Raw genomic sequence first — 57,671 nt, 5'->3', positions numbered from 1 at the left:
TTTGTGCTCCAGAGTGGTTTTTATCGCTAATGGAGAGAAAATGTATGATGGAAGTATTGATAGGTTTTCAAGTGTCTTAGGGCGTGACAAGTTTGTCACTTTGCACTTTAGTGAAGCTGTGGATATGCAGGATGGATGTTGGGAGCGCCTCAATCCAAAATGGTCGACGCGACAGTATAAAGTGGAGCTTCGAATACCAGAGGAAAAGTTAAAGGAAGTAACCTATGAACTGTTGAGTAAGTTTCCGGTGGTGGACTTTCAAACAAAAAATTTGCCCATTGAAGAAGTTATGAACACGGTGTTGTCCAAGCCGGAGCTGCTGAAAGCGGATGAGCTCCAATGAGTAAGTGGCTTCAGACAATACGGATCTCTATTTCCAAGCAATTGGCTTATAAAAGCAATCTATTGCTAGCGGTAATAGGCCCCAGCTTAACCTTCTATTTTATCCAGATTAATTTATGGGGCGCGATCTTTGCGTCCAAGGGCGGGCAGGGCATTGCGGGTTACAGCTTGTCGAGCATGCTGGACTATCAGTTTTGGGTTCTGATCATCTCAATTTTCGCCCAATCTCATAACAGTATGTCTGTCGCAGAAGAAATTCGCCATGGAAGAATCAGCGCGCACTTAATTTATCCTTTTGATTTCTGGAAGTATCATATTGCGACTTTTCTTGGTCAGATCTATATCCATTTCTTTATCGCCGCATTTTCTGTAGTGGCGGTATATGCGCTTGGTTTTCTGGATACGATGGATGCAGTTTATGTCATACAGGGAGTTGTCATACTTCTATTGGTTACATTTTTATGGTTTAGCATCAGCTTCACTATCGGTCTGATTGCGTTCTGGCTTGACGAAACCTGGGCGCTGAGAGTTATGTTTTTGACCATAAGTCGCTTTCTTTCAGGGGCGATACTGCCTCTGGAAGTTTTTCCCGTCTGGATGGCGAATGCTTTAATGTACACGCCTTTCCCTTACATGACTTGGCTTCCTGCGAAAGCATTTATGGGAGACCTGCCGCTTCCTTTTGTTACCTGTGTTCTGATACTGCTTCTTTGGCTTCTCGCCAGCTTTGCTCTGGCCAGTTATACATGGGTAAAAGGCATTCGTTTGTACTCCGCTTCCGGGGGCTAAGGAGAGTATGAAGTATTTAAGAATTTATAAGCACTTTATATCTTGTGCTATTTCCGAAGCTACGTCGCATCGGGCTCACTTTGTTATCGTCTTTTTTATTGACCTGCTTTTTTATGCGTCAACGTTTCTAACGATCGAAATTATCTATCAAAACGTCAATTCGGTTGGACCGTGGACAAAGAATCAATTTCTATTTTTTATATCTTTCATGCTCGTTGTAGAGCATTTGTATATGACTCTCGCCAGTAAGAATTTTTGGCGATTCTCTAGACTTGTCAAGACTGGCAAGCTGGACTTGGAGTTATTGCACCCAGTTAACTCGGTTTTCACCATTTTCTTGCGACGAATCAGGGCGGAAAGCCTGCTGGTGACCCCTATTCCTTGGATTGCGCTTTATTATTTTGGCATTCAATTGGAATTGAGTGCGCTAGCGCTTCTTTTAGCGCCTGTACTGGCTCTGTTGGCGTTTACTTTACTGGTTAGTATTGAAGTGCTTATTTCAATGATAATGTTTTACACCATAGAGTTCTCAGGAGTTAATTTCTTCAGGATGCAGCTCCATCACTTTTCAAGATGGCCGGAGTTTATATATGGCGCTCACATTAGAGTCGTATTTATGTTCTTAGTTCCAATACTGAGTGTTGGAAGCGCACCTGTTTATTTTTTACTGGAGAACAGCGATTGGCATTATGTGGTCTTTATGGTTTTTGCTATTGCCGCATTATGGTGTCTGATTAGTCTGGTTTGGCGTTTGTCGTTAAAGTCTTACAATTCAGCATCCAGTTGAATGAAAGAGAAGACAAAATTTTAGCTATATAGGTTTGTGTAGAGTTTAGGAGATAACAGTATGTCTGAGGGGGCGTTAGAACGAGTCAAGCTGGTTGCAGAGCAGCTTTTCCAAGTGAAAATTAGTGATGAAGACGCTGACTCGCCTGTCAGGGAGCTGGGAGTTGACTCAATGAGTTTAATCGACCTCATATTGGAACTGGAGTCAGTATTCGGTTGCAGTCTTGATGCTTCGCAAGTTGACCCCAGAAGCTTTGAAACAATTCGCTCCATTAGTGAGCTTTTTGATGAGTTAAGTAACCCGGCGACTGTCTGAAGTGGTGGGAAGGAAGTAGTGGGAAGAAAGTAGTAGGAAGTATACATCCGCATTGGCTTTCTAGTACTGCATCAGCGCCAGTTCATGAAGAGACGCTGCATAGACTGGCGTGTGAGGTTGGGAAATTTTTATAAGTAATCCAAGAAAATCCTGCATAGGCACGAATCCTATGTCGACATACAGACATAGAAGAGAGGATCGCAATAGTGAATTCAGAGATAGAAAGCATGGGATTACAAGAAGAGCTGGACATTGAAAAGGAACATGATTCAGCAAGCCGTCTCTCAATGAGATTAAATTTTAAAACCGAAGCGGGCTTTACGCCTGATCTGAGGTATTACGCTCGATGCATGGGACAACTTATTAAAATCGGACCTGGGAATAGAGGCAAGCTTAGGCTGGTTGGAGCTACCTCTGAGTTTTCCTTCAAAGGAAAGTTCGTATGTAGAGGCGCTTATACCAAAGATGTTTGGGTGGGGCTCACATCATACTTAAGTAAAACCCCGGAGTTTGGCAATGAACTGGTGGCGCGTACGCCTCTTATAGATTCCGGTAAACCTGCGTCGGGCGTGTGCGCGACGTTATGGTCTGCGACAATAGATGTCCCGGAAGGCTCCTTCGATCTGCAATTGCCATATAATGAATACTTGATGATCTTTGGGGTGAGCTATGCATAAAGAAGTCGAATATGTATATCGCTACAGCCCTGATATTCATAACTGTAAATCACAAACGTTTCATTACTTTATTAGAACCTTAGGAAATGATCCGGAAAAGTATCTTGCTCGAGATGTGGGCCTGTACCTGTTTAAAAGCACTGACGGGGACCACTTTTCTCCCTCATTAAGAAGTTGTGAAGATATTTTAGAGTCAAATGGACTGAGTTTTACAAGGATAAGCGTGGGCTCTGTCGATGAATTACAACATCTAATTAGCAGTAGTCTGCAACAACGAAAAGTGCCACTGTTGAAGTTCAACTTCAAAGTTATCGCTCGTACGCTTCCCGGTATGATTTGGAATCGGGATATCCCTCATATGACCGCTGTGCGTGAAGTGGCGCAGGGTGCGGAAGTTGACTCGCAAGAGTTATTGACCACTTGCAGGTTCAGGGAAAAGCTTGACCCGGTAAAGATCTTTGAGCGAGAAGAGGATAGGGTGGTTCCTATTGAATTCATTGACTATAGCGGTTGTTTAACCACCCCAGATCATGCGGAGCAGGTGATGGTTTCATTATCCCACGCGCATGAGATGAATAACATGGGGGTTCCTGACGCTGGCTTAACCGAACGCTTCCGGGCTGCTGGGTATACGACCCGGCCCGAGTGCGTTGGTGAAGATGTGCTGACTTATATAGCTGACGAATTCAATGCCGCTTTTGAGTCTTCGTACGATGACCTTTCGAGAGTGCTAAAAAAATGGGGACCGCGCCTGGATAGACTTGCAATCAGCCGATACTGGTTTGGCGAATATCTAAAGTGCGCAGGAATAAAGTCGAGCGCCTTGGACGCCCTGATCTCTGAGCTCTCTATCGCCAGTAGTTTGTGGAAATATGTCTATATAGTCAGCCACGATATATTAAGGTCAGACTCAGAATTGAAAAAGGATATTTTTAAGCGAAACATTCAGGACGTCTTAATTAGTGAGGCTCGCCTATTTCAGTATATTGAAAGAATAGCGCTGCATAGTGGGAATTAAACTATATATTCAGAGACGTAAGTTATATGCAAGAGGTTGTTTCTAGCATTGAGTCGATGGGGAGCCGAATACTTAAAAGCTCAATTGAAAGCGACTCAAACGGCGAATTGGTTCATGACGGAGTACTGGCGCTAAAAGAGATCAGGGCTTTTTCTTGTCTGGCGCTTGAGCGTTGTCCGGTTACAGAACTTCGGTCAGCGATTAATATTGCTGCGTCGGTAGGGCAGTATTGCCTTTCTTCTGCAATCGTGTGGAGTATGCACACTCAGCAGTTGTCCGTCATCAAGAGAATGCCGGAGTTTATTCGGGAGAAGCTGCTGGAAGATCTGCTGTTGAATGAAAGCGTCATCGCGTCAGTCACCACTGATATGACGGGCGGCGCCAGTATCTATAAATCCAGTGCGGTATGTACATCCGTCTCTCCTGAATCGGTCATGATTGATCGATTTTCGCCAATTGTCAGTTACTGCGGCCTGGCTGATCACTTCCTGATTACTCTGGGTGGATTTAGCTCTCCGTCTTCTCTTTTGCTTCTGGCCAGAAATGAATGTGATCTGGAGTTGGGTGAAATTAACAGTCAGATGGGCGTCAGGGGGCTGGGGAACCGTTCTCTGGGAATAAAGTCTGAAGTGAGTCCAGACAGGGTGATACAGGCTGATGTCGATAAATTGATTTCTGACTATATGATTCCCTTCGGTCACTTTACTCTTTCTGCATCCTGGTACGGAAACTTGAAGTGGGCGCTGTATGCGATTGTCAAGGATTTAAAAAGAAAGAAAAAACACCTTGATTCCGATACGGTCGTTAAGCAGATCGGTATAGTAAGATCCAGGCTCTACGCTATCGAATCCGTTATATGGAACACGTTTAATCTATATGGCGAATATTATAACAGTGGGTTCAAAACCAAGCCCGTAAACTATGATCTGGCTATCAATGCGTTGAAAGAAATATCTTCCAGCGAAGCAGTGAAATCGATGGAAATGCTGCTGTCTCTTCAGGGGCTGTTTGGCGGCTATATAAAAATGGATGATATAAATATAAACCAAAGATATAGGGATGTAATGTCGGGGCCGTTGATGTTTAGCAATGAGAGAATTCACAAGCTGATTGGGAAGCTGACGTTAATCAACAGGTAGCATAGTTTCAATGATGAATATTCGGTCCAGTTTTATTCGGTATCAGGATAACGAATTTATATTTTTTAATGGCGATTATATAACTTATGGTCAAGCTTACCTGTGCGCGCAACACTACAAAAGAGAAATGCTACAGGGAGACCGCATACTGATATGCGCGGAGAATAGCGCCGATGTGGTTCTGCTCATTATTGCGGCGATGTTAAGGGGGGCGGTCTTTACTTGTATTGATCCGCACGCCAGCGAACTGAATTTGCAGTTTATTGTTGATAAATTCGCGCCTACGCAAGTATTTTGCGGCCCAGATAGTCGCGACAAATTTCCCGGGCATTCGGTGAAGGTGATTTCTGAGATCTCTTGCCCCGTTATCGATGTTCAGAACAGTCTGCCGGATGACGAGGCGTATGCTTACTCGGGATCTGAGACGGCCGCAATTGTCTTCACCAGCGGCACTACAGCCCGACCTAAAGCGATTGAACTAAGCTTCGCCAATATCGCGTTCGCCTCGCAAGCCATACAGGGGGAATTGAATTACTCCGCAACAGACAGGGTGGGCGTGTTTTTGCCGCTGTCGTTTGACGTTGGTTTGTACCAGATATTTCTATGCCTGCTTTCCGGGAGTTCGTTATTCATTTCAAAGGGCGGTCAGCTCACGCCAGCGTCTTTTGTTGAGATGAAGGAGAAGCGGATAACGGTGTTGCCTTCGGTGCCGGGGCTGCTGGCGGTGATGGTGCGCTGGCTGGAAAAGAAGAGTGAATATACTCCTGGCCTGAGGAAAATCACCAGTACCGGAGAAGCGCTGCATCAGGAAAATATAGATAAGCTGGAAGCTCTGTTTCCCGGTGTGAAGATATATTCCATGTATGGGCTGACTGAATGCAAACGGGTATCTGTACTGCCTCCGGAAGAGCTCCATATCAAGCCTGGTTCTGTCGGAAAACCGCTGCCGGGCACGGAGGCGTATGTCTATGCAGACTCAGCGCTGCGTTCGGCCGGCGAGGGCGAACTGGTCGTCGCTGGGCCGCATCTGGCCAAGGGATATCTGAATGATAGCGAAGCGAGTTCAGAACGGTTCAGGTTCATCGATGGCAAGAGATATCTTTTTACAGGAGACATTTTCAGGATTGATCAAGATGGCTACCTGTATTACCAAAGTCGTTCCGACACAATTATTAAAATAAATTCTTACCGCGTTTCACTGGTGGAGATCGAAGCCGCGGCGATGTCTGTGGAAGGCGTATCAGAAGCTTGTGCTTTTAAGTGCGGTCAAAAGCTTGTACTGGTTTACTCTGGAGACAGGGACGCGCTTCAACCCAAAAGCCTTAATGGGCTGATCGAACACTATAAAATCCCCAATACAATTGTTCGTATTGATGACATGGTTAAAACCAATAATGGAAAGCTTGATCGGAAAGAAATCAAAAGAAGATATGAACAGTCGCTTGGGTGTAATTAGAGAGTTCGCTCCAGAGCTGAGTACGCCTTGTTACATATACTTTGGCCAGGAGATTGAGCGAAATATTAATGCGCTGAAATCGGCCTTGCCTTCAGCTAGTCGTATTTATTACTCGGTTAAATCCAATGCTTATCCGGATATTCTGAGTTTGGTGGACAAACACAAACTTGGCGTTGAATGCTCATCTATGGGGGAGCTAAACATTACCGGGGCGGTAGTCCCAGCCGCGCCGTTGATATACTCCGGACCGGCCAAGAGCCCGGATGAGTTGGTTCAGGCTATCAGTCGCAATGCGTTGATTTCAGTTGAGTCGATGAATGAGCTGTCCAATATTTCCCGTATAGCGGAACAGGTTCGCGCCGACCACGTGGATATATTGGTTCGAGTCAACCCGGACAAGCCGCTTAATTCTGGTTTGAGAATGACAGGCGTCGCCTCTCAGTTCGGTGTCCAGGAAAACGAGCTTAGAGAGGTATTTCAGCTGATTAACATGAATAGAAAAATCCGCTGCAGAGGCGTGCATGTTTATTATGGAACTCAAAGCAGCGACGCCAACAGGATACTGGAAGGGGTTGCGAATATCGCCAGGATAGCCCGGGCCTGTAATGAGTATTCAGTAAATCCGTTTGATTTGATTAACTTTGGGGGCGGCTTTTCTTCTCCGTACGCTAATCTGGAGACAGTTGCGGGGTTGGGCGAAGACTTCCGATCGAAGTTGGAAGCCATTCTCAAGCAAGAGGGGGTGAGCCATGTAACTCCTATATTTGAGTCGGGCAGGTTTATAACCGCCACCTCCGGTTTTTTGATGCTGAAGATCAGGGATATCAAAAGTTCTTACGGAAAGAAATATATAGTTGTGGATGGCGGCATCAATATTTTTGGTGGTACGAATGCTGGAGGAAGGTTACTCAGGGCCAGAGTGGACGCTATCAACATTGACCGGGCCGCCGCGGAGCCGAGCGATGTGGAGACAGTGCAAGTCGCAGGACCTTTATGCACGCCCATTGACGTTATGCCCGCCATTAGCCTGAACGCTGACTCCCAAATCGGCGATAGGCTGGTCATCCCTAATGTGGGAGCGTATGGACTAAACTCCGGTTTATTGACTTTTCTTCGCCACCAGGCCCCGTCCGAATACTTTTTCCATTCCGAGACAGAATACAGCAGCAGGAGAATTGAGTACGGATACCGTATTCAGGATGAGCTTTTATAGACGCTCAATGTCTACTTTCGGGAAGTGAAAACAGCGCCTGACCGATGGCGTTTTTATTTCACGATCTCAACTATCAATCATGTAATAAGGAAGTCTATGCTAAGAAGCACACGTGCCTGGAAATTACTGGCCAGCACAGCAGTTGTTACAGTTTTGGCGGCGGGCTGTCAGTCTAATCTAGAGAAAAAAAGCGCCGTCAGAGAGTCGGAAATCAAGAACGTAATCATGATGATCGGCGATGGAATGGGGCCGCAGCAAATTGGTTTGTTGCATGAATATGCGATTAATGCGCCGGACTCCATCTATCATGGTCAGCTCACAGGCATGCAGAAGTTTATGGACGCCGGCGTGCTGGGACTCTCTCGCCACACACCCGCCTATAACTTGGTTGTCGATTCCGCTTGCTCCGCCACTCAGTTGGCCACAGGCGAGCCGGCGCCGTCTGAAGTTATCGGTGTGGATAAAGTGGGGAACCCTGTTGAGACGGTGCTGGAAAAAGCCAAACGTATGGGCAAGTCCACCGGCTTGGTGTCCGATACGCGCCTGACTCACGCCACTCCGGCCTCCTTCGCCGCCCATCGTGCTCATCGCTCCATGGAAAATAAGATCGCGGAAGACATGTTAGCCAATCAAGTTGACGTCATGCTCTCTGGCGGTTTGCGCCACTGGCTACCCAATACTATCAACGACAAAGGCGACTTATTTCGGCAACTGAAAGAGAGGACGGGAGGGACTGTCTATTTGAGGTCTCGACGGATGGATGATAAGAACCTGTTGTTGGAAGCCGAGACGATGGGCTATCAGTTAGCGTTCAACCGACGCCAGTTAGATACCGCCAAAGGCGATAAATTGCTGGGACTGTTCAACTACTCCGGCATGATGAATGGCATTCGCTATACCCATAGCAAAGACGATCCTGAACGCACAGAACCTTCTCTGAAGGAAATGACCATGAAGGCTCTGGATGTATTGTCCCGTAACGAGAAAGGGTTTTTCCTGATGATCGAAGGAGGTCAGATCGATTGGGCGGGTCACGACAACGATGCGGGCTCCTTGCTGCATGAAATGCTCAAGTTCGATGAAACCATCAACTACGTCTACGAGTGGGTGAAGAACCGTCGGGACACCTTGGTTATCATCACAGCAGATCATGAAACCGGCGGATTCGGCTTCAGTTATTCTCGCGCCAACATCCCGGAAGGCGAAGCTCTGACCGGCGCAGCCTTCAAAGAAGCAGCCTATGCGCCGAACTTCAACTTTGGATCTTTCGAGACCTTAAGCAAGTTGTATCAGCAGAAAAAGAGCTTTTCGGATTTGTTCGCCGAGTTTGATCATGGCGATAAGACCCCTGAGCGACTAATGGATCTAATTAATGCCTATAATGAATTTCCAATCACTCTGGCGCAGACCAAAGCACTGCTTGAGCAGGAGCCGACGCAAGTGAAGGAGAACGGCCGAGACACAATGGTCACCAAGTTAGTTCCTAAAGTGCATGACTTTAAATCTTTCTACGCTTATGGCCGGGAAACGCGTCAGGATTTACTGGGCCGCGCCTTGTCTGAAAGCCAGAACATTGTCTGGGCGACGGGCTCCCACACCAGTACGCCGGCGCCGGTCATCGCGTTTGGGCCTGATGGCGTAACTAAGGAATTCTCAAAGTTGTTGCATCACACAGATATCGGTCAACTAGCCAAAAGCGCTATCCAGTAATTTCTGACTGTAAGTCGCGAGCTGGCGGCAGGGCGGGGGAGCTTTAGTTCCCCTTGCTTACTATTTCTTTCTCAGCACTAAAAACTGGCCCCACTCCCCCTTACCAGCCATAATTCCGCCAGTCCATGGCGCATGGGTTTTTTGCGTCCGCCCGGTTAAATTTAACAGTAAATCAACAGCTAGGGAGTCACGATGACCAGTCTAAGCAAGTTCAGTTTTATGGCGATTTTGCTTTCTCTTGGAGTATTGCAGGGTTGTTCTGAAACGGACCAACAGACGATGGAGGAGAAACCTTTGCGCCCTGTCAGAACGATGGTGGTAGGGGCTGCGGAGAATGCGAACTGGCGTGAATTTCCCGGTACGGTGGATGCGGCGCAGAAGGCGGAGCTGGGCTTTCGGGTGACAGGGAAGCTGCATAGTCTGAACGTGAATGAAGGGCAGATTGTGAAGGAAGGGGAGGTGCTGGCGAAGCTGGACGATACTGACTTTCTCATTCAGCTCAAGAGTCGTCAGGCGGATTATCAGCAGGCCCATGATGATTTTCTACGGGGAAAATCCCTGATCGGTAAAGGCGTTATTTCCCAGTCGGATTTCAGCAAACTGCAGGCGCAGGACGTTGCCGCCCAGGCGGCTCTGGAGTCCGCACAGAGAAATCTGGAGTACACCGAACTGAAGGCCCCATTTGGCGGCAGGATCGCCAAGCGTTATGTTGAAAACTATGAAGAAGTCTCCGCCATGCAGTCGATCTATGCACTGCAGGATATCTCGTCTCTGTTGGTGAAGGTGGATATTCCTGAAAGCCTGATGATTACTGCTCAGGAAGGGACAGAGCCGGAAGTACAGGCGTTGTTCTCTGGTATCCCCGGCGAGAGTTTTCCCCTGAAACTGAAAGAAGTGTCCTCCCGCGCGGATGAAGCGACGCGTTTATTCAACGTGACTTTTAGCATGCCGGCGAACCCTAAATACAACATTCTGCCGGGCATGTCCGTCACAGTCAGAGGTCGTCCGCCGCAAGCGAAAGGGCAGGACGGCGCTATTTTTGTTCCGCCTCATGTGGTGCAGGAAGACGGCGATGGACGTTATGTATGGACGGTCAGCCATGAAAATGACTCGACAGGCGTGGTCAGTCGTCGCGCGGTGACGACAGGGGCGATTCAGAATAACGGCATTCAAATTCTGTCTGGGCTGGAAGAAGGCGATGAAGTGGTGTCCGCCGGCATGAGTAAGATGCACTCTGGGTTGCAAGTGCGTCTGACCACGGAGGGGAGCAAGTGAATATCACACGGTTTGCCATAGAGAATAACCGGCTCACGATTGTTCTCCTGCTGGTGATTGCAGTGGCCGGAACCATGACTTTTCTGGGCATGCCCCGCGCTTATGACCCGGGTTTCGTCATGCGTGCGGCGCAGGTGGTGACCTATTTTCCCGGCGCGAGTCCCGAACGGGTGGAGGAGCTGGTTTCCTCGCAGATTGAAGAAGCGGTGAAGGAAATTCCAGAGCTGGACTTCGTGAAAAGCGAATCCCGTACCGGTGTGTCCATCGTTACGGTGAACATCAAGGAAAGCTACAAGGACATGCGCCCGATCTGGGATAACCTGCGGCGCAAAGTTGAGTCCATTTCCACGGACCTTCCCGATGGTGTCGTTGGCCCTTATGTGAATGATGAATTCGGCGATGTGTTCGGCATTGTCATGACCATTACGGCGGAAGGCTTCAACTATGCGGAACTGAAAAAGATCTCCGATGATGTGAAAACGGAGATGCTGAGGTTTCCGGATGTCGCCAAAGTTGAAATCTGGGGCGAACAGGAAGAGCGTATTTTTGTTGAATACAATAACTCTCGTCTGTCTGAACTGGGGTTGTCTCCAAGCCAGCTGTCGCAGGCCTTGGAAACGCGCAACATTATTATTTCCGGCGGCTCTTTTAATCTGGGGCGTGAGCGCATATCGCTTGAGCCAAGCGGCAACTTTGAGTCAGTGGAGGATATTGAGCAGACCATCATCAACATCCCGGGCACCAATCGGTTGATGTATCTGAAAGACATCGCCACAGTGGTGCGCGGTTATGTGGACCCGCCGGAATCCTTGTTGCATTCATCCGGGGAGTTCGCGCTGGCGGTGGCGGTGGCCATGCGGGAAGGCGGCAACAATATTGAGCTGGGCGAGCAGGTCTCGGCCATGATGAACGAGCTGCTGCAGCAATATCCTTACGGCATCGAGTTTGATCTGGTCAGCTTTTCTCCGGCGGAAGTGGATCAGAAAGTCAGCGATTTCGTTTCCAACCTGTTGCAGGCGATCGCGGTGGTGTCCATTGTCATGTTGTTCACCCTGGGCCTGAGAACTGGCTTGGTGGTTTCCACGCTGATCCCTTTATCCATGCTGCTGGCGTTTTTGGTGATGTCCTATCTGGATATCGGGCTGGATCAGATTTCTTTGGCGGCGCTGATTATCGCGCTAGGGATGTTGGTGGATAACGGGATTGTGATGGCGGAAAACATCATGGTGCTCATGGAGAAGGGCAAAAACGCCACTGAGGCCGCTATCGACTCCGCTATGGAGTTGCGGATCCCGCTGTTGACGGCCTCGTTGACCACTATCGCCGCATTCCTGCCGATTTATCTGGCGGAGTCCAATGTCGGCGAGTTCACCTCGTCCTTATTTAAGGTCGTGGCGATTACCTTGCTGGCGTCCTGGGTGATCTCTCTGACGGTGATCCCCATGTTGTGCGTGTACTTCCTCAAAGTCACCCAGCAGGAAGAGAGTTACGGCTCTATGTTTTATCGTACCTATCGTCGTGTCTTGACGAGCATGTTGCGCAACCGTGCGGCGACGTTGCTGGTGACGGTTCTGGTGTTTATCGTGGCCATGAAAGGCTTCGGCTACGTGCCAAAAATCTTCTTCCCGCCTTCAGACCGGAATTACTTTCAGGTGGAGCTGAAGCTGCCGGAAGGCACTGCGATTGAAGAGACTCGTCGAGTCGTAAACGATATGGAAAGCTTTGTAGAGTCCGATCTGCAAGTTACGGATTCGCGCAAGGATGGGGTGACCAAGTGGGTCAGTTATATTGGCAACGCCGGCCCCAGAATTATTCTTTCCTATAACCCGAAACCCAATAACAGCAGCTATGCGATGATGATTGTCACCGCCAGCGACGCCAAGCTTGTACCAAGTCTGATAGAGCGTATCGGCCGTTATGCTCTGGATAACCACCCTGATCTTGAGGCTACGATCAAGCCTATGGCTAACGGCCCCTCTGTGGCGAACCCAGTGGAAGTGCGGTTAAGTGGATCGGATGCGGATGTGCTGTTCCGCCACGTCGACGCGTTGAAAGCGAAGATGCGTGAGATTGGCGGCCTGACCAATATCACGGATGATTGGGGGCAGCGCATCAAGAAGCTGGTGATCCATATAGATCAACCCCGAGCGCTTAGAGCCGGCGTCACCAGCCAGGATATTGCGGTGTCTCTGCAAGCGGGCATTAGCGGTCTTGAATTGACGGAGTATCGGGAAGGGGAGGATATCATTCCTGTGATGGTGCGGGCGGAAGGCTCTAATCGCAACAATATCAGCGGCGTTCGCTCGTTGTCGGTCTATGTGCAATCCACAGGGAAATCGGTTCCTCTCTCCCAGGTGGCGGACATCGAAGTCGTTTGGGATACAGCGAAGATCTTTCGTCGTAATGGTCTGAAGACCGTCGCTGTCGGCGCTCAGTTGGAAGGGGACATCACCGCGGCGGAGAAATTCGCTGAGTTGACGCCCTGGCTCAAGGAGCAGCAGAAGGAATGGGGCGCCAGCACCCGCTATGAACTGGGCGGCGAATCGGAAAGTTCCGGCAAGGCGAATCAGTCCATCGTGGATAAGCTGCCTATCGCTGGCTTCGTCATTCTGATTCTGATGGTTGGTCAGTTTAACTCCATCCGTAAGGCGGCCATTATTCTGAGCACGATTCCGCTGGGTTTGATTGGCGTGTCGGCGGGGCTGTTGGCATTGAACAGCGCTATGGGCTTTATGACCTTCCTTGGCGTCGTATCGTTAGCGGGGATCGTCATCAACAACGCGATTGTGTTGTTGGAGCGCATTAATCTGGAACTGGCGGAAGGCGTCGAGCATGGTCAGGCTATTATCAACGCCGCGCAACAACGCACCAGACCTATCTTGCTGACGACCGCGACGACGGTGCTGGGTCTGTTGCCTTTGTATCTGGGCGGGGGCGAAATGTGGGAGCCGCTGGCGATTGCTATCATGGCGGGCCTGCTGTTCTCCACGATCCTGACCCTTTGTGTGGTGCCTGTGTTGTACGCCACGTTCTATCGGGTGCGGTTTTAACCGCGCCCAAAACCCGAAGCATTACAGCGGATTACACTGTGACAGGGAAGGGCAGTGCGACTGAGTCCACTGACAGTCAAAGCCAGGGCGCTCCCTGGCTTGACAACACAAACAGGAAATCTCATGGCGGGCTATTCAAACACGCCACTATCCAAAAAGCTGGGAGTCAAAGAAGGCTTTGTGCTTTATGCGTCAAATGCGCCAGTTGATTACCAGTTGCTGGTTAGCTCTCTGCCTGACAATGTGCTTCTTGTTGATGCGCTTCGTCCTGATTTGGACATGATCCACTTTTTTACAAAAAGCCGTGATGAGTTGGAATCAGAGCTTGGGAACTTGGCTGGCCATATCAAACAGAATGGCATGATCTGGATATCCTGGCCTAAAAAGGCCTCCAAGGTTAAGACGGATATGACGGATATGACGGAAGATGAAATCCGACGTATCGCTTTGCCTATGGGCCTGGTGGACGTGAAAGTATGCGCAGTAGATGAAGTTTGGTCTGGCCTCAAGCTGGTGATACGCAAAGAAAACAGGAAGTAAGTCCAGCGCGTTTGCGTTCTATTGCTCTTTCCCACAGCATTGTTTGTCCTTCTCGCCAGAGGCCGCCGGTTTACCCGGCTGACTCTGGCGCTTGAAGTTCACGAATGGGGCGAATTTCAATGCTGCCCAGGCGGGCGGGAGGAATACGGCCGGCGAGCTGGATAGCCTCATTTAAATCGCGGGCTTCCATCATATAAAAGCCCGCCAATTGTTCTTTGGTCTCTGCGAACGGGCCGTCTGTGGTGGTGACGCGGCCGTTACGGACGCGCACCGTGGTGGCGGTTTCCACGGGTTGCAGTGCGTTGCCGCCGACAAAATGTCCGCTTTGCCTGACCTCATCGCCGAAAGCGATGCACTCTCCGTTCAGCGAGTCCCACTCGCTTTTGGTCATGGCGTTGATAATGTTTTCATCGTAATAAACGAGACATAGATATTTCATAATCAATTCTCCAGGTTAATAGAGTGCGACGACGGAAGTCGCGCTGATAGAGGCTGTGCTATTCACAGGGCAATGAGGTTATCAATGGGGCGAATTTCTACTCCCCAGCCCATCTCTTCTCCGATATTGGCGGCGGGGTGTTTTAGCGCCAGGGCTTTCGCTTCTTCCAGACTATTCGACTCAATCATAAAGAAACCGCCGATTTGCTCCTTGGTTTCTAAAAACGGACCATCTGAAACAATAGGGCCTTTTCTGCTGGGACGAATACACAGAGAAGAGGGCGGGGAGGCAAGAGAACCCTGTGCGATTACGGAGCCGCTTTGTCGCAGGCTTTTATCGTAATCAGCGCATTGGCTGACGATGGCCTGCATCTCCGCCTCACCCAGCTCCGCAAACTTTTGAACGTTGTAATAAGCCATGCAGAGAAATTTCATGGTGTTTTCCTTTATGTGCGATGTGCGATGAAGTGGAATCAGGGCGGAGACAGTTAATCAGTGTGCCGCCCTGGTCCGCGCTATCAGGGTTCGAGGTTAAACAGCGCTGCGCCATCAGGCACGCTGAACGGCGCTGAGTAATGCTCGTGCACAATCTTCCACGCGCCTTCGCGGCGGCAATAGCAAACCGTGCCGCGCATCCAGGAACTTTGCGCTTTCCCTTGCTCATCGACACAGCCGCAGCGGTTGAGAAAGTGCCCAACGGCCAGGTCTCCCTCTGCTTCTATGCGTAAATCTTCCACTTCAAAGATCATCGGGCCAGAGGTGTAAGACAAGCAGGTTTCCCAATGTTTGCGATAAGCCTCCGCGCCGTCGAATTGCAATTGCAGGATCGCGTCGAAGGCGCGCACGTCTGGCGCATAGTGACTCATGATGCGGTCCAGATCCTTGGCGCAGGCGGCCTCCACCCAGCTGCCCAGGGCCTGACGTATCTGGCTCTCAGTGGTATTTGTTGCGCTCATAACCGTCTCCTTATTTTGTTTGTTTGTCAGTTCGACTGTGATCAGGCTGCTTGGCTGCAGTTAATCATCCAGGGCGTGCCGAACCGATCCACCAGCATGCCGAAGCGTATGGACCAGAAGGTCTGTTGCAATGGCATGCGCACTTGACCGCCTTCCACCAATGTGTTGAACAGGCGGTCGGCTTCTTCAGGGGTGTCCGTATCAAGTTGCACGAAGAAGCCTTTAGGTTCTTCAAATTGCCCGGGAGGCGTATCAGAGGCCATTAGTTTTCTATCTCCGACCGCCATACAGATGTGCATGATCTTGTCCTCCCAACCTGGAGGGTTCTGAGTCGGGTCGGGACATTCTGCGAAGGTCGCCGAATACTCGATTTTGCCTCCAAGGACTTGCGCGTAGTATTCGAAAGCCTCTTTGCATTGGCCATTGAAGAATAGATAGGTATTCACCTGAGGCGACTTGGCTGACAACTGCGCCTGCAGGGCCTTATGTTGCTCCAATCCCTCACTGGGCGTGAAGTCTTCCAGTTCATAGAGCTGGCGGATTTCCAGCTCGACTTCTCCGTCGCCATCCAGAGCCGGCCAGCGACACGCCCATTCGATGGCTTCTTCTTTGGATTTCGCCTGGATCATGGTGTAGCCGGCGATAAGCTCTTTGGTTTCCGCAAAAGGACCGTCGAATACGGTGGGCTTGCCGCCGGAAAACTTAATTCGGGCGCCCTTGTCGCTGGGCTTCAAACCGGCCCCATCCAGCATGGCGCCAGCGTTCGCCAACTCCTGGTTGTAGCTCCCCATGGCGGAGATCAGGTCGTCTTCAGGCATGACGCCGGCTTCCGTGTTTTTATCTGCTTTACGTATGATCAGAAATCGCATATCAGCGCTCCATTTCTATGTCAGTCTTTGATTACCAGGGGCCCTTGCAATGAAGCCAACCCCTTTATGTACTTCCTTGTCGACTGGGAAAGCGGCAAATCGACATACTGCAGAAAACTTTTTTAAAAAATTTCTCTAGACGTTTTTCGTTGTCATGGCCAACTCGTCCAGACGTCTTTTCAGAAAACGGCGTTCGGGTTCTTGTTTTGCCAGGGCCAGCGCCTGCTGGTAGGCGCTCTGCGCCTGCTCAAACTGTCCCAGACGTCGGTGCATGTCCGCTTTGGCGGAGTGGGCGAGGTGATAAGAGTGAAGATCCCCCGCAGCGAGGATGCGGTCAATGATTTCCAGGCCCTGTTGTGGGCCATCGCGCATGGCCACCGCCACTGCCCGATTCAAAGCCACGACGGGAGAGGGGTTGATCCGCAGCAGAAGGGTGTATAAGCCGATGATTTCAGACCAGTCTGTGGCGTCTGCGCCGGAGGCTTCCGCATGTACCGCGGAGATGGCGGCTTGCAGTGTGTAGGGGCCAAACCGCTGTGAGCCAAGCGCCTTCGTCACCCATTGTGCGCCTTCTTCTATCTGCGACTTATTCCACAGTGACCGGTCTTGCGCGTCGAGTAGAATCAGGTCGCCTTGCGCATTGGCGCGAGCGGCGCGGCGGGAATCGCTGAGTAACATTAGAGCCAGCAGCCCCATTGCTTCTGACGCCTCTGCTTTGGACTTCAGCAGTTCTACCAGTAAGCGGCCCAACCGAATCGCTTCCGCAGATAAATCGCTGCGGGTGAGGCTATCGCCTGTAGACGCGGAGTAGCCCTCGTTGAATACCAGATAAATGACATGCAACACGGACTCCAGGCGTTCCGGCAACTCGGATTCGCTCGGCACTTCATAGGGAATGCGGGCGTCCCGTATTTTAGACTTGGCGCGCACAATGCGCTGAGCCACTGTGCTGGGGGAAGAAAGAAACGCGCGAGCAATTTCCTCGGTGGTGAGGTCGCATACTTCCCTCAATGTCAGCGCCAGTTGCGCTTCCGTGGAAAGGCTGGGGTGGCAGCAGGTGAACATCAGGCGCAGGCGATCATCCTCAATGTCTTCGTTCAGTTTGTCTTCCGCGCCTGTCGCATCTGCATAAAGCCGCTCGGCGATGTCAGTTAGCGAGGCGTCAAAGCGGGCGCGGCGACGTAGATGATCAATGGCTTTGAAACGCCCTGTGGACACCAGCCAGGCGCGTGGATTGGCGGGAACGCCTTCCTGCTCCCACTGGTCGGTGGCGGCGGCGAAGGCCTCATGCATGGCTTCTTCCGCCAGATCAAAATCGCCCAATAAGCGGATTAATGTCGCCAAAATACGTCGGGATTCCGCCCGATATACAGTCTCAATTTGTTGACGGGCGCTTAATTTCGCGTTTTCTTCCTGCTGCGGCACTTCGGCTTTCTCCCATAACTTATTGAATGCCAATATCCCATCCTAAGTGATGACGGAAATTGCGGGAAGTGCTGACTAACTTTTGCTCGATGCGCCGTTAGGATATTCGTCGCATGTTAAAGACACGGAGCTAAGATGCTGTATAATCCGCTCCGGTTTTTATGCCGGGAAGCCTAGGGCGTTAGGTTGGTCAACCAAAGCGACGCCGGGAAAATCCCATACGCACGAGCGTTTCATTACAAAAATAACAGTCTCATCCAAATCTGTAGCCAGCATGCGGCGTCCGATTCGACAGAGACTCTACGTGGAGATTTTTGATGCAAGATATTGTTAACTATATGAACGGCCTGATCTGGAGCCCAGCTCTGATCTACCTGTGTCTGGGAGCGGGTCTGTTTTATTCTGTGTTGACAAGGTTTGTCCAGGTCAGGCATTTCGGTGAAATGTGGCGATTGCTCCTCTCGGGCACGAGCTCTGACAAAGGGATTTCCTCCTTCCAGGCCCTTGCGGTCTCTCTCTCTGGCCGGGTCGGCACCGGCAACATCGCAGGCGTCGCCGCCGCTATCGGTTTCGGCGGTCCCGGCGCAGTCTTCTGGATGTGGATGGTCGCCTTCCTGGGCGCGGCCACTGCTTATATCGAATCCACTCTGGCGCAGATTTACAAAGAAGAAGATGAAGGCCAATATCGTGGCGGCCCTGCTTACTATTTTGAAAAAGCCATGGGTCAGAAATGGTATGCCTGGATTTTCGCTATTGCGACCATCATTGCTTGCGGTCTGTTCCTGCCAGGCGTTCAGTCCAATAACATCGGCAGCGCGGTGGAGACGGCATTCGGCGCGGGCTCTATCATCAATACTTCTTTCTTCGGTGAAGTGAGCTTCGCGAAGCTGGTTTCCGGCGTTGTTGTCGTTCTGATCCTGGGCTTCATCATTTTCGGCGGCGTAAGACGTATCGCCAAGTTCACTGAAATCGTCGTTCCCTTCATGGCGCTGGCGTATATCATCATCGCTTGCGTTATCGTAGGCCTGAATATTGACCAACTACCTTCTATTATCAGCATGATCGTTGGCGATGCATTCTCTCCAATGGCGGGCTTTGGCGCGGCGATTGGCTGGGGTGTAAAACGCGGCGTATATTCTAACGAAGCAGGCCAGGGCAGCGGCCCACACGCGGCTGCGGCGGCGGAAGTTCAGCACCCGGCTCAGCAAGGTCTGGTGCAGTCTTTCTCCATCTATATCGATACTCTGTTCGTATGTTCCGCAACGGCGTTCATGATCCTGATCACCGGCGCTTACAACGTGCACGGCGCGACTGAGGGCGCATACATCATCCAGAATGTAGCGGATGGTATCGCAGCCAACGGCCCGGTATTTACTCAGATGGCGATTGAAAGCACATTGCCTGGCGTAGGCAAGCCGTTCATCGCGTTTGCGTTGTTCTTCTTCTCATTCACCACGATTCTGGCGTACTACTACATTGCGGAAACCAATGTGGCGTATATCAAGCGCACCGTGAATATTCCCGGCATGGTCTTCATCCTGAAAGTCGCCATCATGGCGTCGACTTTCTACGGAGCGGTGAAAACTGCGGATCTGGCCTGGGGCATGGGCGACATCGGCGTAGGCTTGATGGCGTGGTTGAACATCGTGGGCATCGTGGTGATTTTCTTCATGGCCAAACCGGCTTTGAGAGCGCTGCGTGACTACGAAGATCAACAGAAGAAAGGCGTGACCGAGTACACTTTCGATCCTGAAAAACTGGGCATCGAAAACGCGGAGTACTGGACCAAGAAAAAAGCAACCGAATCTCGCGACAAAGCAGGCAAAGCTGAGCCGGCCAAAGCGCGTAAGCCGGGCGTCGCCTGATGACTTTGTAAGTATGTTTCCACTGCATTGATGGAAACAACCAATAAAAAGCCGGACTTTGAGTCCGGCTTTTTTGCGTCTGCCTGCAGGCAGTCGTTGTTTATTTCATGATGGAGTGGGAAGAGGCTTAACCCTCTCCCAGAAGCTCCACTTCCGCCTGCTTGAGCAGGTTTCTGCGGCGCCACCACCATTTGCAGTGATGCGCCCGCGACCACAGGTGATACAGCGCCAGCGTCACTGTGAGAATGCCGCCAGCACAGGCCAATATATCGATTAGGGATAGCTTCAGCAGGGGCGACATAAGCTCTCCATCACTGAAAAAGAAGAAGTACAGGGGGTGCAACAGCAGATACCCCCACAGCATCCAGGTCATAAGGGATATTGCTCCATCTCTTAGCCAGAGTCCTGTGGTGCGCCGTGACGCCTGTGTGTAGATAAGTGTCCTTTGTGTTGATTCAGCCACGAAAAATTTCTCCTCTATCCGGACTTTCCCAAACTGCATGTTGATTGCGTTTTCTGAACAGGGCCTTGGGCACTGCGATGGTTACCGTGGCGATATTGAGTATCCAGTAGAACAGCGGATACCAAATGCACCACAGAAAGTTTTTGAGCAGTCCCTGATCGTAATGACGGTCGATCAGAATGCTGACCAGGAACTGCAATAGGCATAAAAAGATCATCAGCACGGCGCAGACTTCGAATGTCAGCACCTGCGCCGCGGTGGGAGCTTCGGAGAAGGTGAGCAGTCGCCAGGCGAGCAGACCGATAACGCTGTAGCTCCAATAAACGCTGGCGAGATATTCCAGCAGCAGTGGCCAGAATCGCAGCTTGCCCTGAAACAGGCAGCGCCAGCCATATTTTAAGCAGACTTCCGCGCCGCCTTGGGCCCAACGCAGTCGCTGTTTATACAGGCCGCGAATGGTTTCGGGCATCAACACCCAGCAGCGCGCCATAGGCTCATACCGAATGTTCCAACCGGCCATCTGCAAACGCCAGCTGACGTCGATGTCTTCGGTTACCATGCTGGTGTTCCAGCCGCCGATTTGCTGCAAGGCGCTTTTTCGGAACGCGCACACCACGCCGGAGATAGTGAACAGGGTGCCGTAGATACGCTGCGCACGCTTGATGAGACCGATAATGGAAGAGAACTCGCCTGTCTGGATTTTGCCGATAATGGTGGAGCGAGTGCGCACTCTTGGATTGCCGGTGACGGCGCCGACGCCGTTTTCGCTGAGAAAGTGACGCACCATCCAGACCAGCGCGTTGCGATCAAGCAAGGCGTCGCCATCGATACATACCAAACAGTCCCCTTGAGCCTGCTCCAGCGCATTGTTCAGCGCGGCGGCCTTGCCCTGGTTTTCCTGATGGATAACACGCAGTTTGGGGTGCTCCTTAGCGATTTCATCCAGACGCGCGCCGGTATCGTCTCTACTGCCGTCATTGATGGCGATGATTTCGTAATTTGGATAATCCTGCTCCAGCAGGCTATCGATGGTCTCCTTGATATTGGCGCCTTCGTTGTAGCAAGGCACCATCACCGACACCATAGGGTAGTGACGCAGTTTAAGTTTGTGGTCGGGGTGATTTTTCAGGTAGCGGCGCTCCCAATGAAAAAAGTAGTACACCCCACCAGTAATCCACACCAGCGCCATGATGCTGGGGTAGAGGTAGATACAAAGCAGCAGAATATCCAAGGTCATTTCGCCGCCTCCAAAGTGGAGTTCAGCGAGAGTTCAGGGCGAATCACATTGATGTCGGGAATGCCTTTGATGAAGTCATCAGGGTAATAGCCGAAGCTTTTCACTCCTTCCTCGGAGATGATTTGCATCTGACGTCTGAGCACTTTGGCGGGGATGGCCGATCCGTCGCGCCAGTCCTTCGCTTGCAGCTCGAACACCAGCTTGTCTGGATCTATGCGCTTCAGCGCCGTTTGCGCGAGTTTGCGCAACCACTGTTCAGGATCTTTCTGCTGCTCCATGTAAGGCATCGCCATGACCGCCACGTGATCATAGGATTTGGCGAACGCCTCCAGATTTTGCGCGAACCACGCCTCACTGTCTGGGTTGAGCACCGGCTGGGCGTACATATTGCGGGCCAGCAGCAAGTGTTGGCCGTCGCTGGCGAAGTAACGGGCGCTGCGCTTGGCGAGCCGATGAGTGATATCAATTAAGTATTGGGTTTTCAGTTCCGCCCAGCGCTTTGACAACTCTTGATTCGCATGGATAGCGTCAATGGAATCACCCAGTCCCCATGCCGCATATTGCCTCAGCGCTTCCGGCGAGGCGTCTTCAAAGTCGCCGAGAAAGGCGTCGTCATGGAAGAGGATGCCATGGAATTTGCCATACAGGCTGAGGTCTTCGTAAATATCGCCAATGGTTTCGAGGTTTTTCTCGTTGAAAGGCGAGAGCCTCAGATAATGCTCTGGCGCAGGCTTTTGGGTGCGCACATCGGTGACGTAGCGGTAGTCTTTACCCAGGTTAAAAGCCAACACCGGCATCCAGGCGTACATACGAACGCCTGCGCGGGAACGGAGCTGCCATGCGACGCGATTGAATATGTCCGCGCGCACCGGCAGGTGGCGATTAGGGAAATAAAGGGCGTCTGCGACGCCATCGCCATCCGGGTCCGCGAATGCCTGTAAATAAACGGTGTTGACCTTATATCGACTGACTCGCTCAATCAGTCTGTCGATATTGTTCTGGACGACTTTCGGGTCCGGGTCGTAAACATAGTCCAGGTCGACATGCAGGATGCGTTTCACCATCGGCGGCTTGGGCTCGCCTTTTAAGATCCGGCCGAAATGCTCCAGGCTGATTTCCTGGTCCATCAGGTAACGATATACATTCAGGCCGGAGTCCGTGACCATGTTGACTCCCTCATCCAACGAAAAGGTGTAGGGGTAACCTTGTTCCTTGGCGATATCGATGGAGTGGCTGTTATAAGCGCCGTAGGGCCATACCATGATGCGGGGCGACTTCAGGCCCCGGGTGGTCATCTGTTTCTTACTGGCCTTGAAGTCCTTGCGCAGACGGTGGTCATAGTTCTCGGTGGTTTCATAGCTGTCGTGGTCTTTGTCGTACTCAGGACTGACCGCGGCGGGCTGCTCATTGCCGAAAGGGTTGGCGTATATTCCATAGTGAAGGTTATAGGTATGGGAAGCGAACTCCACCAGACCGGAGGCTTCCATTTCCCGGATTTGCGCCCAGTTCAGAAAATGCTTGCGGTCCAGATTGGTTTTTCCGTACAGCACTTCCTTGCCGGGCTCAACTTCCAGCCATTTGCCCACCAGCGCAATGACAGCGGGGTAGTTATATAGCTTCAGTAAGGGAAAGACAGTGGTATAAAAGGATTCATAGCCATCGTCGAAGGTAAGCAGCACTGCGTTTTCCGGCAGTTTGGATTTGCCTTCTTTGGCGTCAATAATCTGCTGGAAACTGACTGGGTGATAGTTGTTTTGTTTTATCCAGTTGAGGTGTTCGACAAAGCGATCCCTGCTCAAGGTGTTGGCGAAGATGCGCTTGGTCGGATTGAGTTTGACGTCATAGAAGTCGTGGTATCCCAATACCACATAGCTGTTTTCCGGGCGGCCCCAGACCAGTGACGAGAGCAACGTCAGGCTTAAGAAAATTATCCGGGCGATACCTTTCACTGCATAAACCTCATTTCAAAGTTGGCGAAAATCAACGTGCCGTTCTCAGGCTCTCCGTCGTAGGTGGCTTTGTCGCGACTGACTCCCAGTTTGACGCTGACCTGGTCCCGCCAGCGCCATTGCTGGCTGTAACTGATCGCCCAGCCTGTAGCAGGGTCGTAGCCTTCCTGGCGATACTGATTGACGCTGGTTTCCAGGAATTGATCCAAATCCCAATCGTCGGATACTTTGATGCGGTAGCTATGGCGCAGCTCTGCGGCGTAGTTGCGATCGGACTTTGGATTGAAATAACTGGCTGCAACCTGATCGTTATTGCTGCCGCCTGCGCTGACGACGCCGGACAGTTTGTATCGCGGCGTTTGCCACAATTGAGCTTCCAGCCATGCGCTGGCTGCCTGGCGGTCATTGCCGTCGGTAAAGTCGCTGAGTGAGGCTGAAGCCCCAAGGGATACATCCGTCGTGAACTTGTATGTAGCGCCGAGGCCCCATTGACGCATGTAACTGTTGTCGTAAAGACCTCTTAGCGGCGTTTCTGATGGGTTGTAGCGGTAGTTCGCCTGCAATGACAAGTCGTCAAACAGACTCCAGTTGGCGGCGCTCCAGAAATAGTTTTTGTCGTTAAGTTTTCCGCCCGAGCCAGCTTCCAGCTCCAGCGAGAACGGGTAATAATTCAGGTCCGCGCCGATACCGGTATAACGAGCGTAGAGATCGCGCTCCTCCCATTCTCCATACATCTTTTGGTCGTGAATGAAGAGGCGCTGGCCCTCCCAGCGTTGTGAGTACAGCCGGGCGTCGTAGCGCCACTCTCTTGAGTTTTGCGCTTTACCGGGTTCACTGTTGCTGGACTTGACGCGGTTGACATCGACGCTCAGAAACGGTGCGTTAGCCTCGTTCCAGCGTTTGTTAACCTCACGTTGCTCGTAATTGGGATAAGCGGCGTTCAACTCCTCGCGTTTGGCGTTGAGATCCCGCCAGTCGCCTTTTTCCAGCTGCGTCAGCCACAGACTGCGCCTGGGGTGGCCTTGAGCGCTGCCGGACAGCATCGTATCTGCGCGGCGATAACAGGCTTCGGCTTCACTGAACCGGCCCTGCCAGCGTTTCACATTGCCCAAGTCCATCCATAACCATGGGTTGCCGGGCGCCTCGATCAATGCTTCTTGCAGCGCTTTTTCCGCCGCATTCAGGTCGCCGCTCCAAGCCTGGTGGATAATGCTTTGTTCGCGCAGCTGCTGATAATTTTCGTTGTTAACTTTAAAGCTGCCGGTAAAATCCCAACGTCGTGGGGGTTGGGAATCCAGGAGTTTTTGCAACAGAACGCCGCCTTCTTCATATTGCTCTGCATTCATGTGTGTGTAATACAGCTTCTTGCCAAGCTCCAGCGTGGGCGTTTTCGCATACAGCCTTTTGAATATTGGCAGCGCTTTGAAGGGGCGACGTGTGGCGGAATATAAGTCTGCGCGGGCCTCGTCTATATAAGCCGGAAGCGGTTGACGCGCTTCAATGGCGGGCAGCATCTCGCTTGCTTCATCGAAGCGCTTGGCGACGACCAGTCCGTAAAAGATGTCCAGTTCGATGGCGCCGCGCAGGGAGTGGCCCGCCGGGACTTTGTCATACAACGCCTGTAGGTCGGCAATGCCTTTATCCAGAATGTCCTGTCGGTAGGATTTGGCGCCGCTGCGGATATTAAGAGTGGATTTATAGTATTCGAGCCAGTAATGATCGACGCCCTTGAACCAGTCCGGGTGCGCCTTGACGATTCGCTCCGCTGCGGTGGCGGCGCCGAGATCAATGGCGGACTTATAAAGCCGCAGTCCGATGTCGCGGTTGTCGGGAGCGAAGCTGTAATAGTCCTGCAGAACGCCGACTTCACCAACCTTGTCCTGCAATACCGTCATGACATACAGCTCGTACTCAAAACGCTCTACGCTGGGTCGAGTCAGCTCTCTATAGTTGGCGATGGCCTTCTGAGCGTGAACATCTTCGCCCATTTCGGCGCTTGTCAGCGCCAGTCCCAGCCATGCATCCCGGCTTTTGGGGCTGCGCTTGGCCAGTAGTCTGTAAAGGTCAGCCGCTGCAGCGAAGTTCTTCTGATTGCGCTGCGCCTTGGCCAGAATTTCCAGGCTGTCGTTATTCAACGCTTTGGGCGAGCATGGATTGCACAACGCTAGCGCGCTGTCCAGCTCGCCATTCCAGGAGTACAGCGCGATCAGGTCATTGAGCACTGCTTTGTCGCGCGTCTTCTTATATAACTTGGAGAGGCCTTTAATGGCTTCCTGTAAGTGTCCAGCGCGAGCGGATATGACGAATTGCTCCCGTTTTTCATCGACGGGGCTAGCCGCCAGAGCGGGTATGGCTTGAGAAAGAGCGACCGCACTGACAAGCAGGCGCGCAAGTTTGCGCGCGGATAGCCGTTTGCTAGACGGCTCCGTAGGAAATAGAGTCATCGATTTTTAGCCCATTAAGCGTTAAGTCCCTCTAAACAATGGGAGAGATGAACCGCAGGAACTGCTTTACGATCCTTCTGTTAGAGGTCGGAGGCGCTTGCTGAAGTTGTGGTAGTGTCGTTTCGCGCGCCAAGTTATTGACGTGGTTCAATTGCATTTGCAGTTTGCTGGCGTCGTAAAAAAAGCTGACGCCAAAAAATTGATAAAACCTAATTAATTCAATAGCTTGCGAGCATCGCCATTTAACCCGAAAAGACCTGGGCAGAAAAATAGGGTGATATGGCTATAACAAAAGTGGTTATAGGCGGTAAAAAAGGACTAGTTAAATTGCTGGAGACTTGGCTTTTGAGAGAGGGAAAATTAGTGTAGATGGCTTAGGCGTAAATTTCTGTGAGGCGCGTCGCACAAGGGAATGAAGCAAAGGTAACGCTTTCATTTTGACGAGGGCGAGCTACGTGGAGTCGCCTCGACGCTGCTCAAAGTGAATGAAATATCACACGTCCGTCATAAGAGGCGGATAGAAAATTCTTATCCCCATATGCGCATAGCGACGTGACGAAGTTTTCGTGGCTGGCGACCTCTTCGAGCCCTGTTCCCGCCAGACTCCAGCGTTTGATCCGGCAGTCTTCTCCTGCGCTGATGAGTTGATTATTGCTAGCTGCGAGCAGGCTTCTTACGACCCCATCATGAGCTTTCCAGACGTTTTTCACATAAGGTTCCGGTAATAAATCGATGTGTAATATGTGACCCTCTCCGGTCCCGGCAAAAAGGCTGTGAGCCTTGTCGGACAAGGCAAAGCATCGTATTGAGCCTGCCTGGGGGGAGAGCCTGAGAAAGCTCGCGTCGCAGTTTGTCCGCCAGAAACATAGGGTTCCGTCCTCTCCGCCGCTGACGGCTTTTCCTCGCGCAAGCGGGGTGAACGCCCACACCCAGCCGTTGTGTCCGTACAGCGAGCCCCTGGGCGTTAAATTGTGGCTCCAAAGTCGTATCACGCCATCTGATCCTGTGGTGACGAGCTGGTTTTCGTCCAATGTTGAAATACTTAATAGAGTGGGGCAAAAGGTGTTAATTTTCCTGACGGGAAAATAGCCTGTTTCACGCTGCTTCCATTTACTGATGAACCCGTCTCGGGAGACGGCGAAAAGGTCATCTTTGGCGTTTGAGCATAAGTCCAGAACGGAATTCGCATGGCGGGACAAGGTTTGTAATAAGTGCTTCTGAGGGCTCCATATTCGGATGGATCTGTCCCTGGACGCTGTCGCGAAACGCCCGCCAGAAAGCGCAGCAACGCGCCAGATATATCCGTTATGCGCGTGTAATGCGTCAGGGCTTAGCAGGGTTGGGATAGATCTGGCCGGTTTTTCTGGTCGATATATCAGATCACTGCGAAGAATGTACTTTTCGCCGCTTAGCACAGTGTCCCCGCTGTGCCAGAGGCTATGGTCGAATACAATCAGGTCGCCGCGGCGGGGGGTAAAGCGGGCGCAGATTTCCGCGGCGGAAGCGTCTTTAAAGAATAAGGTGTCGCCGCCGCTGAATTCGGTTGCGTCGTTGAGATAAAGCAGGAAGGTTAGCCTTGATTCTGCGCCGTCGGGTCGTACATAAACGCCATCCTGATGGGGAAAGAAACTCTGGCCTGCGCTGTAGCGGCAAAGTCGCAGGCGAGGGTTCAGGGACTGTAGTCTGCCTGCGAAGGGAGAGGCCGCAGCGGCTAATGACGGAGGGAGAAATTCTCTGCACATATCGAACAGATGCTGCGCGAGTTGCGGGTCATCGACCACCTGTCTAGCGTTGTTGCGGTAGCTGGGTGGGTATTTCGCGTCAGCGGGGCTGAATCCTCGGGCCAGGGCGTCAGCCAATAGTTGTCTGCACAACGCTTCGGAAAAGACGCCGCGCAGAACGAAACATTCTTTCTTTAATTCCGGCGCTAAATCGATGCGTTGAGCGCCTTCTGGCAAGTGTTGAGAGGTGTTAAAACGACTGACGCTTTTCATGAGTCCGTTTTCCTCCATCGATACTGAAATGTCGCAGTGAATTGCATTTTGTATAAGTTGGTCAGCCAACCAAAAATAGATTAAAAGCAAATGATCGCGGCGGCAATATAAATTTGGTTAAATGACCAAAATAACGATTTGTCCGATGAGGCGATGGTGATCATGGGGAGAAAGTCGAATACAGAAGAACGTCGAATGCAAATAGTGGGCGCACTGTTGCGTGTGATGACGAAAAAGGGCTATGACGGTGCGACGATTCAGGCAATTGCGGCGGAAGCTGAACTGACGCCGGGATTGATTCATTATCATTTCAAAGCCAAACGGGAAATTCTGCTGGCGCTGGTCGAACATGTCGTCAGCATTGGCGAAACCCGGTACCGCCTGCTTAGCGTTGATGCGCAAACGCCCGAGCAGCAGTTGCGCGCCTTCGTCGACGCCAGACTGGCGCTGGGAAAAGGCGCTGATCCAGAGGCGGTGAAAGCCTGGGTGCTGATTGGCGCGGAAGCGGTGCGGGTGGACGATGTCAGGGAGTTATATTGCGAAGCCATCGCCATGCAAATGAAAGAGTTGGCGCAACTGTTGTGGAATATTGCAGGAGACCGACTGGCGGCGGAAGGCATTCGCAAGCTGGCGGCGATGGTGCTGGCTACGATGGAAGGCGCCTACCAACTGGCGGTGACCAACCCTGACTCGATGCCTAAAAACTTTGCGGCGGAGATGGTGATGGACACGATCGCCCGTGCTTGTGGGGGCGAGTTCTCTAATGAGAAGCCTTCTCCGCCCGGGCGGAGAAGGGAAAGCGACGCTCGCTGATGTGATTTTTTCTCACAACGCCTGCGCGGCTAGCCGCAGAAGGCTGGGGCTGACATGTGCAGGCCCTGTCGTTGCAAACAGATAGAAGGAAGCTATTTGTCTGCCTGATTAATAGCAGCAATGTCGATTTCGACAATGAGTCTGTGCTTGAGATAATCAATGCCGGGCCTGAGCGTCAGCTCCCAGGCTTGCTTCACTTCGTCGTTGTACGCATGGTCGTGGCGAAGAACGGTTTCGAGTAGACAGCTCAACCATAACTCATACATATCCGGCGTCAGCCCCATCGCATGGTGAGAGTGGGACGCCTCTATCAAGGTCAGCGTTTTGTCCGGCCGTCCATGAGTGGCGTATTCCTCTAAAGCATAGACTGCTGAACGTACAGCATGCACCTGTCGTTCAATAGGGCGTCGATTGAATATGGCGCTGACGTTGGCGTCTGAGGCTTTGAGGCGTACGTAGAAGTCGTCGACGAAGCTTACGTCGCTCCCCACATCACAAAAGCAGCGCGCAAAGCTTTCCCGGAAAGCGTTTAAGTTATGCTCAGATACTAAGCCCAAAGTGTCTTTACTCATTAAAAAAGTATGGCCTCGCATACAGAGTTACGCAATGTGGCGGTCAAGGTGAAAGGTTGGTCGTTTTGCCTGTAATGATGGCGATTAGCTTGGTTGCGCGATGCACATGGAGTAATCTACGGCGACTCGCAGTATGGCTGTCGTGGGTTTTATATTTACTCTCAAAGGAGACGCTATGCCCGAGCATGGAAAGCAGTCTGTCATACTGACTCTTGCGCTTGCCGCCGCCTGCGGCGCTTTGGTTTATTCGCTTAGCCTGCACCTGGTTATTCATCCCTTGCAGCTTAAAAATGCAGAACTGGAACATCAGATACAGAATCGCACTTCCGAAGTGACCAACGCCGATATTTATCGGGAACTTGAGCGGAAGTACGCGATGACGTTGGTGGAGCGAAATATGCTGCTGAGTTCTAATTCGGAGAACACGGGGCTGCACTCTGAGGTGGCTGAATTGCGAGCGCAGAACAAAGCCCTGGAAGGAGCGCTTAAACAACATAAAGCTGCACTGCAGGAGCGTGATGACAGGCTGAAACTGTACAGCTCCCAACGAATGATTCTCGATAGAATTGATGAATTACGCAAGGAACAATATCGCATTGATCAGAATCTGGCGCAGTTGCTTGCGGGCGCTACGCCTAACGAAAATGAAGTATCAAGACTCAACAACCGTCTGCAAATGCTGCAACAGCAAATTGCAGCCCTGACTGCGACCTTGGCCCCGCAGAGTTGAGCGCATCGATCTTTCAGTCACGCCTGTGGATTAATGAAACCCTTTGGGAGAACGCGTGACGAGTAAGAAACCGGCATGGGCGGACTGGGATCATCATCAGAAATATCGGCAGATGCACCAGAACCGGGAAGATTACTGTCGGCAGGGTCATCTGCGGGCAGTGGATAAAAAGGGACGAGAGGTCTTTCTTGACGGCCGTTACATCACGGATATCCCAAGTTTCTACCTTTCTTTAGGGGAGGCCCTGAATGGTGAAAACGGATACTTTGGCGCCTGCCTGGACTCCTTGCATGACTGCCTGTTCGGTGGCTTTGGCGTTGCACCGCCGCTCACAATACATACACTGCCTGGCGCTTTTCTTCTCATCTGACACGCTTATTTATTGCTGCTGATGCTTCTATCTGAGTGAAAAAAAGCGACCCGAAGGCCGCTAAGGGTGAGGTGGTTCAGGCTATTCTCGCCAATAGGTGGCGACTGAAGCCTTTACGTAGAAACTCCATCTGGTCACCCAGAATGTTTCTGTTGGCCAGATACAGGTATTCGTACCGGCTGGGTACGAATGGCACCGCTAATAGAGGCATGCCGGCTTCTTCCGGGGTGCGGTCTCTTTTGAAGTTGTTGCACCGGATGCAGGCGCAAACGACGTTTTTCCAGATATCTCTACCACCCCGGGACACCGGCATAATGTGATCCCGACTGAGTAGTTCATAAGGGAACGTCAATCCACAGTACATGCAGGTGCTGTCATCCCGCCGGAACAGGTATTTGTTGGTCAGCGGTGGCGTTTCCATCACGTGTTTGTCGCGACCTTCGGAAGCGATGATGGTTGGAATTTCAAGGGTGGACCGTTGTCCGTCACGTCCTGTTCCGCCTCGCAAAACAATGACGTTATCGCCGGCGCTCCAGAGTACGCGGTCGTTGCAGATCAGCGTGGCCGCTTCTTCCTGGCTCATCCACTGCATGGGTTGGCCGGTTTTGTCCAATCTAAGTATGCGAGGGGTGCTCATGACTACATCTCTTCTATTTGTCTACATGCTCTAATTTTTTTAAGGTTTATCTGGTTGAAATTGGCCGCCCCGCCTGGATTCGAACCAGGGTTCCCGGAGTCAAAGTCCGGTGCTTTACCAATTAAGCTACGGGGCAGTGTGAGGGTAAATTGAGGTCATCCTTGAGGCGGCATCGCCAGGAAGAATGACCGTATCTAATTGTTGCTGGGGACGACGACCCGTTCGTCGAACTCGTTTTCCATGACCTTTTCCTCTTTTCTGGTCTATTTCGTTAATCAAAGTGGCAACCCGGGACGGATTCGAACCATCACCTGGCGGGTTTGGAAGCCGCTGCTCTGCCAGTTAAGCTACCGGGCTGTAATACGTTTTAAGCGATAAGTGCTTTTTAAATCGCAAGTAAATATGGTGCGTTCGGCGAGACTCGAACTCGCATGCCGACTACGGCGCCTGGTTCTAAGCCAGGTATGTCTGCCATTTCCATCACGAACGCATGATTCATTAGCCTGTCAGCTTCGCCTTCACCCGCAACTCCCCGATGCGTGTGGGGATGTCGCCTGCGGCGATGTGGATCAAGTCGTTTCTTTCCAAAACCACGATCAGATCATTTTGATCGATACGAATTTGAGTCCGGTCATGACCCAAGCGGCGGTCCAGTCTTTGTTTGAGGTAAGCCGCCTGGTTGGCGGCGAAACCTTCCGCCAATTGATTGCTGTACATGTTTGTTACCTCTTTATAATTGGCGGCCTGTAAGAGAATTGAACTCTTGCTTCCGGGGAGACAACCCGGCGTCTTCGCCATTTGACCAACAGGCCGTATTCGTTTTTTCATTGTCAAAATATCTGGCGGAGAGTGAGGGATTCGAACCCCCATGCCTGTTCCCAAGCCACAGTTTTCAAGACTGCTCCATTACCGTTCTGGCAACTCTCCGTTTCTACGACTTCCTCTGTCTAGAAGGTGGCGGTAGGCGCAGGACTCGAACCTGCAGAACCCCTTTGGGTTCGACGAATTAGCAACTCGCTGCCTTACCATTCGGCCAGCCTACCTTTGTTCTTTCATGCAATCTCTGCTTGCTCCTTAGTCTCGATTGCAGGCGTTTAATACAAAAAACGCAGTACAAGAATGTTGGAGCCTGATTTGTTTTCACTATCGCTCCAAGTAATCGTTCTTTGTTATGTGCTCTCTTTCGTCACGCGACGTTTTTACCGCGCTGCTCGAAAAAAACACATAAAAAAACCCGGTGAGCTTTCGCCCGCCGGGTTCTCGTTCCTTGTGAGGGGAGAGTGTCCGGAGGGCGTTTGCTTCCCTCCGGACGTGATTACGTCATCGAAGGGTGTGGTTCGCCTTTGATTCGCCGAGATCGTTTGATTTGCTCCAGTCGCTGGAATAACCGCAATACCAATCGTTATGGCGCAGGCAGGCCACTAAGCCGCTACTTATTGGCTGGCTCAGTATCTGTCCTGGTTGTTGATTGAAGTGCTTAATCATGAAAAACATGTCGGTGTCCGCAGTGGAGTCGTTAAATTTAAGTTGTCCGTATTTTAGCACTAGTCGTGCCAACTTTTTAATTGACGTGAAAAAAGCTAATAACGCTATATTTCCCGGGGCTTGGTAAGAGTTGGCGATAATGTCGGGGTGATAGAGGAAGAGGCTTTAAAAAGAAACTTAGTTCGTATTTATGAATAAAAGTTTCGGAAAAACGAATCTTTTCTTTAGAATTGCCCCAGGCAAGTCAATATTGAGATGGGTTGGGCGTCATGGCGATCAGAAAGCGTAAACTTAAAGTGGTGTTTGGATTTTTAGGCTCCACTATGGACGCGGTGTCACGGCGCCGGGGCAAATACGAAAAACGCTGGCAGCGCTGGCGGCCTACGGTGTCCATCGCCCAACATCCACAAGCGTTTCCCGTTGATCGGTTAGTCTTGTTATACAACCCGCAGGACCGTGAGTTGGCGGACGAAGTGAGTGCGGATATTGCCGATGTGGCCCCCAGGCTGCAGGTGGATCTGCAGCAACTGGACTTCGATGCGCCCTGGGATCTGCATCAGGTGTTTCCCAAACTGTATCAGTTTATTGATGGCTATCCCTTTGATACGGAGAAGGAGGAATACTACTTTCATATCACCACCGGCTCCCATATCCAGCAGATATCTATCTTTTTGTCCGTAGGCGCCCGTTATTTTCCTGGCAAGTTGTTGCAAACCGCACCTAGCCGTGAATATGAATGCGGCAGCAAGGTGGAAGTGATCGACCTGGATAATGCGCCGCGTTCCGTGGCGGAAATCTTCAGTCTGGCGCGTAAGCGTGATACGGATTATCTGAAGTCAGGTATCGATACCCGTAATGCGGATTTCAATCAGTTGATAAAGCAGATTGAGACCGTGGCGATTCGCACCCGCGCGCCGATTCTGATTACGGGCCCGACCGGGGCCGGCAAGTCCAGACTGGGCTCTCGTATCTATGAACTGAAGCGCAAGCGTCAGGATGTAAAAGGCGCTTTTGTGGAGGTCAACTGCGCCACATTGCGCGGCGATAACGCCATGTCTGCGCTATTTGGACACCGTAAAGGCGCTTTTACGGGCGCGGTTGAGAAGCGGGATGGTTTGTTAAAGGAAGCCGACGGCGGCGTATTGTTTCTGGATGAAATCGGTGAGTTGCCTTTGGATGAGCAGGCGATGCTGTTGCGCGCCATAGAGGATAAGCGCTTTTTTCCTTTGGGTGCGGATAAAGAAGAAAACAGCGACTTTCAACTCATCGCCGGCACCAACCGAGACCTGCGTCAGGATGTGATCGACGGACGCTTCCGGGAAGACTTGTTCTCACGCATCAACCTGTGGACATACCGATTGCCGGGGCTGGCGGATCGGCATGAAGATATCGAGCCTAATCTCGATTATGAGCTGCAACGCTTTGAGCGTGAAAACGGGATTCGCGTGCGCTTCAGCCAGCAGGGCCGCAAGCGTTATCTCAAGTTCGCCTGTTCTCCCGGCGCAGTGTGGAAAGGTAACTTTCGCGACCTTAACGCCAGCGTGACTCGTATGGCGACGTTGGCGGAAGCCGGGGAAATTGATGTGGCGCTGGTGGAGGCGGAGATAGAGCGTCTTGGGTACCTCTGGGGAATGGAGCTGCATTCTGCAACGCCTCTGGTCGAAACCAGTCTGTTGGAAAACCTGTTATCGACGGAGCAGCTGGATGAAATGGACCTTCTGGATCAGGTGCAACTGGAAGCGGTAGTGCGCGCATGTCGCGACAGCCACTCTGCGGCGGAGGCGGGCCGGCGTTTGTTTGCAGCGTCGCGTCTGAAGAAGCGGCGGCTGAATGACAGTCAGCGTGTGGCGGCGATATTGGATAAATACGATTTACATTTCGACCAGATAAAAAACGCCTGGTAGCGTCGTGTACATTTAACGACGGCGGGAGTATAACTGGTTAATTCCGGCCTGAGCGCGCAGGGCTGTTGCGATCTGGGACGGCTCATCGCCAAGGGGAAAGCCTGAGAGCTATCCAGGGGGCGCTATAACAAGAAAAGGAGTTTTCTATGTTGCATTTGGGAAAATGGCCACGGGGTGTTCGCGGCGTCGTACTGGTGCTGACCCTGGGGTTAAGCGGTTGTTTCGAGCAACCGGTGGCATTTGATGAAGACGGAGTGCTGGAGGCGCGTATCCGGCGCACCGAATTTGGCTCGCCGCACATTGAAGCGAATAATCTGCAAAGTCTCGCATTCGGCTCGGGATACGCTTTCGCCCAGGATAATATCTGCATCCTGGCGGATCAGATCATCAAATATAACAGTCAACGCTCTCGGTTTTTCGGGCCGGACCAGGTCTTAGGCTCCGGCGACTCGCAAAACCTCATTAATGACTTCGGCTATCTGGCTTTGGAGATTCGCAAGCAGGCGGAGGAGGGGCTGGATGGGATGAGCGACGCCAGCCAGGCGTTGCTGTCTGGGTACGCCAGCGGCTACAACAAATATCTGGCGGATGTGGGCGTTGATCATATCGACCCAACTTGCGCTGGTCAGCCCTGGGTGCGTCCGATCTCGGATGAAGACCTGTTGACCTACTCCCTTGGATTGGCCCTTATGTCCGGCGCTTCCGGCTTTCTGACTCAGGTCTATGTCGCCGCGCCGCCGGGAGAGAACTATCTGCCTCAGATGGCGGACAGTGGGCTGCCTCCGCCCTGGGCGCAGAATGATCGCGACTTCGCCGCGCTTCCGAGCAAGTCTTCACTGGGGCTTGGCTCCAACGGCTGGGCGTTAGGCAAGCGCAAAACCGCCAATGGCAAAGGCATGTTGCTGGCGAACCCGCACTTTCCTTTCACCGGAAATTTACGGTTCTGGCAGCAGCATCTGACGATACCCGGCGCGATGAACGTGATGGGCGCGTCTGTGGCGGGCATGCCTGGCGTAGTGAATATCGGTTTCAACGAGCATATCGCCTGGACGCACACCTATTCCACCGCAGAACACTTCATTGTCTATGAGCTGAAACTGGATGAAGAAGATCCCACAGGCATGACCTACTTTGTGAATGGCGAGCGCCATCGAATCCAGAAGCGAAGTTATGTCATTGATGTGAAGGTGGCGCCGGACACGGTGTTTGCGCTGAGTAAAGATCTCTACGTCAGCGAATACGGTCCCGTGGTGGCCCATCCAACGGTGTTGCCTTGGGGAAGTAAGGCGGATGGAGGATTTGTGGCTTATAGCATCAAAGACGCTAACCAGGCGAATTTTGATTTGATCGACACCTGGATGGGGCTGAGTCTGTCCCGCGATATGGCGGATGTCCGCAAGGTTTTCAAACAGTTTGATGGCGTCATTTTCAATAACACAATGGCGGTGGACGACGAAGGCAATGCATTTTATATCGATGATTCGACAGTCCCCCATCTCAGCCCCGAAGCCGAGCTGGCGTTGACCACCGACACCAAATGGAAGAAGTTGCGGGAACAGCTTGAGTTCACCATCTTGCCTGGGGATGATTCGGTCTATGATTTCAATGGCCCAGCACCTTTCTCCAAAGCGCCGAAGCTGATGCGTTTCGACTTTGTCCAGAACTCCAACGACAGCTACTGGCTCAGCAACCCCGCCACTCCGATTCGCGGCGTTTCTACGTTATATGGGCCGGTGGACAACGAGCAGTCCTGGCGTTCGCGAATGGGGCAGCGGCTGATGGTGGATGCGGCGGGTTGGGATGGCCGCTTCACTCTGCCTGAGTTGAAGGAGGCGCTGTTGGGCGGCCGCTCCTACTTGGGGGAGGAAATACACGAGGACTTGCTGACGGCTTGCAGAGCCCGTGGGGATGAGCCGGTTATGGTCAATGGCGAGCCGGTGGATATCAGTGAAGGTTGTTATGCGCTGAGCCTCTGGGATGGCGTTATGAATGCGGACAGTCGGGGCGGGGTGCTGTTTCGGGAGTTCGCCTGGCAGTTTGATCAAGATCCGCAATGGCGTAAGCCGTTTTCTCCCCAGGACCCCCTCAGCACGCCCAACAGTCTTGACCCTAACGAGAAGGTGTTGGAGCAATTGGCGACGGCGATATTGTATGTACAAGCGGCGGGGTTGTCTTTGGAGACGACCCTTGGTGAAGCGCAGTTTGTTGAAATGAGCGCCCTTGACGGTTCTCCGAGCGGCATGCGTTTCCCGTGGAGCGGAGCCGCCCATATCGAAGGCGGTTTTAATGTGTTCAACCCCTGGATTAAGCCGGACGGAACTCTGCTGCCTCGGCATATTTATTCTTTCCTCCCTGGGTCGGAAATCAGTGCGGAGGCCATAGGCTATCACCTAACTCATGGATCGAGCTGGATGATGGCGGTGAGTTTCACTGTTAATGGACCCGTCGCAGAAGGGTTTTTGACTTACTCTCAGTCCGCTAATCCGGAATCGCCGTACTATCTGGACCAGACTGAGCTATATTCGCAGCAGCCGCGTTTACGGCCTCTGCGTTTTCGTGAGCAGGATATCGCAGCCAATACGCAGTCGGAGTTGCGTATAAGGCTGGATATCAATTAGAGCGTAGAACCGCTACCTGGCGGTAATGATAACTGCGCCGTCGACCGCATCCACATGGATGTGCGACGGCGTTTGTTGTTGCGCCACCAGGAATGACGCCAGCTCCGCCACCACGCGCTGTTCGATGGCGCGTTGAATCGGGCGCGCGCCGTAAAGCTCGCTGAATCCCGCCTCTGCGATATGCGCAATCAGGTCATCGCTGAAGCTCAGATTGAGTTTTTGCTCTCGGATGCGCTCGCGTTGATTCAGCAGTTCCAGCTCGCGTCGGGCGATGTTCAGGATGCTGTCGCGATCAAGCGGGTTGAAACAGAGAATGGCGTCGATGCGATTGATGAACTCGGGACGGAAAAAGTCGCGAATGCCGCTCAACGAAACCTGACCGCGCTTTTCCGCCGAGGAGAAGCCCATGCCTCCGCCGGCGTTAACGCCCAGGTTGGTGGTCATAATGATGATCGTGTTGCGGAAGTCGGTGGTGCGGCCGAAGCGATCAGTCAACAGACCTTCATCCAGGGTGGAAAGCAGAGCGTCAAAGACGCTGTCGTCGGCTTTTTCGATCTCATCCAGCAACACTACGGAAAACGGGTTGGCGCGCACGTGTTGCACCAGCGGGCTGGGCTTGCTTTCGCTACCTATCAGACGCTCAATATGGCCTGGGTGCTGGAACTCGCTCATATCCAGACGGAACAGCGGATTCTTGCTTTGGCCTGCGCTGAAAAAGTACTCCGCCAGCGCCTTGGTGGCGGCGGTTTTTCCAACCCCGGTGGGACCGGCGAACAACAGTGTCGCGATTGGCTTTTGCGGATCGTTGAGTCCAGCCTTGAAGATCTGTATGACCCGGCATAGTTGTTCCAGGATGCTGTCCTGGCCAATAATTCGCGTCTGGAAGTAATCCAGCAGCGCTTCCCTGGACAACGCCTGCTCATCCCGCAGGAATAGCTCCGGCAACCCGGTGTAGGTGACGAAGTCGGCGATGACCTGATCGCGGGCGATTATCGTTTGTTTATTCTCAAAGGCGTTTTTCACGCAGTGATGATAAAAACGGACTAAATTACCCGGCGCACGCTCGTACTTGATGTAGCGTTTGACCAGTTGCGAGACGGTTTCCAGCGCATCGTCGCGGGTGTCGATGGCAAAGTTGGCGGCGGCATAGTTGGCGTAAGCCTGCACCACCCGTTGCGCAGCGCGCCCGGACAGTTCCCCTACGGCAATCTGCTCGAACAGATGCAGGAATCCGGGCAGCTTATTGCGCGCAGCCTCCAGCTCCTGCGGGCGCAGTTCGCCGATAATGCGTATCTGGCCTTTGGCGAGATAGGAACGCAGATAGGCCGCCATGGAGTCTTCCTGTCCTTCGCCGCCGATGGACAGCAGGCTGATGAAATCATTGAGCCAGAGCACGCCGTTGACTTGCGCCAGAGACTCCACCACTTCATCGCAGACTTCCTGCCACTCCCCCAGATACTTGGCCTTGGCGATAATACGTTGCGGCGTGGAGCGCCAGAAGGTGAGGGGGGCTTCGCTGGATTTGCTGAGGCGCGCCGCGACCCGCACGGCTTCCTGCCACAACACGCTCTTGCCGACGCCCTGCTCGCCGATCAACAGGCAACTGCTGCTCCCTTCCAGTAACTCTTCCGCCAGTCGCTGGATCATCTCGCCTCGCTCCCAGGCCACTTCCGGCAGGCGGCTGACCTGGCGCTTGACCCGTTTCGGCAAGGGTGCCCGATCGGAGACGGTCAGCATGTAGTCCATGGAGGCGCTGTTATGCTGTTGCTGTGGGACGCGCACTTTGCCGCGATCAAAACTGGCCACTTCCAGCCAGGGCTCCGACGGCATGATGTAGCGGTAGGCTTCTTCCGGCATGACGTTGTTCAGCACCTTCAGGGAGAAGTGCTCGATCAGCGTCTTCAGCTGCACTTCGTCATAGTAGTAAAACGAGCGCTGCAGAAACGGCAGAAAGCATTCGCCGAAGCCCTTGTTGGTGTCGCGACTGTGTACGGCGGCGACACGAAAGCTGCTTGGAGCGGACAGAGGATACACGCCCTGCTCCGTGCGGTAGGAGAGCAACGCATTGATCGTATGAAAGCTGATCTGAGGGTTGCTGATTTCCGGGCTGTAAAGCCCTTCTCCCTGTTTGACTGCTTTGGCCAGACACTCGGAGGCGGCGCTGCGAATCTTGGACGGGTGCGACTCCATCACCACCAGCTCCGTTCCCAGAATCACGCCGACGACATCGCCGCTTTCCAGTGTCCAGCAGGCTATGGGAAATTCTTCAATCGCCATGGCGTAACGCTCCTTTGCAGGCGGGGCTCAACAGCAAACGCCAGTCGCCGAGCATGGGAGAGCCGTTTAGCATGAGTCCGCTGCGTAAATCGGTGACGCCGAATTCACGCTGAGTGGCGGTGGGCGTCGTATAGAGGCGCTGGATATCCAGATCGCCCTGCTGGTCCTGCTCCAGGCGCCGCAAGCGGCCTTCCTCTGCGGATAGACCAGGGTAGTAAGCAACAGTGACCGGCACTTGCAGATTGGACTCCTCAATAAATAAATGGACGCCTTGTTCATAGTCGAGGTAGTGCGCGAGACCAGGACCGCGCAGCGACAGCGCAACGCAATCGTCCGTTATGCGGCTGTCCTGTATCTCGCCAAGACGCCCCAGCGTCTGTTCATAGGCGTTACTGAGAAAACGCACACCCATTTGACCCTTCCCGGCGACCAGTGAGCGAATCACCAGACAGCCCCGGTCGAGTCCTCGATTAAGGTAGGAGTGCGCGTTAAACAACACGAAGCTGAAATCGACGCCAAGCTGCAGGGCGTCGCCCATGTTGTAGTCGACGAAATCCTCCGCTTTTTGATAGAGGCCGTTGAGATAGTCGCGCAGGTCGTTTTGCGCCGCCAGCGCAGCGAAGTCCAGGCGTATGGAGCGCCACCCCTCCCGTGGACGTCCAGGCGACGTCCGGAAGGGCGCATTGGCTTGCAGGCGCTGAGTTTTGCTGCGTTCTTCGCTTTCCCAGGTGTAGGTTTGCAGCGGCTCCAGTAATTCGCGCAGGGCGTCGCTGAGATGCCAGCGCCAGTAATCTTCGTAGTCCTTGCCGGGATGAAGCAGACTTTGCGGTTGATGCAGCCGCTCGTCCAGCGCTTGCAGCGCCGCCACCATTCTTTGATAGTCCGGTAGCGAATAATCCTGCTCGGGGCGGGGCAACGCATCCGGCTTGACGGATTGGTGACGGAAGCGGGTGATGCGGCTGTCCACGCCCTGAGCGCCATCGAACAGGGTCAGCATGATCGGGTCCAGGCTGTCCAGCTCCGCCAGTCGTTGCGCGGTAAGATGCGTGATCGCACGCTCCAGGTTGCGCTTCAGTGCGCGAGCGCCCAGCAAGGGGTCGAAACTTTCGTCCGCCAACCGGTTCAGGCAGGACGGATCGATGTTCAATATGGTACTGCGACGGATAAAGCCGTCCCGCTCCAGCAACCGCTGCATATGCAGCTGCGCCAGCCTTTGCATGTCGCTGTGTTGTAACGGGTTGAATACGACGATGTCGTTGATGCGGTTAATCATTTCCGGGCGGAAGAATTGCTCCACGCTCTTACGGTACGTTGCTGCGTTATCGTCGCTATGGTGACTGAAGCCAAACCGTGACGCGGCCTCTTTAGCGCCGATATTGGAGGTCATGATCACCACTGTTTGCGTGAAGTCGGTGGTTTTGCCCATGGCGTCGGTGAGACGGCCGTCATCCAGCAGTTGCAGCAGCAGATCGTGGACTTTGGGATGGGCTTTTTCAATCTCATCCAGCAGCAGCACACAGGCTTTCTGGTAACGCACCCGCTCCGTCAGCAGACCTCCCTGGCCCATACCGTCGCCGATCAGGCGGTGCACGGCGCCGGCGTCGACAAACTCGTTCAGATCGATCCGCACCAGACAGTCGTTGCTGTTGAACAGGCTTTGCGTGAGTAGCTTTGCGGCTTCGGTTTTGCCCACTCCGGTGGGGCCGATGAAAAGAAGGGTATTGAGCGGTTTGCCTAACGGCGTCAGCTGCGCTTTGATGGTCATCACCGTGTCGGTAAGCGCGTCCTGTGCTTGAGGCTGGCCAACCAGTCGCTGTTCGAAAAAATGGCGTACGTCGCTTTCCAGAAGCGTGGCGTTTTTATCTATTAAGCGCCGGCGGAAGTGGAAGTTGGTCTGGAACGCCTGGTATACAGAGCGTTCGTCAGCGCGCCGTCCCTGGTGCTTGACTGCGATATCCCGCAAAACATCCAACGCCGAGCCAGGCAGCGCGTGATCGCCACGGAACCCCGGCTCCAGTCCCAGCAAGGTCAGTAGCGCCTGCGACGTGATTTCACAGTTATACGCGCGCTCCCACTGGGCGCGTCGACGAATATAAATCTGGGATAACTTCTCCGCCGACAGCGGTTCCAGTCGCAATACTTGAAACAGGTCGGCGAAACCGCGATCCAGCTGCTGAATGCGCTGCCATTCATAGGGCGTGGCTTCCAGCACCAGTCCTATTTCACGGCGCTCCAGGTAGGGCTTCAATACATGGCTGAGCGTCAGGCTGGTCTGTGAGCTTTTGCCTATGCGGAACAGGGCCACGGGGTTATCGATATACAGCACATCTGGACTATGGATAGCGTAAGTGTCCCGCAGGCGCTTCTTGACCCAGCCCAGAATGGCCTCAAAGCGTCGCTCCCATTCGCCGACCACACTCATCCCTGCGATCACGCGCAGCGGGTCCAGCAGCCATAGCTTCTGTAGCCGCTCAATGGCTTTGCCGCTGTTATGAGTCATATAGCGCGACAGCGCATGCTGAATCAGATTACTTTTGCCGACTCCGGGAGAGCCCACAATGACCACGGGTTGCGGCTTGCCGGAAAATAATGCGCGTTCCAGCCAGGTCGACTCGTTTTCGCGATGCAGGGCGGTCTCCAGCTCATCCGGAAAATACTGCGCCAGGTCTTCTGCGGTTTTCTTCAGTTCATACGCGCCGCTGAAATCGCGACTGGCGGAAAAGAAGGAAAACAGGGAGTGCGCCTGCTGCTCGAAAGGAAAGTCGCTTTGCACGATGTTAATGGATGCGCTGATGGCGGTGGCGGAATCGCCGGCCTGGGAGTACAGGCGTTTGAAGTCGAAGGTCTCGTCCACTTTACGGTTGCGGCGAATATAGGCGCCGATTCGCTCTTCCAAAAACGCGATTAACGGCGGGCGGCCTTCCATGCTGTCGGAGATACGCAGGGTCAGATAATCCAGTTTGGGCAGGCAGACATAGCGGTGCTCGCGCACCTGATACCGCACCACCGCGAACAGCCCGTCAATCGTATGCATGCCGGTTTTGAACGTCAGGCGGATAAGCTCAAAGCGGTAGTCAGGATGAAAGCATAGCCAGAGCAGGTGCTCCACGCTGTCTCGGTCCAGCTTGCGATCGTCGAAGCTCTTTTTGAGAGAGGACTGGTAGCTGCGCACCGCATCGCCATAACGACGGCGGCTGACAATGAAGCCGTCGGTCAATAGCGGCGACAGCGTGAATTCGTTATTGCGGTTCTCCACCAGGGTGGGGAATTCAAGTCGCAGTAAGCTCATTCGTGTCGTCCTCCTGTCTGGTCATAAGAGGACTTGGCGCTGCGCTTTTTCTCCTCCGGCTTCTTTTCCTGGCGAATGTGGACGCGCGAGAGCAGTTTTTCCAGCAGGGCGTTCGTGGCTTTATAGCTGACGCGTTCGTGGTGCCCGCTAAGGTCCTGGTACGCATTCGGCTCGCCGAAGCGTTCGTCCTGATATTCCTCGTTCCGGATTTTGCGCAGTGTTTTGATGTCTTTGTAAAACTTCATACGGTGAATGCCGGAAGGGACTTTGTACTCATCCAGCTTGACGTCTTTGATTTCAACATACATCGGCGCGTTTTTATCATCTTCCGTAGCCCAATCGACCCTGCCGTGTTCATGGCGCCAGTAATAGTGAGAACAGGGGCCATTTACGGCCCAACCCATCCCTATCAGAGTGAGATAGTCCTGTTGCAATATTTCTTTGCTGACTTGATAAGGCGACACTGTAACCAGCTCGACAAATTCATCGTCCGTTGGAACTGACTTGTGTTGCGGGTTGGCTTCCAGTTCGGGATTGAAGTAGATCCAGACTCTGGAGTAGTCCTGGCCTAATTTCTCGAACCAGCGCTCGTACCATAAGGACATGCGGTCTAGCTGAGGCTGGCCCCCATAGACGAACAACAGATGTCGGTTATGCTGCGGGCTCAGGGTGCTTTCTATTTCAATCAGAATATCCGAGAAGCGCTTTTGGAGTTCCTTCAGCGCACTTTCATAATCCTCTGCGCTCATTGTCCCCTGCGGGTCCATCAATTGACGCAGACACTCGTTTTCCAGCGCATAGGCGTCTTCGGCGCGCTGCGCCAATGCTTCTTTCAGGTTGAAAAGCTCTCCGTACCGCCGCGTCTGCTCCGGGTCTTCCCAAAACGAAGTGCGGTGGCGGCGTTTGCGGGCGTCCATCTGGTCGAGTTCGCTGAGGCAGGAGATCCAGGTGGGGCTCTCCTGTAGCGCCTGTAGATCGCGGCGGTGGGCGGCGACTTTTTCCGTCAGCTCCATGAAGTATCCCCGGGCGCGCTTCTCCTGATGAGTGACGCGCGCGTCGAAGCTCAGAGCGCCGTCGTTGACGGCGGCGCGGATGTCCAGAGGGGCCTCATGAGGACGGGCGCTGAGCGCCGGCGCCAAATGGGCGGTGACATGTTTGCGCAGCAGTCGCTGTACGGAGCGGGCGCCGTAGCGCGGATCCGAGGGCAGGTTATTGAGGTGACGCCAGACGGGCTCATCAAAGCTCAAACTGACCTGACGGTTGCTCAAGCCGGCGGAGGCTTGCAAGCGCCGCATTTCTTTTTGCAGCACGATCATTTGTTCGTCTTGAGTGAGCGCGAAGAATGGCGCGACCTGATCGATGCGGTTGAACAGCTCTGGACGAAAATACTTCGCCGCCGTTTGTTCGAAATGACGCTGTGCGGCGGCGTCCGTTTTATCTTCGGCGCTGAAACCGACGCTGTTTTGCATGAACTGCTGGGCGCCCAGATTGGATGTCATGATGATCAGGGCGCTGCAAAAGTTGGCGGACTCGCCATGGTCGTCGGTCAGGCGGCCTTCCCCCAGCACTTGCAGCAACAGGTCGTAGAAGGCCGGATCGGCCTTTTCTATTTCGTCGAACAGCAGTACGGAGAAAGGCTGTTGACGCACCCTGGTCACCAGACTGGCTTCGCCGGTGGCGGTCAGCCGGGTGACGGAGTAAGGGTCGCTGTATTCGCTCATATCGAAGCGCAGCAGGCGTTTTTCATCTCCGAACATGTATTGCGCAAGGGTCTTCGCCATTTCCGTTTTACCGACGCCGGTAGGGCCGACGAACAACAGCGATGCAATAGGTTTGCCCCGCGGCGCCAGCCCGGCTTTGACGGTAATGATGGCGCGCGCCAAGGCTTCCACCGCCTGGCTTTGTCCGACGATGCGGCGACGAAATTGTTCGCGCGTCTGGTCCGGGTCCAGACGGGCTTGATGGTCCACCAGAAAGCGGGGCATGCCGCTTTCTTCGCAAAAGGCGGCGATAGCTTCATTCTCCGTGATGGCGCCAGTGTCTTTGCGGGCGGCGAGGATCATGTTTTCAAAGAAGCGGATAATTTTGCCCGGGTATCCGGAATAGGGGGCATAGCGCCTTTGCAATAAGATGATGCGTTCGATGGCGTTGGGATCGACCTGAATGCTGAACTGGTTCGCCTGAGCCTGAATCGCCTGCCGCGCAATCTGGTTTTCTTCTTCCTCGCTGCGTTCCGTGAAGCGCACGATATGGAATAACTGACTAAAACCGGGGGCGCGCAAGTCCATGGCGGCCAGCTGTTCTTCGGTTACTTCCGCGATGAGCGTGACCTCATTGCGGGACAAAGGGTCTCGCAGCGCTTCGGCGATGCTGATGCTGTTGCCCTGATACTGTCCGACTTCGAACAACTCGCTGAGATTGCCCAGATAAATGATTTCACCGTTGGCTCTAGCCTCGCGCACCCACAAGCCCAGAGCATGACGCCACCCTCCCTGTTGCGTCAGGGCCTGCAGCATCTGCGCAGCGGTGGTGCGCCAGGGAATCTTATTGTTGTTGAAACCGCTGAAATTGCGTTTTACGAACTCATTAACAAGCGCAGTCTTGCCGCAGCCGCTGGGACCAACCACCAGCACGCTTTGGCGGAACTCCCCCAGCAGGTTGCGGTTTAACGTTTCCACATAGGCGTCCAGGCCGAATACGCTGGCGCGACTGCGGTGCATGCGGCGCGCGGTTTTGGCGATCATCGGTTCGTCCTGCTGACGGCGCATATCCGCCAGTTCGGCCGGCGTGTAAAACTCCAGCGTGACTTTCTCACGGGTTATCTGGGGTGGCGCGTACCATTGGCAGGCGATCAGCGAACGTGCGCTGTCAAAGCGTTTGTTACGCAGCATCTCCAGTTGGATGCTTTCGCTAATCCGTTGCATGATCAGTGCTTCGTCCCAACAAAGGCAGGCGACGGCCAGAGCGGGAACCACGCCAAGGATTTCGCCCTGGCGCAGACGCCAGATGACGACTTCGAAGGTGATTTCATGGCTGTAATAACTGGCGTCCTTGGCCGGGGGGACCTTGACCTTCACTTCGCGGACTTCGGTCTCGCCTTCAGGCAGAAAGTGCAACAGCTCGACGTACTCTCCCTTTTTCAGGAGCTTGTTCTGAGCCGTTTTTTTAAACATGCGCGCGACATGAGCGCTGGGCGCGTTCAGCCAGGCGATTTCGGTCATATTCCCCGGCAGAGTGAGCGTGACGCCGCTATCGTGGGTAAGGACGGTGTTATAGAAGGGAAAGCTGAACTCTTTACTCATGGCTGAAACATCTGCGCAGTGGGAATGACGTGCCTGTCCGAACTCGGTGAACGGGAAGGAGGCTATTTTTACGAATATGGCCTGGGAAAACAATTAAGAGTGAAAGTTATATTCGCAGCCGCCGCTTAACGGAGGCTTTATTGTCTGAGATCAAAGCTAACAATGATGAAGAACGCATTTTCACAAAATCTCATGAAAACGGGGTGAATGACAGGGGGACTCGGGTTATGTTGGTGGAGCGTTGCGTCTGTCCGCCGCGCGGCGCATGCATGGGCCTGATTATTAACACGCCAATATCATTGTCATGTTAATAACTCTATTGAAAACGCGTGTTGAGGTTCCTGTGAACTTAGAACAATTAAAAGAACAAGTTTGTAAAGCCAGAAACGTATTTGAAATTCATGGCGAGGAAATCAGCGATATCTATTTGGGACGCTTTCCCTTTTGCGCCTGTCGCGCGGCGAGCGACATGCTCGGCACATGGTTGGCGGCGCATGGCTATGACAATGTGAACTTCGTCAGCGGCCTGCGCGGGGAGGAGCCCCACGCCTGGTTGGAAATGGGAACGTTGATTGTCGATATCACCGCGGATCAGTTTAGCGATGGGCCTGGTCGTATATATATAGGTGCGGACAAGCGCTTCCATGACCAATTTGCTTTGCAGGCAACCAGCGAATGCCGCCTGAGCGGTGTGTTCGAAGCGCCCTACAGAACCTTCGCCGCCTATATGGAATCGGCGTCGGAATTTACCCCGTCACCTCCTCCGATGTATGCTCCGCATGCGATACAAAGCATGGAATTATAGCTGTCACCGGAGTTAAGTTTGTCTTCTACCCTAGTCGCCAGAGCGCGCCAGCTAAGCGCCTGGTTTCATGTTCTTTTGTGCGGTTTGTGCCTGTCTCCATCCTGGTTTGCGCTGGCGATAGCTATGGGTGTGGGAGATCAGCGGTTGTGGACTGTTACTCTGGAAGCGGCGCCCTATGGTCTTACCGCGATGGCGTTCGCTTATTTGTACGGAAAAAAGTTTGGGGACTGGTATTTACCTGTCGATGGTGAAAAACCAACATTTGAGATTGTTTGCGCTTCCTGCGCAGTGTCCTTTTTAGCGGCTATCAGCACTGGAGGATGTATTGGTCTGATCTCATCCGTATGGGAAGGGATGGATGGACTTTCTATAGGGCTTTTCGCTGGACTGGCCGGATACCTTTGCGCGCTGCCGCTGATATTGATTTTAGGTGGACTGGGCGGCTGGCTAATGATGAGGCATTGCGCCAAATTGATCGAACAGGAAAGCAGCGAGGTTTCCTGATCTTCCCCTCTTTGAACTTCCGGCGTATTTTTTACAACAGCTTTGTAGAAAGCGCCTTTTCTGCACGGAATATTTGCGCTTATTTATTATCCTTATTCTAGTTTTTTTTCATATAAATCAATGATTTGAATTAGGTTGGCCCGCTTTCTGCTGTAGTAGGAATGAGAGCTTTGCAGAGATGTATGCAAAGCGACTTTTCGAGAACTAGTTAAGGAGAAAGACTATGAATTGGGACCAAATTGAAGGCAAATGGGAGCAGTTTAAAGGGAAAGCTCAGCAGAAATGGGGCAAGTTGACGGATGACGATCTCGACGTAATTCGTGGCCGTCGCACCGAGCTTTCCGGCCGTATTCAGGAGCGTTACGGCATGGCGAAAGACCAGGCCGAGCGCGAAGTTGACGACTTCGCCAAGAAGTTATAACCGGCGTCCCCAGCCCCCCGGTTGTGGCCGCGCTGATGCGCGGCTCCCCTCAGACATGTTGCCCGTCACCTTCTGTGACGGGCTTTTTTTGTTTAAAAAACATTCCACTTCTCTGATTTTATAGAGTTTTTGTATCGGGTTTCCGAAATCCGTATGATCTGCCTCAATTTGCCGGCGGGTCATGCTGGTTTGTGTCTATTGGTGTCGCCACACTTGGCGAGTTAATTCCCGTGAGGGGGAGGGGTTAATGACTGTGTCGGATAAGCAGCCGCAACGGCTGAGGCTTGGCGCGTTGATCGCACTGGTGGTGGGATCGATGATCGGCGGGGGGATATTCTCGCTGCCGCAGAACATTGCGACGAGCGCCGGAGCCGGAGCTGTGCTGTTGGGTTGGTTGGTCACCGGCGTCGGCATGCTGGCGTTGGCCTTTGTATTTCAGACGCTGTCGCGACGTAAACCGGAACTGGACGCGGGCGTTTACGCCTACGCCAAGGCGGGTTTCGGCGCATATATGGGGTTCAATTCCGCCTGGGGGTATTGGATTTGCGCCTGGATTGGCAACGTCAGTTATTTTGTGTTGCTGTTCAGCTCTTTGGGTTTCTTCTTTCCCGTTTTCGGCGAGGGCAACACCCCGGCTGCAGTCATCTGCGCGTCTGTGTTGCTCTGGCTGGTGCACGCCATGGTGCTCTCTGGCGTGCGCCAGGCCGCTTTTATCAACATTATCACTACTGTCGCCAAAATTGTGCCCTTGATTATGTTCGTCGTTCTGGCGTTTGTCGGGTTCAAGGCGGATTTGTTCACCATCGATATCTGGGGCGCCGAGGAGCCAGCATTGGGATCTGTACTGGATCAGGTGCGCAACATGATGCTGGTGACGGTGTGGGTGTTCATCGGTATTGAAGGCGCCAGCGTTTACTCGTCCCGCGCGCAGAATCGGGCCGATGTCGGTAAAGCGACGGTGCTGGGTTTTGTTGGCGTGCTCGCTCTGTTGGTGATGGTGAATGTGCTGTCCATGGGCATACTCAGCCGCGCTGAGCTGGCCGGCTTGAAAAACCCTTCCATGGCGGGCGTGCTGGAAGTGGTCGTTGGCGCCTGGGGCGCTAAGTTAATCAACGTGGGGCTGATTATCTCTTTATGCGGGGCTCTGCTGAGCTGGACGATGCTGAGCGCCGAGATTCTGTGCGTCGCGGCGAAAGATGGCGCTATGCCGAAGGCGCTGGCGCGCACTAACTCTCGCGGCTCGCCTCGGGGGGCGCTATGGCTCAGCAACAGCCTGATTCAATTGTTTCTCATCATCACGCTGTTTTCCTCAGGCACCTATCTGGACTTGCTGTATCTAGGCTCTTCCATGATCCTGTTGCCGTATTTCTGGACGGCGTTTTATGCCTTGATGCTGTGTCTGCGGGGAGAAACCTATGGCGACAATGATCGCGTGCGCGGAAAAGACTTCGCCATCGCACTGGTCGCCGTTCTGTACAGCCTGTGGCTGGTGTACGCAGGCGGCGTGAAATACCTGCTGCTTAGCTCGATTCTTTATGCGCCGGGCGCGGTGGTTTTCGCCATTGCGAGGAGAGAACAGGGCGAACGCGTATTTACTCCCCTTGAAACCGGGGTGTTGGTTGTCTTAATTATGGCGGCTCTGGCGGGAATTGCGGGGCTGTATGCGGGATATCTGTCGCTGTAGCGATGTGATCAACAGAGGTCGCCTTTACAAATCATTGGGCATAAAGGAAGGATTGGCTATGACTGCTGCAACGCGCCTGGGCGTTTTCTCGGAAGTAGGTAAGTTACGCAAGGTGATGGTATGCCGTCCTGGGTTGGCGCACTTGCGTCTTACGCCGGGTAACTGCGAAGAACTGCTTTATGACGATGTGATCTGGGTGCAGCAGGCGAAACGCGACCACTATGATTTCGTCTGCAAAATGCAGGACCGTGGCGTAGACGTCGTGGATATGCATGACTTGCTGGCGCAGACCATGGCGCTGCCGGACGCCCGCCAGTGGCTGCTGGAGCGCAAGATCACCGATGAAAACGTTGGTGTGGGGCTGGCGGATGATGTCCGCGCCTGGATGAGCGGACTGCCCGCAACGACCCTGGCTGAGCTGTTGCTGGGCGGGGTGGTCGGGGGCGATTTACCGGAAGACTTCGACAGCCGGGAAATGGCGCTGTTCCGCGAGTTCATGGGGCGTTCCGGCTTTGTCATTCCCCCTTTGCCCAATTCGATATTCACCCGCGACACCAGTTGCTGGATCTATGGCGGCGTCACTTTGAACCCCATGTTCTGGCCAGCGCGCAGACAGGAGACGTTGCTGGCGGCGTCCATTTACCGGTTTCACCCGGATTTCGCCAATGCGGACTTCGAGGTCTGGTGGGGCGATCCGGAAAAAGACCACGGCGCGGCCACGCTGGAAGGCGGCGACGTCATGCCAGTCGGCAATGGCGTCGTGTTGATCGGCATGGGCGAGCGCACTTCCCGTCAGGCGATTGCGCTAGTGGCGCAGTCATTATTTCGCCATGGCGCCGCGGAGAGAGTCATTGTCGCCGGTTTGCCAAAGCTGCGTTCCGCCATGCACCTGGACACGGTTTTCACTTTCTGCGACCGCGACCTGGTGACTGTGTTTCCAGAGGTGGTGAACCGCATCGAAACCTTCTCAATTCGTCCCGGCGATAACGGTGCGGATGGACGTCTGGATATTCGCCCGGAAAAAGCCCCTTTTGTAGATGTGGTCGGGGAAGCGCTTAGCTTGCCCAAACTGCGCACAGTGCAAACCGGCGGCGACAGTTACGAACAAGAGCGGGAGCAATGGGATGACGGCAATAATGTGGTCGCGCTGGAACCAGGCGTGGTCATCGCTTATGACTGCAACACCTACACCAATACTCTGCTGCGTAAGGCCGGCGTGGAAGTCATCACTATTACCGCCGGCGAACTGGGACGTGGCAGAGGCGGCGGCCATTGCATGACTTGTCCCATTATTCGCGACCCGGTTTAGGCGTTAACTTTTTAGGTAACAAGGAGATTTCTTATGGCGCGTAACCTTCATAACCGCAGTCTGCTCAGTATGTTGGAGTTCTCCCCCCAGCAACTGCGATTTCTGCTGGATCTGGCCAGGGATCTGAAGCGGGCCAAGTACACCGGCACTGAGAGTCAGCATCTTAAAGGTAAAAACATTGCGCTTATTTTTGAGAAGACCTCCACGCGCACTCGCTGCGCTTTCGAAGTGGCGGCCTACGATCAAGGCGCGCATGTGACCTATATCGACCCGACCGGATCGCAGATCGGGCACAAGGAAACCATGAAAGACACGGCGCGGGTGTTGGGGCGCATGTATGACGCCATTGAGTACCGCGGCTTCCACCAGCATATTGTGGAGGAGCTTGCCCAATACGCCGGCGTGCCGGTCTACAACGGCCTCACGGATGAATATCATCCTACGCAGATGCTGGCGGACGTCATGACAATGCGTGAGTTCAGCGACAAGCCTTTGCATGACATCTCTTACGCCTATGTCGGCGACGCCCGTAATAATATGGGGAACTCTCTGTTGATCATCGGCTGCCAGCTGGGCATGGACGTGCGTTTGGGCGCTCCCAGGTCGCTTTGGCCCAAGGACGAATTGATTGAGCAGTGCCGTGAGATCGCCGCCCGCACAGGCGCGCGCATGACGTTGACCGACAAGCCGAGAGAAGCGGTGCGCGGCGTAGACTTCATTCACACCGACGTGTGGGTGTCCATGGGAGAAGCGCCAGAGAAGTGGGGCGAACGCATCAACCTGTTGCTGCCGTTTCAGGTGAACGCCGCTTTGCTGGCGGCGTCTAATAATCCCCGAGTGAAGTTTATGCACTGTCTGCCCGCCATTCATAACGCGGAGACCAAGGTCGGCGCGCAGATATTCGAGCAATATGGCCTGCACAACGGCGTGGAAGTGACCGACGACGTGTTCGAGTCAGAGGCATCTATTGTGTTTGATCAGGCGGAAAACCGGATGCACACCATCAAGGCGGTGCTGGTGTCTACTTTGGCGGATATCTGATCGGGAGATGCGGCGATGAGAATAGTAGTGGCTTTGGGCGGTAACGCCTTACTACGAAGAGGCGAGCCTCTTACTGCAGACAATCAGCGTCTCAATGTACGGCTGGCGGCGGAGCGCCTGGCCGCTGTGGCGCCGGGCAATGAGCTGGTGGTCGCGCACGGTAATGGTCCTCAGGTGGGACTGTTGGCTTTGCAGGCGGCGGCCTATGCGTCGGTGTCGCCGTATCCGCTGGATGTGCTGGGGGCGGAAACCGAAGGCATGATCGGCTATATGATCGAGCAGGAGTTGGGCAATCTGCTGCCTGTGGAGACTCCGTTGGCGACGATCCTCACCCAGGTGGAAGTAGACCCGGACGACCCTGCCTTTTTACATCCGACCAAACCCATCGGGCCCGTTTATGAACAGAAAGAGGCTGAGTCGCTGGCGGCGGAAAAAGGGTGGAGCATTGCGCGCGACGGCGACAAGTATCGCCGTGTCGCGCCCAGTCCGAGGCCTCGGCGAATTTTTGAAATCCGGCCTATTCAATGGCTGTTGGAAAAGAACACGGTGGTGATCTGCGCCGGTGGCGGCGGCATTCCCACGCTGTACAATCGCGAAGGCAAATTGCAGGGCGTGGAAGCCGTCATCGACAAAGACTTGTGCTCAGCCCTGCTGGCGCAGCAACTGGATGCGGATCTGCTTATCATCGCCACGGATGTGGATGCGGTGTACCGGAATTGGGGAACGCCTCAGGCCAGCCCGGTCGCAATGGCCCATCCGGACGCGCTGACGCCAGAGGCGTTTCCCGCCGGCTCAATGGGGCCCAAGGTTCAGGCCGCCTGCGATTTCGCCCGCGCCACCGGTAAGCCTGCCGTCATTGGCTCGTTGCGAGACATTGAAGCGATGATCCTGGGAGAGGCAGGCACGCGCATCAGTACGCAATTTGCGCCTGAATCAGCGCGATAGGGGGCAAGGCGACTTTTCGCGTTGGCGACCTGATTTCAATAGGCTGTCCAGTTCTCGACGATTTTCGAGTACACGCCTTCCGCAATCATATTCGCCAGGGCTTGATCGAAATGCTCACGCAGATTGATGCGCTGGGACTTTTTGGAAAAAGCAATGTAACTCGGCGTTTCCTCCACATTCGGTTGCAGGCGTTTGATTTGGGGCAGGGACCGTACTTTTTGCCCTTGCAGACGCCGGTATTCCAGCAAAACGCCGCGCTGGTCGCCGACGATAATATCGATGTTGTCGTTGATCAGGCGTAAAAACAGGTCATTCAGACTGACTGCAGTGATGAACTCGGTGGTTAAATCACTTGCCCGAAAAGCGTCGAACTTTTCCCCGTAGCTGAAATCCTGCAGTCCGCCGAAGCGTAAGTGGGCTAATTGCTGGAGGTCGCCGTCGAACCTGATGGCGCTGTTTGCCGGCACAAACAACGAGACGTTCTCCATCATCAGCACCAGCGACGAATAGTCCGCATAGGTTTCCCGCACGGGCGTTTTCAGCAACTCAAAAACCCCGTCCACCTCACCGTTTTCCAGATAGCGCAACGCCCGGCTCCAGGGCAGCTCGACCAGCTTTACGGGTTCGTTCATACGTTTGAAAGCTTCCTCCACCAGCGCCACACTGATGCCTCGGGGAGTGTTGTTTTCGTTGTAGTGGTAGGGAACCAGCCGCGTAAAGGCGAGCACTGTTTCAGCCCAAACGGCGTGAGGGAAGAGCAATATCAATAAAATACACAAACGGAGCATGCAAAGCCTCCGGGGTTGTCATACGCGGGACGATAACCTGAATCCGTCTGGCGCCGCCGGGTCTATCGAGTAAGTATAGCCCAGCTTTTGAGAAGGTCAGACCTGTCGGTTTTCATCTGGAAGCCTTTATGAGCCCAGATGTATCTACGTTTTGATGCTGGAGTGGCCTGACGCTAACTAGGATTTAGAGTGGGCTAAAGAAGCGGCCTTGGCGGCTCTATTTGTCTTTCAATGGGCAAGATGAATGCATTTGTTCTGATGCATGATATAAGCTGGCGGCCTGTCATTGATCTTTTGCCCGGGGAACAACAATGAATAGAGCAATCGCCATTGCATTAACCGCCTTTGTTACGACCGTTACCCATGCCGCGCTACCATCCATTGGTTTCTCGAAGGCTGTTACTTATGACGTTGTTAGCCAAGAAAAAGTCAGTGAAGGCGATTACGATTACATATTCTCCTGCGTTGCGTCTAAAGCAATAGGAAAAGAAGAGCGGGCGCACACGATGGTGAAGGCGATAATGGATATCCAAAGCGCCTCGCCGGATATCAATATTGCGCTGCACTTAGCTCCAGACCGTGCTCTGTGTCAGGAAGGCAGATTGATTGGCGCATCCTATTACAGTCCTGACGGCTCTGGATGGAAGGGGGCTGGGCGCGGCTCTTGGACATGGAACATATTGACCACAGGCAAAAAAGTCACGGAACAGGAAATCTCAGATACGGTTTTATACGAAAAAAGTAAGCCTGAGTTTAAAAAGAAGTTTGGTGATTTATATTATTCAGAAAAGCTTGATGAATATGTTAAATCCCAACTTGGGCGTGAGCCTAAGTACGTTACTACAGGACTTTGGGTGGATACTTATCACGTTGAGTGATGGAGCAGTTATAAGCCCGCCAGGGATAAACACGCCGCTCATATATTGCTAACTCTATTGGGACGAATATGAAATTTACGCTCGCCCTATGGCTTTTGTTACTCTCGCTTTTCTCCCACTCAACGGAGTTGAGAATACATGAGCTAAGAAACTATGGCGCTTTGCATTATCTGGAGTTCTACATGATGGAGGGAGGTGGCGTTCCAGTGAAGGCGGCGTTTAAGGCGATGGAAATTCCCAAGTGCCCGTTCAATATGCGTTTGGTTGGAGGTATGTCGAAGGACACAATGAATGAACTTCGCGAGTTTTACCGACTGAACTATCCCGAACAATTAAATACGTACCTGAATTCGCCGCGGGACAAGTTAGGCTCAGCAATTGCTCCACTGGCGGCGCTTATACCAGAGGCTTTGGCTTCCACAACCCTCATTAGAGAAGTCGGTGAGGAGTTAAAAGACCGCAAGTGCGCGCTTGGCGATATCAGCTACGAAAAATTCGTCCCCAGTATCGAGGAAGGCTTTTGGGTGTCGGATATTTATATAAAAGTGGTCAAGCATGCGGAATGATAGCAGGCGGCGCCCTGCTTATTTGGAGAAGATTGAGTTGTTGTTGTCCGGGTCGCCGCAAGTCACGTCATTGACTCCGGTATGGACAAAAGGCGCCTGTCTTTAAGCAGTGGCGATGAGTTATGAAGGAGTTTAGATGTTTACTAGAAATTGGTGGCGACGCCGGGCGGCGGTAAAGAGCTATATCAGAGTATTGGGGCCGGAGTTAGCCAAGAGGAGTGGGCGCAGGAGAGTGTACTCGGTGAAAAAAGTCAGGGCTTTGGTGAAGGAGCTCGGCTTATCTGAAAAATACCTCGCCTACGCTGTCGCGCTTTATTGTAAAGAAGCGGACTTCGTCAAATATTCTAATAACAACCATCAGACCTCAGTCGACCAAGCCGTGAGTTATGAATCGGCGCGAAACTTCGGAATGACGCTGGCGTTGGGCTCTATCTTTTGGAGCGGTGACTCAAGTCTCAGCGCCTCCGATAGCGGGTTTGACGGTGGCGATAGCGGCCTCTAGCCTAGTTAATAGTAAGGAATGTATCTATGAATCTCTTATTAAAGTGCAATTCCGTCTTGGAAACCAAAGCCTTCTACGACGACCTGTTAGAGTTTAAGGTGTCTGATAGCGCCGAAGGCACATGCACAGTTGAAAACGAAGATGGCGTGATCATCTTCTCAGAGGGCGATTATTTGGGGGGCCGGCCAGTATGCTCCGGCACGATATATTTTTTTCTGGCGGACGTTGAAAGCTACTTTAACGCCATCAAAGACAAGGTGATCTTGCTCTGGCCGCTGGAGGTTATGTCCTACGGCGTGAAAGAGTTTGGCGTAAAAGATGTGAATGGCTATCGCCTCGCCTTTGCTCAGAAATAGAACTCAAACCGGGCGAACCGGAAGGGAAACGCCTACCTTGCGCTTCCGCCCCGTGCAGCCCTGGGCGAACTCAGCGCGCTAACACATCTTTCATACAGCCGCTCTCGAACGCCTCCAACGTAAAATCGATAAATCGTTTGACGGCGATGGAAGGCGTCAAGCGGCTTGGATAGACTAGGTGATAAGGGGTTGCGCGACCGCGCCAGTCACTGAACAGGTGTGTTAGCTCGCCACTCTGCAGAGCCGGCGCGGCGATATAATCCGGCGTCAGCGCAACGCCTACTCCCTTTAAGGCCAGTTGGCGGGCGCTCTCCAGCCCATTTACTCTGACGATAGGGCGGATATTGATTTCACGCTCATGTCCTTGCGCATTCACTAGTCGCCAAAGGTCGTCAGAGCGATAGGCGATGACTGGCAGCTCACTCAGTCTCTGTAACTCATCTCCCAGCGGGTTTTGCCGCAGAAACTCCGGTGAGGCGACCATGACGCCCCGAATCCAGCCCAGGCGGCGTCCGATGAGAGAAGAGTCGTTCAGCGCAGTAGCGCGGAACGCCACATCGATATTGCTCTTCAATAAATCCAACTGGTCGTTGGACATGGTCAATTCAAATGTTACCGCAGGGTGAACGCGGCGAAACTGATGCAACAGCTCCGGCAGGATCATATTGCCGGACGCCTGCGGCGCAGTGATGCGCACAACCCCGCTGATCTGTTTGGTGAATTCCGCCATGCAGGTGCGTGTGCGGGTGAGAAGCTGCACCAGCTCGAGGCTGTGTTCTAACAGCTTGCCGCCCGCCGCCGTCAGCTGAAACTGGCGTGAACTGCGTTGCACCAGCTTGACGTCATAGATTTGCTCCAGCCGGCTCAAATGCCCACTGACGGTGGATTTGGCGAGGCCTAATTGCTGCGCCGCCTGCGTCACGCCGCCACAGCGCGCAATCGCCTGAAACGTATATAAAAGGTCTGCTTGTTCTTTCATCGTTCGAATTAATGAATGATATGTTCTGGTAATTTCTATGGTTGCAGGCTTTATCGCCATATAGATTGATGGCGTTCGTTCGATTATTGAAACAGCTTGGTCGCCCTCTGGCAAGGAATTACAGATGAATGCGTCAACTCAACAGCAAGCCTCTTTGTCCATGATAAGCGCCATGGTGATGGCGGGCTTTATTGGTTTGTTTGTGGATTATTCCAATATGGATAGCGTCTCCGTGGTGTTTTTCCGCTGCCTTATCGGCGGCGCTGGACTATGGCTGTATTGCCGGGTGCGGGGGACGCCCAGTGGCGTTACCCACGCCAATATCGGCTGGATTGGACTGGCGGGGCTGGCGCTGATCTGCAACTGGCTGTTTCTGTTCGCTTCGTTCGACAGCATCCATATTTCCGTCGCCACGGTCATCTACAACCTGCAGCCTTTTTTCCTGTTATTGCTGTGCGCGCTCTTTCTGCGGCAGAGCGTGCAGTGGTCAACCTGGGGATGGATGCTGCTGGCTTTCGCCGGCGTTTTCCTAACTGCGGAAGTCAGCTTTGGCGGCGCCTCATCCGGCGCCTTGGAGGGAATGGGGCTGGCGTTGGGGGCTGCGTTTTTTTACGCCCTGGCTACGATATTCACGCGGCAGGCCCCCAGCGTTTCCCCGGCTGCAATGGCGGCGGCGCAATTGAGTTTTTGCCTGCTGCCTTTGGGAGCATGGTTGCTGTGGCATGGCGCTGATTGGTCGCAGGTGGACTGGAGATATGTTGGTTTACTTGGAGGGCTCAACTCCATCGCGCAATACGTGCTCCTGTATTTTGCGATATCACGTTTGACGCTTGAGCGTCTTTCTATCCTGTCTTTTCTGTACCCGATTACCACCTTGATTGTGGATATGACGTTCTATGGCATGGAGCTGAATGTGGCGCAAGCAATAGGAGTCGCGCTTATTCT

The 57,671-nt window shown here is 53.2% G+C and carries 49 protein-coding genes and 6 tRNA genes (2 of these 55 cut by a window edge); 31 read left to right on the top strand and 24 right to left on the bottom strand.

The features are described 5' to 3' along the window. The 13 genes from AC2IBB_RS27745 to AC2IBB_RS27685 all read left to right on the top strand — a co-directional run. On the top strand, positions 1–343 hold the end of the coding sequence (locus AC2IBB_RS27745) for an ABC transporter ATP-binding protein (RefSeq protein ID WP_486329930.1). It extends 785 nt beyond the left edge of the window; 343 of the gene's 1,128 nt are visible here — the last part of the coding sequence; its start codon lies off the left edge, out of view; its stop codon occupies positions 341–343. After that, on the top strand, positions 340–1,131 hold the full coding sequence (locus AC2IBB_RS27740) for an ABC transporter permease (protein ID WP_486329929.1): 792 nt from the start codon (positions 340–342) through the stop codon (positions 1,129–1,131). The genes AC2IBB_RS27745 and AC2IBB_RS27740 overlap by 4 nt, the downstream gene beginning before the upstream one ends. A gap of 7 nt (positions 1,132–1,138) precedes the next feature. Beyond that, complete coding sequence (locus AC2IBB_RS27735; protein ID WP_486329928.1) at positions 1,139–1,918, top strand: ABC transporter permease; 780 nt, start codon at positions 1,139–1,141, stop codon at positions 1,916–1,918. 60 nt (positions 1,919–1,978) lie between these two features. Continuing rightward, on the top strand, positions 1,979–2,233 hold the full coding sequence (locus AC2IBB_RS27730) for an acyl carrier protein (protein WP_486329927.1): 255 nt from the start codon (positions 1,979–1,981) through the stop codon (positions 2,231–2,233). 227 nt (positions 2,234–2,460) lie between these two features. Beyond that, positions 2,461–2,910 (top strand): hypothetical protein, encoded by a 450-nt coding sequence (locus AC2IBB_RS27725; protein WP_486329926.1) that lies wholly within the window; start codon positions 2,461–2,463, stop codon positions 2,908–2,910. Next, on the top strand, positions 2,903–3,928 hold the full coding sequence (locus tag AC2IBB_RS27720; RefSeq protein ID WP_486329925.1) for a hypothetical protein: 1,026 nt from the start codon (positions 2,903–2,905) through the stop codon (positions 3,926–3,928). Before AC2IBB_RS27725 ends, AC2IBB_RS27720 begins: the two co-directional genes overlap by 8 nt. 26 nt (positions 3,929–3,954) lie before the next feature. Then, positions 3,955–5,067 carry a hypothetical protein gene (locus AC2IBB_RS27715; protein ID WP_486329924.1) on the top strand — a complete coding sequence of 371 codons (1,113 nt, stop codon included), beginning with the start codon at positions 3,955–3,957 and terminating at the stop codon, positions 5,065–5,067. A 10-nt stretch (positions 5,068–5,077) separates the two neighbouring features. After that, a complete protein-coding gene (locus tag AC2IBB_RS27710; RefSeq protein WP_486329923.1) occupies positions 5,078–6,523 on the top strand; it encodes a class I adenylate-forming enzyme family protein in 1,446 nt (481 codons plus the stop codon). Beyond that, on the top strand, positions 6,429–7,736 hold the full coding sequence (locus AC2IBB_RS27705; RefSeq protein WP_486329922.1) for an alanine racemase: 1,308 nt from the start codon (positions 6,429–6,431) through the stop codon (positions 7,734–7,736). The genes AC2IBB_RS27710 and AC2IBB_RS27705 overlap by 95 nt, the downstream gene beginning before the upstream one ends. A gap of 96 nt (positions 7,737–7,832) precedes the next feature. Further along, on the top strand, positions 7,833–9,446 hold the full coding sequence (locus tag AC2IBB_RS27700; RefSeq protein WP_486329921.1) for an alkaline phosphatase: 1,614 nt from the start codon (positions 7,833–7,835) through the stop codon (positions 9,444–9,446). Positions 9,447–9,638: 192 nt separating this feature from the next. Then, positions 9,639–10,721: an efflux RND transporter periplasmic adaptor subunit gene (locus AC2IBB_RS27695; protein WP_486329920.1), complete on the top strand. Its 1,083-nt coding sequence runs from the start codon at positions 9,639–9,641 to the stop codon at positions 10,719–10,721. Beyond that, the gene (locus tag AC2IBB_RS27690; RefSeq protein WP_486329919.1) at positions 10,718–13,771 is read left to right on the top strand and encodes an efflux RND transporter permease subunit; all 3,054 of its coding nucleotides are present in this window, start codon (positions 10,718–10,720) and stop codon (positions 13,769–13,771) included. The genes AC2IBB_RS27695 and AC2IBB_RS27690 overlap by 4 nt, the downstream gene beginning before the upstream one ends. Before the next feature lie 123 nt (positions 13,772–13,894). Then, positions 13,895–14,311, top strand: a complete 417-nt coding sequence (locus AC2IBB_RS27685; protein ID WP_486329918.1) for a DUF3052 domain-containing protein — start codon at positions 13,895–13,897, stop codon at positions 14,309–14,311. 70 nt (positions 14,312–14,381) lie between these two features. Here AC2IBB_RS27685 and AC2IBB_RS27680 read toward each other — a convergent pair whose 3' ends face one another. The 5 genes from AC2IBB_RS27680 to AC2IBB_RS27660 form a co-directional block, all read right to left on the bottom strand. After that, positions 14,382–14,750 (bottom strand): YciI family protein, encoded by a 369-nt coding sequence (locus tag AC2IBB_RS27680; RefSeq protein WP_127968812.1) that lies wholly within the window; start codon positions 14,748–14,750, stop codon positions 14,382–14,384. Positions 14,751–14,812: 62 nt separating this feature from the next. After that, positions 14,813–15,184 (bottom strand): YciI family protein, encoded by a 372-nt coding sequence (locus tag AC2IBB_RS27675; RefSeq protein WP_486329917.1) that lies wholly within the window; start codon positions 15,182–15,184, stop codon positions 14,813–14,815. An 83-nt stretch (positions 15,185–15,267) separates the two neighbouring features. Then, a complete protein-coding gene (locus AC2IBB_RS27670; RefSeq protein WP_486329916.1) occupies positions 15,268–15,705 on the bottom strand; it encodes a YybH family protein in 438 nt (145 codons plus the stop codon). 41 nt (positions 15,706–15,746) lie between these two features. After that, the gene (locus AC2IBB_RS27665) at positions 15,747–16,574 is read right to left on the bottom strand and encodes a YciI family protein (protein WP_486329915.1); all 828 of its coding nucleotides are present in this window, start codon (positions 16,572–16,574) and stop codon (positions 15,747–15,749) included. A gap of 135 nt (positions 16,575–16,709) precedes the next feature. Beyond that, positions 16,710–18,032, bottom strand: a complete 1,323-nt coding sequence (locus AC2IBB_RS27660) for an RNA polymerase sigma factor (protein WP_486329914.1) — start codon at positions 18,030–18,032, stop codon at positions 16,710–16,712. 284 nt (positions 18,033–18,316) lie between these two features. Here AC2IBB_RS27660 and AC2IBB_RS27655 point away from each other — a divergent pair, with 284 nt between their 5' ends. Beyond that, positions 18,317–19,864 (top strand): alanine/glycine:cation symporter family protein, encoded by a 1,548-nt coding sequence (locus tag AC2IBB_RS27655; protein ID WP_486329913.1) that lies wholly within the window; start codon positions 18,317–18,319, stop codon positions 19,862–19,864. 127 nt (positions 19,865–19,991) lie between these two features. Here AC2IBB_RS27655 and AC2IBB_RS27650 read toward each other — a convergent pair whose 3' ends face one another. The 5 genes from AC2IBB_RS27650 to AC2IBB_RS27630 form a co-directional block, all read right to left on the bottom strand. After that, positions 19,992–20,327, bottom strand: coding sequence for a hypothetical protein (locus tag AC2IBB_RS27650; protein ID WP_486329912.1), 336 nt, complete (start codon positions 20,325–20,327; stop codon positions 19,992–19,994). Continuing rightward, the gene (gene pgaC / locus AC2IBB_RS27645) at positions 20,320–21,564 is read right to left on the bottom strand and encodes a poly-beta-1,6-N-acetyl-D-glucosamine synthase (RefSeq protein ID WP_486329911.1); all 1,245 of its coding nucleotides are present in this window, start codon (positions 21,562–21,564) and stop codon (positions 20,320–20,322) included. Before pgaC ends, AC2IBB_RS27650 begins: the two co-directional genes overlap by 8 nt. Next, on the bottom strand, positions 21,561–23,513 hold the full coding sequence (pgaB, locus tag AC2IBB_RS27640; protein ID WP_486329910.1) for a poly-beta-1,6-N-acetyl-D-glucosamine N-deacetylase PgaB: 1,953 nt from the start codon (positions 23,511–23,513) through the stop codon (positions 21,561–21,563). Before pgaB ends, pgaC begins: the two co-directional genes overlap by 4 nt. Next, complete coding sequence (pgaA, locus tag AC2IBB_RS27635; RefSeq protein ID WP_486329909.1) at positions 23,510–25,957, bottom strand: poly-beta-1,6 N-acetyl-D-glucosamine export porin PgaA; 2,448 nt, start codon at positions 25,955–25,957, stop codon at positions 23,510–23,512. The genes pgaB and pgaA overlap by 4 nt, the downstream gene beginning before the upstream one ends. Positions 25,958–26,433: 476 nt before the next feature. Further along, positions 26,434–27,951, bottom strand: a complete 1,518-nt coding sequence (locus AC2IBB_RS27630) for a 2OG-Fe(II) oxygenase (RefSeq protein WP_486329908.1) — start codon at positions 27,949–27,951, stop codon at positions 26,434–26,436. 195 nt (positions 27,952–28,146) lie between these two features. On the opposite strand from AC2IBB_RS27630, the gene AC2IBB_RS27625 reads away from it, so the two are divergent. Then, a complete protein-coding gene (locus AC2IBB_RS27625; RefSeq protein WP_486329907.1) occupies positions 28,147–28,764 on the top strand; it encodes a TetR/AcrR family transcriptional regulator in 618 nt (205 codons plus the stop codon). 92 nt (positions 28,765–28,856) lie between these two features. Here AC2IBB_RS27625 and AC2IBB_RS27620 read toward each other — a convergent pair whose 3' ends face one another. Beyond that, positions 28,857–29,336 (bottom strand): hypothetical protein, encoded by a 480-nt coding sequence (locus AC2IBB_RS27620; protein WP_486329906.1) that lies wholly within the window; start codon positions 29,334–29,336, stop codon positions 28,857–28,859. 175 nt (positions 29,337–29,511) lie between these two features. Here AC2IBB_RS27620 and AC2IBB_RS27615 point away from each other — a divergent pair, with 175 nt between their 5' ends. After that, positions 29,512–30,066, top strand: a complete 555-nt coding sequence (locus AC2IBB_RS27615; protein ID WP_486329905.1) for a hypothetical protein — start codon at positions 29,512–29,514, stop codon at positions 30,064–30,066. Between the two features lie 55 nt (positions 30,067–30,121). Then, complete coding sequence (locus AC2IBB_RS27610; protein ID WP_486329904.1) at positions 30,122–30,436, top strand: barstar family protein; 315 nt, start codon at positions 30,122–30,124, stop codon at positions 30,434–30,436. A gap of 76 nt (positions 30,437–30,512) precedes the next feature. Here AC2IBB_RS27610 and AC2IBB_RS27605 read toward each other — a convergent pair whose 3' ends face one another. The 8 genes from AC2IBB_RS27605 to AC2IBB_RS27570 form a co-directional block, all read right to left on the bottom strand. After that, the gene (locus tag AC2IBB_RS27605) at positions 30,513–31,073 is read right to left on the bottom strand and encodes an HNH endonuclease (protein ID WP_011399230.1); all 561 of its coding nucleotides are present in this window, start codon (positions 31,071–31,073) and stop codon (positions 30,513–30,515) included. A gap of 61 nt (positions 31,074–31,134) precedes the next feature. Beyond that, positions 31,135–31,209, bottom strand: a tRNA-Gln gene (locus AC2IBB_RS27600). A 145-nt stretch (positions 31,210–31,354) separates the two neighbouring features. Continuing rightward, positions 31,355–31,430: transfer RNA gene (locus AC2IBB_RS27595), tRNA-Trp, on the bottom strand. A gap of 46 nt (positions 31,431–31,476) precedes the next feature. After that, positions 31,477–31,563, bottom strand: a tRNA-Leu gene (locus tag AC2IBB_RS27590). Positions 31,564–31,571: 8 nt separating this feature from the next. Then, positions 31,572–31,790 carry a hypothetical protein gene (locus tag AC2IBB_RS27585; RefSeq protein ID WP_486329903.1) on the bottom strand — a complete coding sequence of 73 codons (219 nt, stop codon included), beginning with the start codon at positions 31,788–31,790 and terminating at the stop codon, positions 31,572–31,574. A 20-nt stretch (positions 31,791–31,810) separates the two neighbouring features. Continuing rightward, positions 31,811–31,885 (bottom strand) — tRNA-Asp (locus AC2IBB_RS27580). A gap of 28 nt (positions 31,886–31,913) precedes the next feature. Further along, positions 31,914–32,000, bottom strand: a tRNA-Ser gene (locus tag AC2IBB_RS27575). 28 nt (positions 32,001–32,028) lie between these two features. Then, positions 32,029–32,116, bottom strand: a tRNA-Ser gene (locus AC2IBB_RS27570). Positions 32,117–32,827: 711 nt separating this feature from the next. Here AC2IBB_RS27570 and rtcR point away from each other — a divergent pair. Continuing rightward, positions 32,828–34,462, top strand: a complete 1,635-nt coding sequence (gene rtcR, locus AC2IBB_RS27565) for an RNA repair transcriptional activator RtcR (protein ID WP_486329902.1) — start codon at positions 32,828–32,830, stop codon at positions 34,460–34,462. Between the two features lie 146 nt (positions 34,463–34,608). Then, complete coding sequence (locus AC2IBB_RS27560) at positions 34,609–37,080, top strand: acylase (protein WP_486329901.1); 2,472 nt, start codon at positions 34,609–34,611, stop codon at positions 37,078–37,080. Between the two features lie 12 nt (positions 37,081–37,092). Here the strand turns inward: AC2IBB_RS27560 and AC2IBB_RS27555 are convergent, their stop codons facing one another. Genes AC2IBB_RS27555 through AC2IBB_RS27545 form a run of 3 tightly spaced genes read right to left on the bottom strand, consistent with a single transcriptional unit; the run spans position 37,093 to position 45,948 of the window. Beyond that, positions 37,093–39,357 (bottom strand): AAA family ATPase, encoded by a 2,265-nt coding sequence (locus AC2IBB_RS27555; RefSeq protein ID WP_486329900.1) that lies wholly within the window; start codon positions 39,355–39,357, stop codon positions 37,093–37,095. Further along, a complete protein-coding gene (locus tag AC2IBB_RS27550) occupies positions 39,347–42,646 on the bottom strand; it encodes an AAA family ATPase (protein WP_486329899.1) in 3,300 nt (1,099 codons plus the stop codon). Before AC2IBB_RS27550 ends, AC2IBB_RS27555 begins: the two co-directional genes overlap by 11 nt. Continuing rightward, positions 42,643–45,948, bottom strand: coding sequence for an AAA family ATPase (locus AC2IBB_RS27545; protein WP_486329898.1), 3,306 nt, complete (start codon positions 45,946–45,948; stop codon positions 42,643–42,645). The genes AC2IBB_RS27550 and AC2IBB_RS27545 overlap by 4 nt, the downstream gene beginning before the upstream one ends. Positions 45,949–46,291: 343 nt before the next feature. On the opposite strand from AC2IBB_RS27545, the gene AC2IBB_RS27540 reads away from it, so the two are divergent. From AC2IBB_RS27540 to arcC, 7 genes are all read left to right on the top strand, one after another. Then, complete coding sequence (locus AC2IBB_RS27540; RefSeq protein ID WP_486329897.1) at positions 46,292–46,753, top strand: hypothetical protein; 462 nt, start codon at positions 46,292–46,294, stop codon at positions 46,751–46,753. Positions 46,754–46,771: 18 nt separating this feature from the next. Then, positions 46,772–47,257: a hypothetical protein gene (locus AC2IBB_RS27535; RefSeq protein ID WP_486329896.1), complete on the top strand. Its 486-nt coding sequence runs from the start codon at positions 46,772–46,774 to the stop codon at positions 47,255–47,257. A 223-nt stretch (positions 47,258–47,480) separates the two neighbouring features. Beyond that, on the top strand, positions 47,481–47,678 hold the full coding sequence (locus tag AC2IBB_RS27530; protein WP_486329895.1) for a CsbD family protein: 198 nt from the start codon (positions 47,481–47,483) through the stop codon (positions 47,676–47,678). Positions 47,679–47,925: 247 nt separating this feature from the next. Next, positions 47,926–49,362, top strand: a complete 1,437-nt coding sequence (gene arcD, locus AC2IBB_RS27525) for an arginine-ornithine antiporter (RefSeq protein WP_486329894.1) — start codon at positions 47,926–47,928, stop codon at positions 49,360–49,362. A 58-nt stretch (positions 49,363–49,420) separates the two neighbouring features. After that, entirely contained in the window at positions 49,421–50,671 is a 1,251-nt protein-coding gene (gene arcA / locus AC2IBB_RS27520; protein WP_486329893.1) for an arginine deiminase, read from the top strand. 33 nt (positions 50,672–50,704) lie between these two features. Continuing rightward, a complete protein-coding gene (locus AC2IBB_RS27515; RefSeq protein WP_486329892.1) occupies positions 50,705–51,712 on the top strand; it encodes an ornithine carbamoyltransferase in 1,008 nt (335 codons plus the stop codon). 15 nt (positions 51,713–51,727) lie between these two features. After that, positions 51,728–52,657, top strand: coding sequence for a carbamate kinase (arcC, locus tag AC2IBB_RS27510; protein ID WP_486329891.1), 930 nt, complete (start codon positions 51,728–51,730; stop codon positions 52,655–52,657). A gap of 35 nt (positions 52,658–52,692) precedes the next feature. On the opposite strand, the gene AC2IBB_RS27505 is transcribed toward arcC, so the two are convergent. Next, positions 52,693–53,445: a substrate-binding periplasmic protein gene (locus AC2IBB_RS27505; protein ID WP_486329890.1), complete on the bottom strand. Its 753-nt coding sequence runs from the start codon at positions 53,443–53,445 to the stop codon at positions 52,693–52,695. 311 nt (positions 53,446–53,756) lie between these two features. Here AC2IBB_RS27505 and AC2IBB_RS27500 point away from each other — a divergent pair, with 311 nt between their 5' ends. The 4 genes from AC2IBB_RS27500 to AC2IBB_RS27485 all read left to right on the top strand — a co-directional run bounded on the left by AC2IBB_RS27500 (position 53,757) and on the right by AC2IBB_RS27485 (position 55,747). Next, the gene (locus tag AC2IBB_RS27500; RefSeq protein ID WP_486329889.1) at positions 53,757–54,323 is read left to right on the top strand and encodes a DUF4875 domain-containing protein; all 567 of its coding nucleotides are present in this window, start codon (positions 53,757–53,759) and stop codon (positions 54,321–54,323) included. Positions 54,324–54,391: 68 nt separating this feature from the next. Continuing rightward, positions 54,392–54,889 (top strand): hypothetical protein, encoded by a 498-nt coding sequence (locus AC2IBB_RS27495; RefSeq protein WP_486329888.1) that lies wholly within the window; start codon positions 54,392–54,394, stop codon positions 54,887–54,889. Between the two features lie 136 nt (positions 54,890–55,025). Next, positions 55,026–55,391, top strand: coding sequence for a DUF6559 family protein (locus tag AC2IBB_RS27490; RefSeq protein ID WP_486329887.1), 366 nt, complete (start codon positions 55,026–55,028; stop codon positions 55,389–55,391). A 26-nt stretch (positions 55,392–55,417) separates the two neighbouring features. After that, entirely contained in the window at positions 55,418–55,747 is a 330-nt protein-coding gene (locus AC2IBB_RS27485) for a VOC family protein (RefSeq protein WP_486329886.1), read from the top strand. A gap of 70 nt (positions 55,748–55,817) precedes the next feature. On the opposite strand, the gene AC2IBB_RS27480 is transcribed toward AC2IBB_RS27485, so the two are convergent. Further along, positions 55,818–56,726 (bottom strand): LysR family transcriptional regulator, encoded by a 909-nt coding sequence (locus AC2IBB_RS27480; protein ID WP_486329885.1) that lies wholly within the window; start codon positions 56,724–56,726, stop codon positions 55,818–55,820. A gap of 124 nt (positions 56,727–56,850) precedes the next feature. Here AC2IBB_RS27480 and AC2IBB_RS27475 point away from each other — a divergent pair, with 124 nt between their 5' ends. Further along, positions 56,851–57,671 carry the 5' portion of a DMT family transporter gene (locus AC2IBB_RS27475; protein WP_486329884.1) on the top strand. Its footprint extends 94 nt past the window's final position, so 821 of the gene's 915 nt are visible here — the first part of the coding sequence; it begins with the start codon at positions 56,851–56,853; its stop codon lies off the right edge, out of view.

The sequence above is a fragment of the Hahella sp. NS-SX17 genome (assembly GCF_057367735.1).
The sequence above is the reverse complement of the archived record's forward strand: the minus strand, read 5'-3'. Positions and strand labels throughout refer to the sequence as shown.

Bases quoted from the DNA above. Each gene is read 5' to 3' on its own strand.
- AC2IBB_RS27480 (WP_486329885.1), bottom strand. From the start codon at position 56,726: ATGAAAGAACAAGCAGACCTTTTATATACGTTTCAGGCGATTGCGCGC.
- AC2IBB_RS27665 (WP_486329915.1), bottom strand. From the start codon at position 16,574: ATGCGATTTCTGATCATACGTAAAGCAGATAAAAACACGGAAGCCGGC.
- AC2IBB_RS27670 (WP_486329916.1), bottom strand. From the start codon at position 15,705: ATGAGCGCAACAAATACCACTGAGAGCCAGATACGTCAGGCCCTGGGC.
- arcD (WP_486329894.1), top strand. From the start codon at position 47,926: ATGACTGTGTCGGATAAGCAGCCGCAACGGCTGAGGCTTGGCGCGTTG.
- AC2IBB_RS27715 (WP_486329924.1), top strand. From the start codon at position 3,955: ATGCAAGAGGTTGTTTCTAGCATTGAGTCGATGGGGAGCCGAATACTT.
- AC2IBB_RS27485 (WP_486329886.1), top strand. From the start codon at position 55,418: ATGAATCTCTTATTAAAGTGCAATTCCGTCTTGGAAACCAAAGCCTTC.
- AC2IBB_RS27735 (WP_486329928.1), top strand. From the start codon at position 1,139: ATGAAGTATTTAAGAATTTATAAGCACTTTATATCTTGTGCTATTTCC.
- AC2IBB_RS27545 (WP_486329898.1), bottom strand. From the start codon at position 45,948: ATGAGTAAAGAGTTCAGCTTTCCCTTCTATAACACCGTCCTTACCCAC.
- AC2IBB_RS27620 (WP_486329906.1), bottom strand. From the start codon at position 29,336: ATGAGTAAAGACACTTTGGGCTTAGTATCTGAGCATAACTTAAACGCT.
- AC2IBB_RS27495 (WP_486329888.1), top strand. From the start codon at position 54,392: ATGAAATTTACGCTCGCCCTATGGCTTTTGTTACTCTCGCTTTTCTCC.
- AC2IBB_RS27720 (WP_486329925.1), top strand. From the start codon at position 2,903: ATGCATAAAGAAGTCGAATATGTATATCGCTACAGCCCTGATATTCAT.
- AC2IBB_RS27515 (WP_486329892.1), top strand. From the start codon at position 50,705: ATGGCGCGTAACCTTCATAACCGCAGTCTGCTCAGTATGTTGGAGTTC.
- AC2IBB_RS27560 (WP_486329901.1), top strand. From the start codon at position 34,609: ATGTTGCATTTGGGAAAATGGCCACGGGGTGTTCGCGGCGTCGTACTG.
- AC2IBB_RS27615 (WP_486329905.1), top strand. From the start codon at position 29,512: ATGCCCGAGCATGGAAAGCAGTCTGTCATACTGACTCTTGCGCTTGCC.
- AC2IBB_RS27695 (WP_486329920.1), top strand. From the start codon at position 9,639: ATGACCAGTCTAAGCAAGTTCAGTTTTATGGCGATTTTGCTTTCTCTT.
- AC2IBB_RS27700 (WP_486329921.1), top strand. From the start codon at position 7,833: ATGCTAAGAAGCACACGTGCCTGGAAATTACTGGCCAGCACAGCAGTT.
- AC2IBB_RS27655 (WP_486329913.1), top strand. From the start codon at position 18,317: ATGCAAGATATTGTTAACTATATGAACGGCCTGATCTGGAGCCCAGCT.
- rtcR (WP_486329902.1), top strand. From the start codon at position 32,828: ATGGCGATCAGAAAGCGTAAACTTAAAGTGGTGTTTGGATTTTTAGGC.
- AC2IBB_RS27555 (WP_486329900.1), bottom strand. From the start codon at position 39,357: ATGGCGATTGAAGAATTTCCCATAGCCTGCTGGACACTGGAAAGCGGC.
- AC2IBB_RS27685 (WP_486329918.1), top strand. From the start codon at position 13,895: ATGGCGGGCTATTCAAACACGCCACTATCCAAAAAGCTGGGAGTCAAA.
- AC2IBB_RS27680 (WP_127968812.1), bottom strand. From the start codon at position 14,750: ATGAAATATCTATGTCTCGTTTATTACGATGAAAACATTATCAACGCC.
- arcA (WP_486329893.1), top strand. From the start codon at position 49,421: ATGACTGCTGCAACGCGCCTGGGCGTTTTCTCGGAAGTAGGTAAGTTA.
- AC2IBB_RS27725 (WP_486329926.1), top strand. From the start codon at position 2,461: ATGGGATTACAAGAAGAGCTGGACATTGAAAAGGAACATGATTCAGCA.
- AC2IBB_RS27550 (WP_486329899.1), bottom strand. From the start codon at position 42,646: ATGAGCTTACTGCGACTTGAATTCCCCACCCTGGTGGAGAACCGCAAT.
- AC2IBB_RS27605 (WP_011399230.1), bottom strand. From the start codon at position 31,073: ATGAGCACCCCTCGCATACTTAGATTGGACAAAACCGGCCAACCCATG.
- AC2IBB_RS27500 (WP_486329889.1), top strand. From the start codon at position 53,757: ATGAATAGAGCAATCGCCATTGCATTAACCGCCTTTGTTACGACCGTT.
- AC2IBB_RS27505 (WP_486329890.1), bottom strand. From the start codon at position 53,445: ATGCTCCGTTTGTGTATTTTATTGATATTGCTCTTCCCTCACGCCGTT.
- AC2IBB_RS27490 (WP_486329887.1), top strand. From the start codon at position 55,026: ATGTTTACTAGAAATTGGTGGCGACGCCGGGCGGCGGTAAAGAGCTAT.
- AC2IBB_RS27710 (WP_486329923.1), top strand. From the start codon at position 5,078: ATGATGAATATTCGGTCCAGTTTTATTCGGTATCAGGATAACGAATTT.
- AC2IBB_RS27730 (WP_486329927.1), top strand. From the start codon at position 1,979: ATGTCTGAGGGGGCGTTAGAACGAGTCAAGCTGGTTGCAGAGCAGCTT.
- AC2IBB_RS27630 (WP_486329908.1), bottom strand. From the start codon at position 27,951: ATGAAAAGCGTCAGTCGTTTTAACACCTCTCAACACTTGCCAGAAGGC.
- AC2IBB_RS27530 (WP_486329895.1), top strand. From the start codon at position 47,481: ATGAATTGGGACCAAATTGAAGGCAAATGGGAGCAGTTTAAAGGGAAA.
- pgaA (WP_486329909.1), bottom strand. From the start codon at position 25,957: ATGACTCTATTTCCTACGGAGCCGTCTAGCAAACGGCTATCCGCGCGC.
- AC2IBB_RS27675 (WP_486329917.1), bottom strand. From the start codon at position 15,184: ATGAAATTTCTCTGCATGGCTTATTACAACGTTCAAAAGTTTGCGGAG.
- AC2IBB_RS27625 (WP_486329907.1), top strand. From the start codon at position 28,147: ATGCAAATAGTGGGCGCACTGTTGCGTGTGATGACGAAAAAGGGCTAT.
- pgaC (WP_486329911.1), bottom strand. From the start codon at position 21,564: ATGACCTTGGATATTCTGCTGCTTTGTATCTACCTCTACCCCAGCATC.
- arcC (WP_486329891.1), top strand. From the start codon at position 51,728: ATGAGAATAGTAGTGGCTTTGGGCGGTAACGCCTTACTACGAAGAGGC.
- AC2IBB_RS27585 (WP_486329903.1), bottom strand. From the start codon at position 31,790: ATGTACAGCAATCAATTGGCGGAAGGTTTCGCCGCCAACCAGGCGGCT.
- AC2IBB_RS27740 (WP_486329929.1), top strand. From the start codon at position 340: ATGAGTAAGTGGCTTCAGACAATACGGATCTCTATTTCCAAGCAATTG.